The sequence below is a fragment of the Providencia sp. genome (assembly GCF_040396775.1).
Taxonomy (GTDB): Bacteria; Pseudomonadota; Gammaproteobacteria; order Enterobacterales; family Enterobacteriaceae; genus Providencia.
This window is the reverse complement of record NZ_JBEBNT010000022.1, coordinates 1-57,671: the sequence shown is the minus strand read 5'-3', so window position 1 is coordinate 57,671 and position 57,671 is coordinate 1. Positions and strand designations below refer to the sequence as shown.

The following is a 57,671-nucleotide window of genomic DNA, read 5'->3' as shown; positions in this document are numbered from 1 at the left end:
GTGTGACAATCTCATCTTCAACAATCAAAATGTGTGGGGTCTGCATAGTTGCTACCTAAGTATTAAAATAAAAATACTGAACTCACAAGCCGTTTCCAGTTAGGTGGTTATTGATATTGTTCTCTGGAAAAACACGTTCATGAGTATAAATTTGTTTTGAAATTCAACAGTGACTTTATGTTGCCGTTTCTAGCAATTGACTCTAAAAGTGAATCAAAATATAAGCACTCTCCCAATATTGGGCTGTTAACAGCAATATAACAGCTAATACTGCATTTACCACCTAAAAAACTAACTTTTGTTGATACATATCAAAATCAATTGTAGCACGTTAACAAAAATTGTTAGGGAGATAATTATATAAATTAACTGACTGTTTAGATATCGGATAGGTGCTTAAAATTGCAGAAGGTAATGAGAGGGATTCCTGTTTGAGGTTGATATTAAAGCATTAAGTTTTTAGCGCGCTAAATATAGCATTATTAATAATGCACAATTTGTGAGCTAGCTCGAATTCCGAAGGGTTCCTTGTATTGCTAGAAGAAAGCTTTAGGGGCTCAGTGATAGCGGGAATGTAACATTAACGCCTTTAGCTTGGGTTTTTATGGTGTTTAATTAGGAAAGTCACCTATTTTATTTTTATTAAATGATTTTTTTTTACAATTAAGAAACATATTCATTGGTTTTTTTGTTTTTTGATGTTCAATAAAATCATCCGTTTAAGTAAAAATACTTAATTGTGGGGGGGGGCTTAGGTAGATGAAGCAGAATAACGATAAATTTTTTGTTTTTGGAAGATGTACCTTGCTCACAACAAAGTTAGGTCACACGTTATTATTGGTTATTTAATAGCCTAATTTAAATTTAAATTCGCAAAAATATATTTGACCAATATTTTAGTTATACCCAGTGTTTAAAACTGCTTTTTCTGTGCTATTTCTCTTTTTATTCAAAATTAGGTTCTTTATGTAGATAGTTTTTAATCAAAAAAAGGCAATTCCAGTGGTGCGTTTTTACAAATAAATTTGACAAATTATAGCAATTGCTTTAACCGTATAGGGAGAAACCTAATGAACCAAATGAGACAGACAGAATTTATGCGTAATATCAGCCTGACTATTATTATTACCACCACCACCGTAACCACAGGAAACGGGGCGGGCTGACGCATCCAAAAAATAAAAATGAAAAAGCCCGCATCCCTTACCAGATGCGGTTTTTTTTTTGGTGTTAATTCAGGAGAGAAATACCATGCGTGTGCTTAAATTTGGCGGTACTTCGGTTGCGAACGATGAACGAGTACTGAATGTTGCTGACATCGCTGAAAGTAAATTAGCAGATGGGCAAGTGGCTTTGGTGCTGTCGGCACCAGCAAAAATCACTAACCATCTCGTTGCAATGATTGATAAAACGGTTGCAGGCCAGGATGTCATCACGCATGTGAATGATGCAGAAATGATTTTTGCTAACCTACTAAAAGGATTGAAAGAAAAACAGCCCGGTTTCGAATATGACCGACTGAAAAAACTCACAGAACAAGAATTCGCGCAAATCAAACAAGTACTGCATGGTATTACTCTTCTAGGCCAATGCCCTGATAGCATTAACGCATCAATCATTTGTCGTGGTGAAAAACTGTCAATCGCCATTATGGAGTCCGTTTTAAAAGCACGGGGCCATAACGTCACGGTAATCAATCCTGTCGAAAGTTTATTAGCAAAGGGGCATTACCTTGAGTCTACAGTTGATATCAATGAATCAACGAAGCGAATTGCTGACCTGAATATCCCTAAAGACCACTTTGTGTTAATGGCGGGCTTTACTGCGGGTAATGAGAAAGGGGAGTTAGTCGTTTTAGGCCGTAATGGTTCAGACTACTCAGCTGCCGTATTAGCCGCATGTTTACGTGCAGATTGTTGTGAAATCTGGACTGACGTGGATGGTGTCTATACTTGTGACCCACGTCTTGTACCAGACGCCCGTTTATTAAAAGGGATGTCGTATCAAGAAGCCATGGAGTTGTCTTATTTCGGCGCAAAAGTTCTTCATCCTCGCACTATTGCCCCAATTGCCCAATTCCAAATTCCTTGCCTGATTAAAAACACCACTAACTTAAGCGCTCCTGGTACTTTGATTGGCGATGGTCAAACTGATGACAGTACGCCTGTAAAAGGGATTACTAACCTGAACAACATGGCGATGATCAACGTCTCCGGGCCGGGTATGAAAGGGATGGTTGGGATGGCAGCGCGTATTTTCTCCGTGATGTCCCGCAAAGGTATCTCAGTTGTGTTGATTACTCAGTCATCGTCTGAGTACAGCATCAGTTTCTGTGTACCACAAGGGGAGTTGTTGCGTGCTCGTAGTGCTCTTGAGGAAGAGTTCTATTTAGAGCTTAAAGATGGCGTGTTAGACCCGCTGGATGTGATGGAACAACTGGCGATTATCTCCGTGGTTGGTGATGGTATGCGCACGTTAAAAGGCATCTCAGCGCGTTTCTTCTCTGCATTGACTCGTGGCAATATTAATATTGTTGCAATTGCCCAAGGCTCATCTGAGCGCTCTATTTCTGCGGTAATTGCTAATGAGTCGGCGACAACCGCCGTTCGTCTCTGCCATCAAATGCTGTTCAATGCAGAACAAGTGATTGAAGCCTTTATTGTTGGTGTCGGCGGCGTGGGTAACGCATTGATCGAGCAAATTCATCGCCAACAGCAATGGTTGAAGCAAAAACACATCGACCTACGTGTGTGTGGTATCGCTAACTCACGTGCGATGTTGACCAATATGCAAGGCATTGACCTTGATAACTGGAAAGCAGAATTAGCACAAGCGAAAGAGCCATTCAGTTTGAGCCGCTTGATCCGCTTAGAGCGTGAATATCATTTCTTAAACCCAGTGATCATCGATTGTACCTCTAACCAAGAAATTGCTGAGCAATATGTGAATTTCTTAAAAGATGGTTTTAACGTGGTAACACCGAACAAGAAAGCAAACACGTTATCCATGGATTATTACCATCAATTACGTACCGCAAGTGAAATATCAAAGCGTAAGTTTTTATATGATACTAACGTAGGTGCTGGCCTGCCAGTTATTGAAAACCTGCAAAACTTACTCAATGCAGGCGATGAGTTGGTACATTTTAGCGGCATCTTATCTGGTTCATTATCCTTTATTTTCGGTAAGTTAGATGAAGGCATGTCATTGTCTGAAGCCACCACATTAGCAAAAGAAAAAGGCTTTACTGAGCCAGACCCTCGCGATGATTTATCAGGGATGGATGTTGCACGTAAGTTATTAATTTTAGCCCGTGAAGCAGGATACAATTTAGAGTTACAAGATATTCAAATTGAAGCCGTTCTTCCTGCTGATTTTGACAGTTCAGGTCCAGTTCCAGAGTTTATGGCGCGTTTACCGCAACTTGATGCCCAATTTGCTGCGCGTATAAAAGCCGCAGAAGCAGAGCAAAAAGTGTTACGCTATGTTGGTTTGATAGAAGAAGGGCGCTGCCAAGTTAAGATTGTTGCTGTCGATGGCAATGACCCGCTCTTTAAAGTCAAAAATGGCGAAAACGCATTGGCTTTTTATACGCGTTATTACCAACCAATTCCTTTAGTATTAAGAGGTTATGGTGCAGGTAATGATGTTACCGCAGCTGGTGTATTTGCAGATATGTTACGTACTCTGTCATGGAAATTGGGAGTTTAATAAGTGATTAAAGTTTATGCACCTGCTTCAATTGGTAATGTTAGCGTCGGGTTTGATGTCCTTGGGGCGGCGGTTTCACCTGCTGATGGTTCACTATTAGGTGATTGTGTGACTGTCGAGTCGGCAGAGACATTTTCGTTAACCAATAAAGGTAAATTTGTTTCTAAGCTACCAAAGAAAAATGAACACAATATCGTTTACCAATGTTGGCAGTTGTTCTGTGAGCGTTTGGGGAAACCGCTGAATGTAACAATGACGCTGGAAAAAAATATGCCAATTGGCTCAGGCTTAGGCTCGAGTGCATGTTCTGTTGTTGCAGCACTGATGGCGCTGAATGAATTCGCAGAAAAACCGTTTGATGACACGCAGCTGCTTGGCATGATGGGGGAATTGGAAGGGCGTATCTCGGGTAGCGTGCATTACGATAACGTTGCGCCGTGTTTCCTCGGTGGGTTACAGCTGATTATCGAGCAAAATGGCATCATTTCCCAGCCAGTACCTGCATTTGACAATTGGTATTGGGTGATGGCATATCCGGGAATTAAAGTCTCGACAGCTGAAGCGCGTGCTATTTTACCAAACAGCTATCCGCGTCATGATATCGTCAATCATGGGCGTTATCTCTCGGGCTTTATCCACGCTTGTCATACTAATCAGCCATTGTTGGCGGCGACGATGATCCAAGATGTGGTCGCAGAACCATACCGTACACAATTACTGCCCGGCTTTGCTGAGGCTCGACAAAACGCTAAAGAAATCGGTGCATTAGCTTGCGGGATCTCTGGCTCAGGGCCAACATTATTTGCTATTTGTGATGACAAACTTATCGCCGAAAAAATGGCCACGTATTTGCAACAACATTATATTCAGAATGATGAAGGCTTTGTGCATATCTGCCGTTTGGATCTCGCCGGGGCAAGGACAATAGGGTAAACAATGAAACTGTATAATTTAAAAGATAACACCGAACAAGTCAGCTTCGCGCAAGCCGTCAAACAAGGTTTAGGTAAGCAGCAAGGCCTGTTTTTTCCACAAGATTTGCCAGAATTTAGCGCGGCAGAAATTGAAGAATTATTAAAATTAGATTTCGTTACGCGCAGTAGTAAAATTCTAAGCACATTTATTGGTGATGAAATTCCAGAAGCTGAGCTTGCCGCGCGAGTGAAAGCGGCATTTGCTTTCCCTGCACCAGTTTCTAAAGTGGAAGACGATGTCGCAACTCTCGAGCTATATCATGGCCCAACATTAGCCTTTAAAGATTTCGGTGGGCGCTTTATGGCGCAAGCTCTGGGGCAAGTGGCGGGTGAGCAACCCGTTACGATTTTAACGGCAACGTCTGGCGATACTGGCGCAGCGGTGGCGCATGCGTTCTATCGTTTAAATAACGTCCAAGTCGTGATCCTCTACCCAGAAGGCAAAATTAGCCCACTGCAAGAAAAACTGTTCTGTACACTGGGTGAAAATATTCACACAGTAGCGATTAAAGATGACTTTGATGCTTGTCAGGCATTAGTTAAGCAATCGTTTGATGATGAAGAACTGAAAAAAGCATTATTCTTAAACTCTGCAAATTCGATCAATATTAGCCGCTTATTAGCGCAGATCTGCTATTACTTTGAAGCCGTTGCGCAGATCCCTGCTGAAAAACGTGATCATTTAGTGATCTCGGTTCCAAGCGGTAACTTCGGAGATTTAACCGCAGGTTTATTGGCTAAATCCATGGGATTACCCGTTAAGCGCTTTATTGCAGCAACCAACGTAAATGACACGGTTCCGCGTTATTTAGTCGAAGGTGAGTGGAAACCGCATCAAACAGTTGCAACCTTGTCTAACGCAATGGATGTGAGTCAGCCAAATAACTGGCCGCGTATTGAAGAGATCTTTCGCCGCAAAGGTTGGTCGTTGAAAGAGCTAGGGTTTGGTGCAGTTGACGATGAAGTGACAAAAGACACTGTTCGTGAATTGGATAAAAAAGGGTATTTATCAGAGCCCCATGCGGCAGTTGCTTATCGCGTGTTGCGTGATCAATTGCAAGCAGGTGAATATGGCCTATTTTTAGGTACAGCTCACCCCGCTAAATTCAAAGAAAGCGTTGAGGAGATCTTAAATAAACAGATTCCTTTACCGAAAGAATTAGCAGAGCGTGCAGATTTGCCTCTGTTATCTCACTTATTACCTTCTGATTTTACAAGGTTACGTGAATTTTTAATGAAATTAGCACCTAAGCAATAAGCGGATTGTGGTGTCAAAACGGAAGCTTAGGCTTCCGTTGAGGTTGTTGACAAAGCAGGATAAAAGCGTGGTTTTTCCTGCTTTGTGTTATCAGCCGAAAATCAATGAGTTGATTTTCCTCGTCTATTTTCAAAACTAATCCAACCTGCAGTCAAACCTAATCGGTTTGTCAGCAGTCAAAACGGAAGCTTAGGCTTCCGTTTTTGTTTAACGGATAGCTAATTAATTAGTATCATCATGGTATTATTGATTAAATTGAACTCCAGCCATCATCACCATCACGTCCGCCATCAGAACCACCGCGCCCACCTTTTCCCCCTTTGCCACCGTTTGGTCCTGCATCACCGCCTTTTCCGCCATCTCCATTTCCTGAACCATCACCTCCATTGCCTCCATTTCCACCATTTAATCCTCCATTGCCCCCGTTACCGCCGTGACCATTGACAGAACCATTTCCACCATTTCCGCCATTTCCTCTGCCGTCACCGTTTCCCCCATTGCCCCCATCACCACCATAGACACCACCACTGCCGCCATTGCCCCCATTACCATTGCTTCCTGGTGCTGCGTTTCCACCATGGTTGCCGTGGCTCTGAGTTGTATGGTTTCCACCATTCCCCCCATTTCCACCGTTTTGTCCGTCGCCTCCAGCTCCGCCATTGCTACTACTACCATTACTGCCGTTTGTGCCATTTTGTCCACTGTTCGAGGTATTTTCTTGATAAATCAATTGAAAAGAATTTTCTTTTTGAAGTATTGGTCCGCAATGGAATGGGGAAGACGGGGCATTAATGATGGCAGTGGCTTCCTGAGATAAGCAATTAATCAATAAATTAAAAGAGTTAGTAGCGTGACTTGTGATAGATATACTCATTAATAATAGAGAGCAGAATGATAGGGTTGATTGGTTATTCATAAGCGCCTCCATTTCCCCCTTTAGGTAAGGGGGAAATATTGATTGGTATAATTAATTAATGGCCATTGCCACCATTGCCACCATTTCCTCCGTTGCCGCCATTTCCACCATTGCCTCCGCTTCCACCGCTCCCTCCATGGCCTCCGTTACCGCCATTCCCACCATTACCGCCATGATTCTGCCAAAGCTCAGATGTCGCTAATGGTGGCGTTTCTAATAATGAGAGAAAGTATGTTGCTGCAAAAGAAGAAATTGGAAATAATAAAGATATAATTAAAATAGATGTTTTATGCATATAAATTCCTTGTTTAAAGTGAATTAAATAAACTGCATAAAAAATTTTAAATAATTATTTGTAATATTCAATAGAGTAACGAGTTAATTAATTCATTAAATTTATTGAAAGTGAATATAAAATGATGGGTTTAATTTTTAGAGTGAGTAGTGAGGTGAAAGCCATATTATTATCATGAATATAATATGGCTTATATAAAAATCAATTTAATGCTTTTAAATGATTTTTTATTTCATTTTGAATGTATTCAGATGAACTATTTTTATTTAAATTGAGCATAACAATTGCTTTTTCATGTTCATTCATATCAGCAAATAAAGTCGCTGATTTGGCTTGGTTTGGTTTGAAGTTTTTTGATTTTTCAAGGTGTGATTGTATACTGCTTAGTGTTGTGGGGGATGTATTATTTTGAGTGAAACTTAAGGCTATAGCCGCTTTCTCATGGCTATCTAATTGAGAAAATGCAGTACCACTATGAATATTTTTCTCAATATTAATACCAGCTTGGCTTAAATGTTGTTGGATTGCATGCTGGTTAGTTGGCGAACTATTATTTTCAGTAAATGTTAATGCAGTGGCTGCATTTTTATGAACACTCATGTCTGACTGCGCACTTGCAATATTAGTAGTCGCAACAATAAAACTTAATGCAATAATAACTTTCTTCATTATCTGTCCTTATTTAATTAAATGTATTTTCAATAAGGTGATAATAATGCAAACATACTGTCTTAATACTGACAGCAAAATGACAATCTTGCCATTTTACTGTTAAATGTTTAGTTATTGGGTAAGAAAAGGGTAAATCGTGTTGAATATTCATCAGACGCCACGCTGATAGTTCCTTTATGGGTCAATATAATGGACTTCACAATGGCGAGGCCGATACCACTTCCTTCATTTTTTCGCTGGCGTGATTTATCGACACGATAAAAACGGTCGAACAGCTTTGGTAGGTGCTCTTCTGGGATTTTTTTTCCAGGATTACTAACAATAATTTCGATGCCATTTTTGACATTCGCTAGGCTTATACTTACCGCGTTGCTTTTTGGCGTATAGCGAATTGCATTAGAAATTAAGTTGGTCAGTGCTCTTCTTAGCATGTCTTTGTCGGCTAAAATGGGGTTAGCTTCACCCACCATTTTAAGCTGAATTTCATTGTCCTCGGCTAAAAACTCAAAATAATCGAAAATAAGTGCAATTTCAGACAGTACATCCACTTGTTTTTTCTCAGGAATGAGCCGATTATCATCAGCTTGGGCAAGAAATAACATATCTGAAATCATTCGAGAAAGTCGGTTGTATTCTTCTAGGTTTGAATAAAGGACTTCGACGAGCTCTTCTTTTGTACGGCTTTTATTTAATGAAATTTGAGTTTCGGTCATTAGGTTTGTAATCGGTGTCCGCATCTCGTGGGCGATATCGGCTGAAAAATTAGTTTGCCTAACAAAGACATCCTCAATTTTGACTATCATTTGGTTAAATGACTCAGTGAGCTGTTTTAATTCTTTTGGTACAGATGTGGGGTCTAACCGAACACTTAAATTTTCAGAGGTGACATTTTTGATTTCATCACTCACTTCTTTAAGAGGTTTAAGCCCTTTAATCACCAGAAAATAGACAATAAAAATCGTTAATAAACATAGCAAAATAGCGCTGATGATTAAGTTATTGATTAGTGAGCTAAGGTAATCGTGGTGAAAGTTAAGAGACAGTGCGGTTACTAACCGATATTGTTTTGTATCATTCTGAACGCCAACTTGAATATGGCTTTGTGCTATACGGTAATTTTTAAGATATTGGTCGTGGTTATCTTTTTCAACATTATAGTTTTTTAATGCTTCAATAATATCTTTATTCGTATTGGGAGAAACTAACGTATTACCCTGATTATCTGAAAGGTAAACAGCAATATCTTGGTGCTCATTTAAAATGGTTTTTATACGCGAAAATTGTTCATTTTGTGGATCAGAATTTTCACTTAATAAGCTGCTAATGGTTAAATTTATCTGACTTAAGGTATATTCATCCTGTTGTTTAAAATGCAGCACAACGGAGTTGATCATGATCCAACTAAATAATAATAAAGCCAGTGAGAGCGTTGCACCGATCAAAACGACAAGCCGAGTTAAAATAGAGACTGGCGTATGAAATAATTTAATCATTTTCTGGGATCTCTAATAAATACCCCATTCCTCTGATAGTGTGGATCAATTTGGGCTCATAATTGAGATCTATTTTCGATCTCAAACGTTTAATTGCCACGTCTATGACGTTAGTATCACTATCAAAATTCATGTCCCATACTTTGGAGGCAATTAAAGAGCGAGATAAAACCTCTCCTTGGTGTAAAACAAAAAATTCAAGTAGCGCGAATTCTTTACTGGTTAAATTAATTTTATCATTGGCACGGGTAACGCGGCGTTTTATTAAATCGACATGAAGATCTGCAATATGAAATTGGGTTTTTTGGATGCTATTATTACCTCGGCGCAATAATGTTCGAACACGTGCCAGTAATTCAGAAAAATCGAAAGGTTTGATTAGATAATCATCGGCTCCCAATTCGAGTCCCTTTACTCGATGCTCAACATTACCCAATGCAGTTAACATTAATATAGGGGTATTCCTTCCCATTGTTCGCAAATTCTTGGCAATTTCCCAGCCATTAATATCGGGTAGCATCACATCAAGAATAATTAAATCATACTCTTCTGTCGTCGCCATATGCAGACCTGTGATCCCATTCTCTATTGCATCAACCACAAAGCCAGATTCTGTTAACCCTTTGGATAAATATTCCCTGGTCTTATGTTCATCTTCCACAATAAGTAATTTCACAGTCACCTCAACGACAATATTTGCACTACTTCATTCTAAGCATTGAAATCCTCAAATGTAAAATGACAAATTTGTCATTTTCATGTCATGAATCTAACAGGCAGCTTTTTTTACTATAACGTCAATGTTAATTATCAGAGGCATGGCTATACCATGTATTTTCCCAAAATATTATTGATAGCGAATGCCCTAATTTTAAGTGGCTGTGTTTCATTAGCACCTGAATACCAACGTCCAAATTTAAATGTACCGAATCAATTAAACAACGGTGCACTCACCTCAAGTGAAAAATCGACATTTTCAGTACCAAGATGGCAAGTGTTTATTCAAGACTCGCAACTGAAAGCGGTTATTCAACGCGCGCTTGAGAAAAATAGTGATCTTTATTTAGCGGCATTAGATGTCGAAGAGGCTCGAGCTCGTTTTGGGCTAGCTAGCGCAGAAAAATATCCTCAAATTAACGCTTCAATGGGAAGCGAGTATACTCAAGGGTTACAGCAAGGTGCTGCATTCGATAAAAAATACAATGCAGGCGTAGATATTAGCTATGAACTGGACTTTTTTGGGCGAATAAAGAACTTAACAGATGCAGATAGGGCCAAATTTATTGCCTCAGAAGAGATGCACAGAGCGACTCAAATTTTAACCATTAAAACGGTCGCAGAGGCTTATTTAGATGTCGCATATAACCAACAGCTCTTATTAATTGCACAAGAGACGAAAACGAGTTATCTCAATAGCCAGTCGATCGTGGCACAAAAAGTGGCAGCAGGAAAAGCGACATTGGCTGATTTAGAACAAGCGAAAGGGCAAGTCCAGTCAATTGAAATCAACATCGAAAATATTCACAGCGAAATTGCCAGAAATGAAAATTTAGTGAATTTTTTAACGAATGATTACATTCAAAAAGTCAAAATACCAGAAGGTGGCTTTGCGCTTAATTACCCTTTGATTACAGCGCCTTCAACTTTATCGTCGGATATTCTATTAAGCCGCCCAGACATTATGGCAGCAGAGCAAAATATCATTTCTGAGAATGCCAATATTGGTGTGGCAAGGGCTGCATTTTTCCCCTCTATTTCTTTCAACACGGGTGTTTCTAACAGCAATGATTCGTTGTCAGGCTTATTTGATTCCTCAAATGGTATTTGGAATTTTATTCCCAAAATCACCCTACCTATTTTTACAGGAGGAACAAATAGCCGAAATCTAGAGCTAGCAAATATTCGCAAAAATAAAGCCATTGTGAACTATGAAAAAAGTATTCAAGTGGCTTTTCGTGAAGTGAAGGATGCATTGGTTATTAAGTCGAGTTTGGAAAAGCAATTAAGTGCACAGGTACTGTATGTCAATACATTGCAGAGCGTCTTGATACAAAAGCAAGCCAGTTACCGCTATGGCGGATCCAGTTATTTAGACGTGCTTGAAGCACAAAGAAGCTTATTTACTGAGCAGCAAAATTTACTGAAGTTAAAAATCGAACAGCAGAAGAATGAGGTGACTTTATTCTCTGCACTTGGTGGTGGGTTTATTAAATCATGAGGATAAGTATGAAAAAGTTAAATGGCATTGTGTTTGCCCTTTCAATCAGCATGTTCACTGTGGCAGGTTACGCAAATGCGGCGGATCATAATCATTCTGTTTACCCTGAAAAAGTTGCAGAACCTGTTATCAATACGGAAGGGAAATTAATTTCTATTGATAGAGAAAATAAGAAATTAACGATTAACCACAAAGAGATTGAAAGTATTGGTTGGCCGCCAATGACGATGCGCTTCACTTATGAAGATGAAAATATGATTAAAGGCTTACAAGATAATGACGAATTAAAATTTTCCTTTGAACAAAAGGGTAATCTTTCAATATTGAAATCCGTCGAAAAAATAAACTAATTAGATAGAGAGATGTTATGTCATTAGTTAACCTCACTAAATTGCTGTTGGTTATTATTATATCGAGCGTTATCTCAATCTTGTTTTATCGCTATTTTTTTGTTGAAGAAAATAGTCGCCAACCAATGGAAAAACAAGAACGCACGGTGTTGTATTGGTATGACCCGATGTACCCAAATACCAAGTTTGATCAACCGGGTAAGTCACCATTTATGGACATGGATCTTGTGCCTAAATATGCCGATGAAAACCAAGGATCAGCAGATAGTAAAGGGATCACTATTAACCCAACTCAAACCCAAAATTTAGGGTTAAAAACGGTTGAGGTAAAATGGGGGCAACTCAGCTATGACTTAACATTTCCTGCCGAAATTACGTTTAATGATCACCAATTTGCGATTGTGCAAGCAAGGGAAAGTGGTTTTGTTGAAAAAGTGTATCCATTTACAGTGGGTGAGCGTATTCAAAAGGGTGTTCCAATTGCAGATTTGACGATCCCCGCATGGGTTGAGGCGCAAAGTGAATATTTAGCGTTAAAACAAATGGGGGCAAGCCAAGCTGATCTTAATAGTGTGACTGAGCGTTTACGATTAAATGGGATGCCTGAAGGCGCACTCTCCCAATTTATTAAAACAGGGAAAGTGCAAACACGTTTTACCATCCAAGCGCCGATATCTGGTGTTATTACTGCATTAAATCTGCGTTTAGGTATGAATATTTCTAAAGAGGTAACTATTGCCCAAATACAAGGAACCAATCCTTTGTGGGTGAATGCATCTGTCTCCCAATCAGTAGCGGAATTATTAACCAAACAAGCTCAGTTTTCGGTGTCTATTCCCGCTTATCCAACTCAGCAATTTACGGTGAAAAATTGGTTGATATTACCGAGTGCGGATCAAGCAAGTCGCACCATTAATATTCGCGCTGAAATTGAAGATAACACCAATGTATTAAAGCCAGGCATGACTGCCTATTTAAACTTGCAGGCGAAAGGCCAAGAAAGTTTATTAATTCCCTCTCAAGCCCTTGTGGATTCAGGGAAAGAACAACACGTTATTGTGGTAGGGGATCAAGGGGAATTTATCCCTAAAAAAGTGCGTGTTATCACTGAATCCCAGCAAACAACGGCTATTTCACAAGGGTTACAAGTTGGCGAAAAGATTGTGACGCAAGGCATTTTTCTTATCGATTCAGAAGCCAATATTGCGGGCGCATTAGCCCGAATGGAAGCGCTTCCCGCGCAATCCGAGTCATCAAATCATTCATTACATAAATCTCAGGAGTAGACTATGTTGGAATGGATTATAAGACGCTCGGTGGCAAATCGCTTTTTAGTGTTAATGGGCGTGGTATTTTTAGTCATTGCAGGGATATGGAGCATTCGTAGCACGCCCGTTGATGCTTTACCTGATTTGTCTGATGTACAGGTGATCATCAAAACGACTTACCCAGGGCAAGCCCCACAACTGGTTGAAAACCAAGTCACTTACCCGATTACGACCACCATGTTATCTGTGCCAGGGGCGAAAACAGTTCGCGGATTTTCGGCCTTTGGTGACTCTTACGTGTATGTCATTTTTGAAGATAATACCGATTTATATTGGGCTCGCTCACGAGTCTTAGAGTATTTAAACCAAGTCCAATCAAAACTGCCAAAAGGTGCAGTTGCCTCAATTGGTCCAGATGCAACGGGTGTAGGCTGGGTATTTGAATATGCATTAGTTGATAAAAGTGGAAAACATAACTTAGCTGAATTGCGTTCACTTCAAGATTGGTTTTTGAAATATGAATTAAAAGCGCTGCCAAACGTTTCTGAAGTTGCCACGGTTGGCGGTGTGGTGAAATCTTATCAAATCATTGTTGATCCGCTTAAGTTATCGCAATTCTCAGTGACATTACCTGAAATAAAACAAGCTGTTGAAATGGCCAACCAAGAGGCTGGTGGGTCTTCCATCGAAATTGCTGAAGCTGAATTTATGGTTAGAGCCAATGGTTATCTGCAATCTATGGATGACTTTAATCAAATCTACCTAAAAACGGCGGAAAACAACGTCCCGATTTACTTGAAAGATGTCGCCCGTATTCAAGAAGGCCCTGAAATGCGCCGTGGCGTTGCTGAGCTTAACGGGGAAGGTGAAGTTGTCGGCGGGATCATTTTATTACGTTCAGGTGAAAATGCACGAAATGTTATTCATGATGTAAAACAAAAGCTTGAGGATTTAAGTGCTAGTTTACCAGAAGGCATTGAAATCATCACAACCTATGATAGAAGCATTCTGATTGATAATGCGATTGATAACCTTAGCTATAAACTACTAGAGGAATTCATTGTTGTTGCCCTAGTTTGTGCAGTTTTCTTATGGCATTTTCGTTCTGCTTTAGTGGCAATTATTTCTTTACCTCTAGGGCTATTCATTGCGTTTATTGTTATGCGTTACCAAGGAATAAATGCAAACATTATGTCGCTTGGGGGAATTGCGATTGCGATTGGCGCAATGGTTGATGCGGCTATTGTGATGATTGAAAATGCCCATAAAAAATTAGAAAAATGGCAGCATCAACATGAAGGGCAAGTTCTCGATAATACGCAGCGTTGGAGATTAATTACGGACTCGGCAGTTGAAGTTGGGCCAGCATTATTTATCAGCTTACTTATTATCACGCTTTCTTTTATTCCTATCTTTACGTTGGAAGGCCAAGAAGGGCGTTTATTTGGGCCTTTGGCATTTACCAAAACCTATGCCATGGCGGGCGCCGCTGCATTAGCGTTGATAGTGATCCCGATATTAATGGGGTATTGGATACGCGGTAATATTCCAAATGAAAATAAAAACCCGCTCAATCGTTGGCTAATTGCAATATATAGCCCAATTTTATTAAAAGTATTGGCATGGCCAAAAACGACATTGCTGATTGGTGTTCTGTCATTGTTCACGGTGATATGGCCATTAAAGCATTTAGGGGGTGAATTTCTTCCATCAATTAACGAGGGTGATTTACTGTATATGCCGTCGACCTTGCCGGGGGTCTCTCCTGCTCAAGCGGCTTTTTTATTGCAAAATACTGATAAGTTAATCAAAACCATTCCTGAAGTTGATACTGTTTTTGGCAAGGTGGGAAAAGCGGAAACCGCCACTGACTCGGCGCCGATGGAAATGATCGAAACCACCATTCGTTTAAAGCCACAGTCTGAGTGGCGTGAAGGGATGACACTGGAAAAGCTTATCGATGAGTTAGATGAAACTGTGCGTTTACCGGGAGTTGCTAATTTATGGGTTCCACCGATTCGTAATCGAATCGATATGCTTTCCACTGGGGTCAAAAGCCCGATAGGTATCAAAGTATCAGGGAAAGATCTCGAAGAAATCGATGCATTTGCACAACAGATTGAAAAAGTAACTAAAACAGTCCCAGGGGTTGTATCTGTATTAGCTGAACGGCTGGTGGGCGGTCGGTATATTGATGTCAAAATCGATAGGGAGAAAGCAGCTCGTTTTGGTATGAGTGTCAGTGATGTGCAGGTGTATATCTCAACGGCCACGGGCGGGGAGATGATAGGGGAAACGGTTGAAGGGATTGAGCGTTACCCCATTAGCCTAAGGTACCCACAGGATTACCGAAACAGTGTTTCTGCACTGAAATTATTACCGATTTTGACACCTAATAAGCAACAAATTGTTCTCAGTGATGTGGCTGATGTGATGGTGCAAATGGGGCCACCGATGCTGAAAACAGAAAATGCACGGCCAACCAGTTGGATTTATATCGATGCACGAGATAGAGATATGGTCTCTGTTATTAATGATATCGATACGGCGATAAAAGATAATATTCAAATGAAACCGGGAGTCAGCTATTCCTTCACTGGGCAATTTGAATTACTTGAAAGAGCCAATCAAAAATTGATGTTAATGGTACCCGCGACCATCATGATTATTTTTGTTTTGCTCTATTTAGCCTTTAGGCGCTTTAGTGAAGCTTTATTGATTTTATTAAGTCTACCTTTTGCCTTAGTTGGTGCGATTTGGTTCTTGTATTGGATGGACTTTAATTTATCCGTTGCAACAGGCACCGGCTTTATTGCACTCGCGGGGGTGGCTGCCGAATTTGGTGTGGTGATGTTGATTTATTTAAGACATGCCATTGAGGATAGAGAAAAACTGCAAGGAATAAATTCATTATCCAATCAGGATTTGGATAGTGCGTTATATGAAGGGGCAGTATTGCGTGTTCGGCCAAAAGCCATGACGGTAGCTGTTATTTTAGCGGGGTTATTACCCATATTGTTAGGTACAGGAGTTGGCTCAGAAGTGATGAGTCGAATTGCAGCCCCAATGATTGGGGGAATGATAACTGCACCATTATTATCGTTATTTATCATTCCTGCTGCGTATAAATTGATCTGCCAAATACGCCATAAAAAATAGATATTTTTGAAGTATTAGCCATCATTATTGATAAGGTAAATAGCAATGAAAAAGATAATTTTAGGTGGAATGTTTTTACTGTCATTTTCTGCATTTTCTGCATTTTCTCAAAACCAGAGCGTGCAACTGTATAAAGATGCCAACTGTGGTTGCTGCCAATTATGGGGAGAAGGGGTTAAAAAAGCAGGATATGACGTAGTCGTCAATGAAGTCAGCTATGATGAATTGAGCAAACTGAATGATGAGCTAAATGTGCCATACAACTTACGCAGCTGCCATGTCGCTAAATACAAAGGCAAAGTAATTGTTGGGCATGTGCCTGTGAGTAGTCTGGATGCGATTGATGCGTTACCTGCGGATGTGGTTGGAATTTCAGTGCCAGGTATGCCAATCGGCAGTTTGGGTATGGAGCAGCCAGATGGAAGAACGCAGCCATATTCAGTAGTTCAATTTAAAGCCAATGGCGAATACCGTTAATTTAGAAAAAAATTCATTAAGTTGCAGGGTACCCTGCAACTTGTGTGAATAGCATTAACTTTCTAATATCAGCTCAATGGATTTTAGTTCTTCTTGACTGAAATCGCGGTTTTTTAAAATTCCCATCGCGTCATCAATTTGGCTAATTCGGCTTGCCCCAATCAAAACAGAAGTTATCCTATCATGGCGTAATAACCACGCTAATGCCATTTGGCTCAGTTTTTGATCACGTTTCGTTGCAATCTCATTCAATTGTTTAACTTTTGCTAAGACGGCAGAAGTGAGTCGTTCTGGGGGTAATGACGGGTTGCCCGCTGCTCGTGAATCGGCGGGGATCCCATTTAAGTAGCGATCCGTTAAGATCCCGCCAGCAAGAGGAGAATATGCGATTGAACCTACACCTTCTTCTTCAAGTAAATCGAGTAACCCTTCTTCGGGTGTGCGTTCAAACATGGAATATTTGGGCTGATGGATAAGGCAAGGCGTTCCTAATTCCGTTAGGATACTAATGGCTTCTTTCGCTAAATCTGCGGGGTAGTTTGAAATCCCAACGTACAGCGCTTTCCCTTGGCGAACAATAAGGTCAAGAGCACCCATGGTTTCTTCTAATGGCGTATCAGGGTCTGGCCGATGGTGGTAAAAAATATCCACATAATCAAGGCCCATTCGTTTTAAACTCTGATTGAGGCTGGCAACTAAATACTTTTTGCTTCCCCAATCCCCGTAGGGGCCATCCCACATGGTATATCCCGCTTTTGATGAAATGATCATTTCATCGCGATAAGGCAGAAAATCACGTTGTAAGATCTGGCCAAATTTCGTTTCGGCAGATCCTGGCGGAGGACCGTAGTTATTGGCAAGATCAAAATGCGTAATACCAAGGTCAAAAGCATGGCGTAACATAGCTTGGCAGTTATCAAACGATTTGTTATCGCCAAAGTTATGCCATAACCCTAATGAAATCAGTGGTAAACGTAATCCACTACGGCCACATAAACGGTATTCCATTTCAGTATAGCGCTTTGATGATGCAACATAAGGCATACTTCACCTCCAAAATAGTGAGCAAAAAGCTCTTTAATACTGTCATAAACCCCAAATATGAGCTGAGGAATCGGTGCTAATTTGATTTAGTATGGTTGTTTTATCGTGAAATTGTGATGGCGTCCCAAGAATTTTGTGATGCATTGAAAGTGACGGGTATTCACTGTGAGTAAATACCCGTTATTGGAAGATTAGATCTGTTCTGGGCGGGTAAAAATGATTTCATTACCTTTAGATTGGCTTTCATCAAATTGATAGCCTTCTAAATTAAAGTCGGATAATTGATCCGTTTTTGTCAGTTTATTTTGAATAATAAACCGGCTCATTAAGCCACGCGCTTTCTTTGCATAAAAACTGATAACTTTGTATTTACCGTTCTTCTCATCAAGGAAAACAGGCTTAATAATCTGCCCATCTAATTTTTTGGTATTTACTGATTTAAAATATTCATCAGAAGCCAGATTGACTAACACTTGGTCTTTTTGCTGAGCAAGCGCTTGGTTTAATTGTTTTGTAATGATATTGCCCCAGAATTCATATAGGTTTTTACCGCGGGTATTTTTTAGTGAAATTCCCATTTCAAGGCGATAGGGCTGCATTAAATCTAATGGGCGCAAAATACCGTAAAGGCCAGATAAAATGCGTAAATGGGACTGGGCAAACTCGAAATCTGCTGGGGAAAATGTTTCTGCTTGCATCCCCGTATAAACATCGCCTTTAAAGGCTAAAATAGCTTGGCGTGCATTTTCAGGGGTAAACTCAGCATGCCATTCTGCAAAACGCGCAGCATTGAGACCTGCCAACTTATCACTGATCTTCATTAAACTGGCAATATCTGCGGGAGTTAACTTACGGCATTCTTTGATAAGCTTTTGTGATTCCGTTAATAACTCAGGTTGTGTAAATTCCGCTGTCGCAAGTGGGCTTTCGTAGTCTAATGTTTTTGCAGGTGAAATAGTAATAAGCATGACTTGACCCTTTATAAAAGAATAATAACGCTTACTTTAGCAAAAATTCATCCTAAATAGCTAATTGATGCAATAAGCCAAATCAATATTATTCTTTGCTATTGTTAGCTAACGAGATATTTCGCTAAAAGGATTCAGCTTGATATCAAGTTGCGAAACCGATTGCCAATCAAATAGTTGCTTTTGACTAGATTTCCTTGCTTGCAGCAATATGGATGCATGATATTATCTGTAGACGGTGCGGCGATAGCCACAATTCCTTTATAATACGCAAAGTAATTCAAGTTGCAGTCTGTTAGCCAACACCGCGACAACTTAAAGCATGACGGGTTACCCTAAATACTTCGAGTTGTAGGTAGGCGGCAAGTAAACGAGTCTCTAGGAGCATACATCAGTATGTGACTAGAGTGAGAGAGCGTAGCCAACACCGCTACAACTTGAAATATGACGGGTATAACAACGAGACTAAAGAAATGACCGACAAACTGACCTCCTTACGTAGTCTGACAACTGTTGTTGCTGATACTGGCGACATCGAAGCAATGAAGCTTTACAAACCACAAGATGCGACCACTAACCCGTCGCTGATCTTAAATGCTGCACAAATTCCTGAGTACCGTAAATTAATTGATGAAGCGGTTGAATGGGCACGTAAGCAAAGCAGCAATCGCGAGCAACAAATTATTGACGCTTGTGACAAACTGGCTGTGAATATCGGTCTGGAAATTCTGAAATTAGTTCCGGGTCGTATTTCTACCGAAGTTGATGCACGTCTTTCTTATGACGAAGAAGCCTGTATTGCTAAAGCACGTCATTTAATCAAAATGTATAACGATGCAGGTATCAGCAATGATCGCATCCTGATTAAACTAGCGTCAACTTGGCAGGGTATCCGCGCAGCGGAAAAACTGGAAAAAGAAGGCATCAACTGTAACCTGACTTTATTATTCTCTTTTGCTCAAGCACGCGCTTGTGCGGAAGCAGGTGTTTACCTGATCTCTCCATTCGTGGGCCGTATCCTTGACTGGTACAAAGCAAACACTGATAAAAAAGAGTTTGCACCACAAGAAGATCCAGGTGTGGTTTCTGTGACTGAAATCTACAACTACTACAAAGCGCATGGCTACAAAACTGTCGTTATGGGTGCAAGCTTCCGTAATGTGGGTGAAATCATTGAATTAGCTGGTTGCGACCGCTTAACTATCTCCCCAGGCTTACTGAAAGAGCTGTCTGAATCTGAAGGCACATTAGTGCGTAAACTGACTGATGCAGGTAAAACGCAAGAGCCAGGCGATAAACTGACTGAAGCAGAATTCTACTGGCAGCACAACCAAGATCCAATGGCAGTTGATAAACTGTCTGACGGTATCCGTAAGTTCGCTGTAGACCAAGAAAAACTGGAAAAAATGATTGCAGATTTACTGTAGTTTTTTCTAGCTTCGTCAAAACCCAGCCAATTGGTTGGGTTTTTTTATGGCTATTATTCATTGAGTTACTTCTCAATTTAAATATAAAAAAACCACAACGCTGCACGGAAATACGCTTCATGGTATGATATCGCACCTGTTTATAGGCAAAATTAAACAGTTTCTGATAAGTCAATTTTTGAGGTTTGTATGAATGAATTGCGCATAGGTCTGGTTTCCGTTTCTGATCGTGCTTCGAGCGGTATTTATGAAGATAAAGGCATCCCAGCACTCGAAGAGTGGTTAGCAAAAACGCTGACAACCCCTTTTCGCATTGAAACACGGTTAATTCCTGATGAGCAAGTCATGATTGAACAAACGTTGTGTGAGCTGGTGGATGAATTTGCCTGTCATTTGGTGCTCACAACCGGTGGTACAGGGCCAGCTCGCCGTGATGTGACACCTGATGCAACATTAGCCATTGCCGATCGTGAAATGCCGGGGTTTGGTGAGCAAATGCGCCAAATTAGCCTGAAATTTGTTCCCACCGCTATTTTATCGCGCCAAGTTGGCGTGATCCGCAATCAAGCTTTAATATTGAACTTACCGGGGCAGCCAAAAGCGATTGCTGAAACATTAGAAGGGCTAAAAGATAAAGAAGGTAATGTGTTGGTATCGGGCATTTTTGCCAGCGTTCCATATTGCATTCAATTGCTTGATGGCCCGTATGTGGAAACTGATCCCGCCATAGTGAAGGCATTTAGACCTAAATCGGCAATTCGTACTGAATAAATTTTGAATACAATCAGGTGAGTATTCACTCACCTGATTAAATACCATTAGTAATTATTAGCCGCGTTGGCCAATAGGTAGCACAGTTCTACCATATTGCTCATTTAATACTTCTGCGACCGCTAAATAGAATGCACTCGCGCCACAGATAATTCCTTCGAAACCTGCGAATTTGAGTAGTGCAGCGTTGCCTGTCAGATTGCCGATAGCAAGTAAGGCAAATAAGACAGTTAAGCTACCGAAAACAAATTGCAGCACAAAGTTTGCTTTAAATGTGCCAAGGAACATGAAGAAAGTAAATATGCCCCAAATCGCGAGAAAAACACCTAAAAATTCAGGGGAAGTTGCTTCGGCTAACCCCATGGTAGGTAAAAATAATAATCCCACTAATGCAATCCAAAACATCCCATAAGAGGTAAATGCGGTTGCGCCAAATGTGTTGCCTTTCTTATATTCAATTAGCCCTGCTATAAATTGGGCAATCCCACCATAAAAAATACCCATGCTTAAAATAACGGATGAAAGCGGAAAAAATCCTGCGTTATGAATATTCAGCAGGATGGTTGTCATACCAAAGCCTAGTAAACCAAGTGGGCCTGGATTTGCAAGAGAGCTAGACTGCATATAACCTCTGGTAAAATATATAAAATTCAAATAGATAAAAGAGAAAAAACACCGGTAAAATGGCGGTGGCGGCGAATCATACGCAGTTTTAGTTGTCTAAACAATGATCACAAGACAGGTTTTTCTGCAATAAATGCAAATTTTTTTTAATTCCCCCCTTGATGAATGGATTTACGACCCCATCTTTAAAGCATCAACCGATATCTCTGTAAATTATTGCGTATTGAAAAATAATTTAGGCTCAGGGTTAAAAACGCCCTTGAAAAAGAAATATTGAGCCGCATATAGATTGATATCGAAATCATAGTGAAAAGAATTCCTTTGGAGGCGTTTTAGATGGGTAAAATTATTGGTATCGACTTGGGTACAACTAACTCATGCGTTGCAATTATGGATGGTACTACCGCTCGTGTTCTGGAGAACAGTGAGGGTGACAGAACTACTCCTTCCATCATTGCGTATACTCAAGATGGTGAAATTTTAGTTGGTCAGCCAGCAAAACGTCAGGCTGTTACCAACCCAGAAAATACTTTATTTGCAATCAAGCGTTTGATTGGTCGTCGTTTCCAAGACGAAGAAGTTCAGCGCGATGTCGCTATCATGCCATACAAAATTATTGCGGCAGATAACGGCGATGCTTGGTTAGATGTGAAAGGCCAAAAAATGGCGCCACCACAAGTTTCTGCTGAAGTTCTGAAAAAAATGAAGAAAACAGCAGAAGATTACTTGGGTGAACCAGTTACAGAAGCGGTTATTACTGTTCCTGCATACTTTAACGATGCTCAGCGTCAAGCAACTAAAGATGCGGGCCGTATCGCTGGTTTAGAAGTAAAACGTATCATCAACGAACCAACAGCTGCGGCATTAGCTTATGGTTTAGACCGTGAAATTGGTAACCGTACGATTGCGGTTTACGACTTAGGTGGCGGTACATTCGACTTATCAATCATCGAAATTGATGAAGTTGATGGCGAAAAAACCTATGAAGTTTTAGCAACTAATGGTGATACTCACTTAGGTGGTGAAGACTTCGATACACGTTTAATCAACTACTTAGTTGAAGAATTCAAGAAAGAACAAGGTGTTGACCTGCGTAACGATCCGTTAGCAATGCAACGTCTGAAAGAATCTGCGGAAAAAGCAAAAATCGAGCTGTCTTCTGCGCAACAAACTGATGTGAACCTGCCATACATCACAGCTGATGCGACAGGTCCAAAACACATGAACATCAAAGTGACTCGTGCAAAATTAGAGTCACTGGTAGAAGATTTAGTTAAGCGTTCAATGGAGCCAGTGAAAGTTGCTCTGCAAGACGCAGGCTTAAGCGTGAGCGAAATCAACGACGTTATCTTAGTCGGTGGTCAAACACGTATGCCAATGGTTCAAAAAGTGGTTGCAGACTTCTTTGGTAAAGAACCACGTAAAGACGTTAACCCAGACGAAGCGGTTGCAATGGGTGCAGCAGTACAAGGTGGTGTTTTAGCCGGTGATGTTAAAGACGTTCTGTTACTTGACGTAACACCTTTGTCTTTAGGTATCGAAACTATGGGTGGCGTGATGACTTCGTTAATTTCGAAGAATACCACTATCCCAACAAAACACAGCCAAGTGTTCTCAACTGCGGAAGATAACCAAGCCGCTGTAACGATCCATGTTCTGCAAGGTGAACGTAAACGTGCAGGTGATAACAAATCACTGGGCCAATTTAACTTAGATGGTATCCAAGCAGCACCACGTGGTATGCCACAAATCGAAGTCACTTTCGACATCGATGCTGATGGTATCTTACATGTGTCTGCAAAAGACAAAAACAGTGGTCGTGAGCAAAATATCACCATTAAGGCTTCTTCAGGTCTGAACGACGAAGAAATCGAAAAAATGGTACGTGACGCGGAAGCGAATGCAGAAGCTGACCGTAAATTTGAAGAGTTAGTGCAGGTTCGTAACCAAGCTGACCAACTGGTTCACGGTACACGTAAACAAATCGAAGAAGCGGGCGACAAGTTACCGGCTGACGATAAAGCAAACATCGAAAAAGCAACATCTGAGTTAGAAGCAGCAGCGAAAGGCGAAGATAAAGCTGATATCGAAGCAAAAATCCAAGCTTTAGTCACTGCATCTGCAAAACTTCTGGAAATCGCACAGCAACAAGCTCAAGCGGGCGGTACAGCTGGCGCAGAAGCGAAGAAAGATGACGATGTTGTTGACGCTGAGTTTGAAGAAGTTAACGACAAAGACAAAAAATAATGCCCTTAGCGGGCGCAGTAGCTGTAGCGATGATGGTTAATAGTTACTGATACCGGATACGGGCGTTGAGGGAACTCTGCGCCCGTTCCGCATGTTAAGGGTAAATTAAATGGCAAAAAGAGACTTTTATCAGGTTTTAGAACTTGAAAAGAACGCATCAGAAAAAGACATCAAAAGAGCGTATAAACGCTTAGCAATGAAATACCATCCTGACCGTAATCAGGATAATAAAGACGAGTCTGAAGAAAAATTTAAAGAAATCAAAGAAGCTTACGAAGTTCTTTCTGATGAGCAGAAACGAGCTGCTTATGACCAATATGGCCATGCTGCATTTGAACAAGGCGGAATGGGCGGCGGCGGCGGTTTCGGCGGTGGTGCTGACTTTAGCGATATCTTTGGTGACGTCTTCGGTGATATTTTCGGAGGCGGTCGCAGACAGCAACGCCCAAGCCGTGGCTCTGATCTGCAGTACAACATGGAATTGACTCTTGAAGAGGCTGTCCGTGGAGTGACCAAAGAAATCCGTATTCCAACGCTAGAAACTTGTGATGTGTGCCATGGTAATGGTGCGAAACCGGGAACCAGTGCTGATACGTGCTCTACCTGTCATGGTATGGGCCAAGTGCATATGCGCCAAGGCTTTTTCTCGGTACAACAACCTTGCCCAACCTGTCATGGTCGCGGAAAAGTGATCAAAGACCCATGCAACAAATGTCATGGTCATGGGCGTGTTGAAAGATATAAAACACTGTCAGTGAAAATTCCAGCGGGTGTTGATACAGGTGACCGTGTTCGCTTATCAGGTGAAGGAGAAGCGGGTGAGAACGGTGCTCCAGCAGGGGATCTGTTCGTTCAGGTTCATGTATTACCTCATAATATTTTTGAACGTGACGGTAATAACCTGCATTGCGAAGTGCCTATCAACTTTGCCGATGCAGCATTGGGCGGTGAAATTGAAGTACCAACCCTTGATGGCCGTGTGAAACTGAAAATTCCAGCAGAAACACAAACCGGTAAAATTTTCCGTATGAAAGGAAAAGGTGTGAAATCGGTGCGTGGTGGCCTGCAAGGTGATTTGATGTGCCACATTGTTGTTGAAACGCCAGTAAAACTGAATGAGAAACAAAAAGCGTTACTCAAAGAGTTTGGTGAGTCCTTAGGTGGCAAGAGCGGGGAAAAAAATAGCCCACGTTCGAAAAGCTTCCTAGATGGCGTGAAAAAATTCTTTGATGATTTAACGAATAAATAAGTGTTAATCATTCTCTAAATTAGAATGGCTGGTCTGTGAAATGCACAGCCAGCCATTTTTTTATATTATTTAACCACTTCCCCACTAGCGATAACTGTTTCGCGTACTTTGTTTGCAAAATCTTGAGCTTCTTTGATAATCATTTTTTCATCTGCGGTGAGCAATTGGCGGTCTTGCATCAAAACTTTACCGTCGACAATGGTATGGCGAACATTGGCACCATTCGCCCCATAAACGAGTGCAGCATATGGGCTATACATCGGCACCATATTTGGTGATTTAGTATCGATCACAATGATATCTGCAAGCTTACCTGCTTCAAGCGAGCCTAGTTTATCTTCCATATGTAAGACTCTAGCTGAACCTTTGGTGGCTAGCTCGACGACAGTGAGTGGGGGCATTGCAGCTCGGTCTTTGTTCTCCAGCTTATGAATTTTACCAACTAAATTGAGCTCATTTAATGTCGTTAGAGTATTACTCGACATTGGGCCATCCGTTCCTAGCCCTACACGGATACCTTTTTCTAACATGGTAGTGACAGGTGCAACACCTTTCGCGGATTTGGTATTGGCGCTGATATTATGTGCGACCCCGACATCGTATTTTTTCAGCAAATCCATATCTTGTTCATTCACCATAATGGCATGTGCGGCAATGACTTTGTTATTCAGTGCGCCAATGTCAGCCATGTATTGAACGGGGCTCTTTCCGCCAGTTCGTTTCGCGATTTCTTCTTGTTCGCGGTCAGTTTCGGCTAAGTGGATCATCACAGGAACATCGAGTTCTTGAGATAACTTTGAAATTTGCTGTAAATGTTCAGTTGAATTGGTGTAAGGGGCGTGGGGGGCAAAAGCAGGCGTTATGCGAGGATGGTCTTTGTATTGATTAATAAAATTCACTGCGTATTGAATGCCTTCATCTGCATTTTTTGCATCTGCAACAGGGAACTGGATGACTGACTCGCCTAAAACCGCTCTTAAGCCAATTTTGTCTACCGTTTTAGCCACTTCGTCTTCAAAATAGTACATATCAACATACGTTGTGACACCACCTTTAATCATCTCAATGTTAGCAAGATTTGCTCCAACACGAACCATTTCACGGCTTACCATTTTACTTTCTAGGGGAAATATATAACGGTGTAAGCGGTCTGGGACATCATCAGCTAATGAACGAAAAACAGTCATTGATGCATGAGTATGGGTATTAATCAGACCGGGCATGACAATATCGCCCTCAACATTGAGCACATTCGGAGCTTGGTAATCTTTTACAAGCTCAGGGCCACCTACCGCAATGATTTTATTTTCTTTAATGACAACGGTACCCTTTTCGATAATGTGATTTTTAGCATCCATTGTTAAGACAGTACCATCAACAATCATGATATCCGCAGGTATGGCTGAGAAACTGGCAAAAGAAGCCGTCATTGTTGCTAGGGCTAATAAAGACTTTGTAAAAGACATTGCTACCTCATATCTAAATGAAAAATCAGGTTTTATTTTTTATAAAAGAAAAGGTTTAAGTTGATTTAATGAAAAATCAATGACTTTCATCAGCGTCTCTTTTGAGACGCCATCGCGAGCCTGTACTGAAAGTCCATGTAAAATAAGGGAATAATATTGCCCGAGTAATTCAGGGTCTGCACTTTCAGTGAGCTGATTTTCTACTTTGGCTTGTTTGAAACGTGCCACAATACCCTTACCACGTTCAACGCGTTGCTGAGTCATCCACTCAAGCAATGGATGATTTTCTTCACTAAGCGTACTGGCTGAAGAAACAACCATACACCCCATAGCATGACCTTGCTGAGTGTATAAGCTTACGGCATCAGTCAATAATTGGTGGATCGCATTTTGTATTTTTTCTTCTTGTAAGGCCAAGAGAGCAAAGCCACCTTCGTGAGTTTCATAATGGACAATGGCTTCTCGAAAGAGCGCTTCTTTTGAGCCAAAAGCCTTATAGATCCTTGCTGATGCGATACCGATTGCATCCACTAAATCTGACATGGATGTCCCTTCATAGCCATGCTGCCAAAAGAAATTACGTGCTTTAACGAGCGCTTCGTCTCTGTCAAATTCCCGAGGTCTACCTGCCATTGTTTATCCTTTGTACGATACCGACACGGCTTATTATTTATTGAAAATATTTTTATTACAAATAAATCAATAAGATTGATTCAGTATTATGTGATGTTGAATGTCATTAGCTAAAAAAACAGTTGTGTTTATTATACAAAATCTCTATTGTTTGTCGATCGACAAACAATAGAGTGAATAAAATGCAAACAATTAAAGGTCCTAGCGTTCATTTAGCCCAATTTAGTGATGATGTTTTTCCATTCAATAGCTTAGAAAACATCGCGCAATGGGCAGCAGCAAAAGGTTTCAAAGCGATTCAGCTTCCAGCATGGAATAACCGTTTATTTGACGTGAACAAAGCGGCAGTAAGTCAGGAGTATTGCGATGAAATCAAGACCATGCTGAGTGAATATGGCTTAGTGATCAGTGAATTAACGACCCATATTTTTGGCCAATTAATGGCTGTACATCCTGCCTATGATGCGCTGTGCGATAACTTTGCCCCGCCAGAGCTTAGAGGAAACTCAACGGCTAGAACTGAGTGGGCACATAATCAATTATTGGCATCAGTAAAAGCGTCAAAGCGTTTAGGCTTAACAGATATGGGGACATTTTCAGGCGCCCTTGCTTGGCCGTATGTGTTCCCTTTCCCTCAACGACCCGAAGGCTTAATTGAAACAGCATTTGATGAATTAGCCCGCCGTTGGCTACCTATTCTAGATACCTGCAATGACTATGATGTGAATTTGTGTTTTGAAATTCACCCAGGTGAAGATTTGCACGATGGCATTAGTTTTGAAATGTTTTATGAACGTACTGGGATGCACCCACGCTGTAAAATGTTATTTGACCCAAGTCACTTTGTGTTACAGCAGCTTAATTACATTGAATATATTGATATTTATAAAGATTTCATTCGAATGTTTCATGTGAAGGATGCGGAGTTTAATCCAACGGGCCGCCAAGGAATGTACGGTGGTTACCAAAATTGGGCTGATAGAGCAGGGCGATTCCGCTCAACGGGGGACGGGCAAGTTGATTTCAAAACAATTTTTTCAAAGTTAACTCAGAATGGTTACCAAGGTTGGGCGACCCTAGAATGGGAATGTTGCTTGAAAAATAAAGAAGATGGTGCACGTGAAGGCGTTGAGTTTATTAATCAACATATTATCGAGGTTACAGACACTGTTTTTGATGATTTTGCGGCTGCACCTGTGAGCCAACTACAACTCAATACCTTGCTCGGAATAGTTGAGCCAAGTGAGAAATAATGATGAAAAATATCCCAAAGCTAATAGATTTTGAACATCATTATCATGAAATAGAAGGCCATAAACTACATTATGTCTCACAGGGTGAAGGGCCTGCGGTACTTTTGTTACCTGGCTGGCCACAAACGTGGTATGCATGGCGACATATTATGGTGGCACTGGCGAATAATGGTTATCAGGCAATTGCTATCGACCCACCTGGAACGGGATATTCAGTACCTTTAACAGGGAGTTATGATACAGGGCGGGTAGCAAAAATAGCGGCAAACCTCATGGATCAATTAGGGCATACACGTTATCAGGTCATTGGTCACGATATAGGAATGTGGGTCGCTTATGCCTTAGCATCAGATTTTCCAGAGAATGTTGAACGCTTAATTGTAACAGAAGCAGTTATTCCGGGGTTAGCGCCTGCTCCACCTATTTTTGTTCCCGCTGAGGAAAACATTTTTTTATGGCACTTTATGTTTAATCAAGTGGCTGATTTACCCGAGGCTTTAATTGCTGGTCGTGAATCGATTTATTTAAATTATATATTTGATAAATGGTCATGGCATCGAGATAAAGTGGCGGCGCAGACTTATATTGATGCCTATTGTGTACCTGGTCGGTTAGCGGCAGGGTTCAATTATTATCGATCAATTCCAGAGACGATTAGGCAAAATACTCAACGCCAACAACAGCTTTTATGCATGCCTGTTTTAGCCATTGGTGCCGAGCATGCAACAAAAGATGCGCCATACCAGACGATGAAAAAAGTGACTGCACAACTATCCCATGCCATTGTGGAAGATTGCGGACATTTTATTATGGAAGAAAAACCTAACGAATTTAATGCGTTGGTGCTTAAATTTTTGCAAAAAGGTGGTTGAGGTGTCATTACGACCTGAAATAGCTAAGTGGCTGGAATCCCGAACAGAAGAAATACCTATCAATAGTCTAGAGTTATTAAGGCAACATATTGATAACGATATTATTTCTCAGCAAGGAGAGCATAGAGATGCATATTTTCAAGATGCTTTTTTTGTCACTATGGAAGATGGAGCACAAAGAGAGGTTCGGGCTTATATCCCCTATGGAATGGAAGCTGCTCAATCTCGTCCAGCATTAATCTTTGCGCATGGTGGTGGTTGGTGTTTAGGGGGGTTGCCTGCATGGGACAGAACTTGCAGGCAATTAGCTGAATCAACTCAACACATTGTATTTTCAGTTGATTATCGCTTAGCACCTGAATTTAAGTTCCCAATTCCATTAAACGATTATTTTACTGCATTGCGCTTTATTTACCATAATTCGCAGCGATTTGGTCTCGATAAACAACAAATTTCTGTTGCGGGCGATAGCGCTGGCGCTAATTTAGTTGCGGCAGCTTGTTTGATGGCAAGAGAAATACCTGAACTACATATTCGCCATCAATTATTATTTTATCCAGCATTGGATTCATTGATGAAAGGTGAATCGTATCAAAAATATGCACAAGGTTATGATTTAACAACACAAACTATGGATTATTGCTGGGGGGAGTATTTGGTAGATGAATCAGAGCGTTGGCATGAATTGGTGAATCCTTTAATGGCATCATCATTTACAGGTTTACCGGCTGCCACAGTTTTTGCTTGTGAATATGACCCTGTTAGGAATGATGCGCAGGATTATTGCACTCGCTTGCTTGAAGCGGAGGTGCCTGTTAATTTCATTTTATTAGAAGGAATGATCCATTGTGCTATTCATATGATGAATATTAGTGAAGCAAGTTTAGATATCTATAAAAAAATAAAACTATCATACTAAAATGTAAGGGATTGATATTTATTTTCGATCCCTTATGGTTGATTAGCCACTAAGCTTGGCAAGCAAAATGCCAAATAAGATCACAATACAAGCTAATACTCGCATCAGGTTAAATCTTTCTTTTAAAAATACAATCGACAAGAACATCGCAAATAGCACACTGGTTTCTCTGATAGCAGCCACCATCACGATAGGTGCTTGGCTCATGGCCCAAATAGCGATGCCATAGCTCACTAACTGCATTAGCCCGCCTAATAATCCAGAGCGCCAATATTGCTGCATACCGAGTACTAGTGTTCCGCGGTATTTGATAATACCGGGTATGGTTAAAACAATACCATTTAATAGAAATAACCAAAGTGTGTATACGACAGGGTCTTCACTAGCACGTGCACCATGGCCATCTGAAAGCGTGTAGCAAGCGGTAAAAAAAGCAGTACATAAAGCAAAAGTTAACGCTTTCCCTTTGATATTTAATTTGAATTTTCTTCCTGCAAAGGCGATGAGTAAAACACCACTAATAATAAACAGTATGCCAATAAAGCCTATTAAGGGAATAAATTCATTGAATAATAAGGCACCAAGTAATGCCGTAATCAATGGCGCAGAGCCGCGTGAAATTGGGTAAATTTGACTCAAATCACCGTGTGTATAGGCTTGGCTTAAAAAGTAGGTGTAGCCAATGTGGAACAAAACCGATAGTGCCAACCAGTGCATTGCTTCGGGAGATGGTAAACCTAACCAAAATATTGCAGGGATGGCTAATGCACCCGAAAAAAAAGAAATCATCACGAGGCCAAAAAAACGGTCATTACCAAATTTAACTAAGGCATTCCAACTCGCATGGCAAAAAGCAGCAAAAAGGACGGCTAATAATACATAAGTGGTCATAATTTAAGAATAAAGATTATTTTTTGTTTGAAAAATAAAGAAATTTTTTTTGCGAAGTGCTTTGCAAAATGGTTGTAACTTAGTCTCCCATATTAAAAATTATTGCGAAACCCTTCGAACAGAAAAAATAGATGATTGCGAGAAGAACATCAAAAAATGTAAATTAAAAAACGAGAAAAAGTTGAATTTATAAAGTCACTTTTTTAAAAAATTTATTATTTGTTTTTATAAAAGTTGTCTATAGTGAAATTAACGTTTCTTTATCATTTTGAGTGATCTCTAACCTAAACAGATCGTTAATTCCGAGTTTTAATGGATAAATAAACGATTTTTTACGAATTAATAATTAGCATAATATTAACATTCAAAAAATATTGAGGTTAAAAGAAATGACAGCAATTATTCGTAAATTTTTAAGGTTAGAAGCAGCAGGGGGCTTACTCCTGATTATTGCTGCCATAGTTGCTTTGATTATGGCTAATACGCCATTACAAGGTGCTTATCAGCAATTTTTAGAGATTCCAGTATCGATTAAAATTTCAGACTTCGGTTTAGATAAGCCATTAATTTTATGGATTAATGACTTCCTCATGGCGATTTTTTTCTTAGTCGTGGGTCTTGAGGTTAAACGTGAATTATTGGAGGGATCCCTTGCAGGTCGTGATAAAGCTATATTTCCAGCAATTGCAGCATTAGGAGGGATGATTGCTCCAGCTTTAATTTATCTGCTTTTTAATGGTGGAAATGAAATCACTCAACAAGGTTGGGCGATTCCAGCGGCAACCGATATTGCATTTGCTCTTGGTGTTATGGCGTTATTAGGTAAGCGCGTACCTACAGAATTAAAGGTCTTTTTATTGGCGTTAGCCATTATTGATGACCTTGGTGTTATTGTCATTATTGCTTTTTTCTATACAAGCTCTGTTTCAATGATTGCGCTCGGTTTAGCTGCATTATGTATCGCAATATTGGTCACAATGAACTGGCGTAAAGTAGAGAATACGGCCGCGTACCTTGTCATAGGGCTTGTATTATGGGTATGTATATTAAAATCGGGTGTTCATGCAACATTGGCTGGGGTGATTGTTGGTTTCTTAATTCCATTACGGGGTACAAACCAAACAAAACCTTCTGAAGAGCTTGAGCATGTCTTGCATCCGTGGGTTGTTTATTTGATCTTACCTATTTTTGCATTTGCAAATTCAGGCGTGCAGTTACAGGGCGTGACTTTTGATGGCTTGTTGAGTCCATTGCCACTTGGTGTAGCAGCAGGGCTAATATTGGGTAAGCCAATTGGGATTTTCTTCTTTAGTTGGATTTCGGTAAAACTTGGTTTGGCCAAATTACCAGAGTCGATTAATTTGAAGCAAGTTTTTGCTGTTTCAGTGTTATGTGGGATCGGTTTTACTATGTCTATTTTTATAACTGGCCTCGCATTTGATGGCATGGATGAGGTATATAGTACTTACTCACGCCTAGGTATTTTAATTGGCTCGACAGTTGCAGCGCTACTTGGTTATTTTATGTTAAGGGTAGTCTTACCGAAACAAAAACAATTAGCGTGAATTAAAGTTATAAAGTAATTTAGTTAATTATTAGTAAGAATTTTCGAACTAATATTCTATGATATGCCGCAGTATGTCTTTTTGTGGGCATACTGCGGTATACATAATAAAGGCTCCTGAGTCATGGGGTACAGGTAGATATGTATGGTGAATAGCACCAAAGGTTGTTATTGACGGTACAAAAGGAATCGATATGCGGGTTTCACATTTAAATTTTAACCATCTTTACTACTTTTGGCATGTATGCAAAGAGGGCTCTGTCGTTGGGGCAGCAGAAGCACTTTACCTGACTCCTCAGACCATAACGGGGCAAATAAAGGCGTTAGAAGAACGTTTAGGTGGTAAGTTATTTAAGCGGCAAGGGCGTGGCTTAGTTCCTTCGGAACTAGGGCAACTCATTTTTCGCTATGCAGATAAAATGTTTATGCTTAGCCAAGAAATGCTCGATATTGTCAACTACAGTCGAGAGTCCAACTTATTATTTGATGTTGGTGTTGCTGATACATTGTCAAAACAGCTAGTTAGCCGAATATTAGAAACGACGGTTGTTGAACATGAACAGATTCACTTGCGTTGTTTTGAATCTACTCACGAGCTGTTATTAGAACAGCTTAGTCAACATAAATTGGATATGATTTTATCGGATTGTCCTGTTGACTCATCACAGCAAGAAGGTTTGTTTTCTGTCAAATTGGGTGAATGCAATATGAGCTTTTTTTGCCGTCAGCCAATCCCGAAAAAACCATTCCCTGAATGCTTAGAAGAACGACGTTTGCTCATTCCTGGTAGACGCTACTTGTTAGGTCGACATATCTTAGCTTGGATTCGGAATAAAAACTTACAAGTTGAGGTATTAGGTGAGTTCGACGATGCTGCACTAATGAAAGCATTTGGGATGCATTATAATGCGATTTTTGTTGCTCCTTCACAGTATACACCTGACCTGTTAGGTGGTGAGGATATTGTAGAATTGGGTCGATTAGAAAATGTAAAAGAAGAATATTACGTTATTTTTGCAGAAAGAATGATCCAGCATCCAGCAGTGCAGCGAGTTTGTAATAAAGATTTTTCAGAATTATTTTCAGTGCCATTTGATAGGCTGGAACAGTGATTTGAACAAACAAAAAAACCGGCCTAGGCCGGTTTTTTTAGCTAATCAAGAAGCAAAATTACATTGCTTTAATTTGAGCAACTAAGTTAGCTTTATGACGTGCTGCTTTATTTTTGTGGATCAGGCCTTTAGCGGCGTGACGATCAACAATAGGTTGCATGTCATTGAATGCTTTCTGAGCAGCTTCTTTATCGCCAGTAGCGATAGCAAGGTAAACTTTCTTGATAAAAGTACGTACCATAGAGCGACGGCTAGCGTTGTGCTGGCGACGTTTCTCTGACTGAACGGCACGTTTCTTAGCTGATTTGATATTAGCCAAGGTCCAACTCCCAAATGTATTCTATTGAGGACAATTCAAAGGTCGAGGAATATGCCCTTTCGCCCTGCATTTGTCAATGGATTTGTGCAAATAAACATCGTGTACTTCGATGTTCATGCGCTGTGAATGGTGCAAGATTCTATCAGCAAATATGAGAAGAATACAGATCTTAGCGTGAAAAAATGCGTAATTGATGCCAGAAAATTAAAAACAATTACAATAGAAAAAAAATTTAGCCCATCAATCAGAGGGTAGTATGATATTTGCTCGTGAATTGATTGCTTATTAATCGTAAAATATGTTTAGCTATAGGCATTGATGAGAAAACGATAAAAATTGAATATTTTTAGAGACCTCGGAACGAATTTGTTGTATTGATAATCCATTGGTTATCCCAACTTTTTTGAGAATTATGCCTAATCACTCATATTGGGTAGCATTGTAGCTTGCTATTCACGTAAAATAGAGGGCTAATTAGGTCATGTTGAAATCAAAAAATAGGGTTTAATGTAACCTTTTGCGAACTAAGGTTAACCTTAGGCGTCGTACAAGGTATAATCCTGCAATTTCCTCGGTATTGAGCCTGTTATGGAGCTAATTCGCGGTATACAGAATATCCGGGCGTGCCATCATGGTTGCGTGCTGACTATTGGTAATTTTGACGGTGTCCATCGTGGGCATCAGGTGTTGCTACAAAATTTGAAACTCAAGGGTAAGGAACTTGGCTTGCCCACAGTTGTGATGATTTTTGAGCCACAACCTCTTGAATTTTTTATTGGTGACAAAGCGCCTGCGCGTTTGACACGCTTAAGAGATAAAGTGAAATACCTCGCAGACAGTGGTATTGATTATCTTCTCTGTGTTGAATTTAACCAGCACTTTGCCTCTTTAACCCCCGCTGAGTTTGTCTCTGATTTACTGGTTGACAAATTAGGGGTGAAATATCTCGCCATCGGTGATGACTTCCGCTTTGGGAAAAATCGTCTGGGGGATTTTGCATTTTTGCAGCAAGCTGGTGAAAAGTTTGGTTTTGAAGTTGCTGATACAGAAAGCTTTTGTGATTCAGGCCTTCGCATCAGTAGTACAGCCATTCGTAAGGCAATTCAGGTTAACGACTTAGAATTAGCGGAAAGCTTGTTAGGACATGCTTATCGTATTAGTGGGCGGGTGGTTCATGGTAACCAGCTCGGCAGAACAATAGGTTTTCCGACAGCAAACCTACCATTAAAACGTTTAGTCACACCAGTGACAGGTGTGTATGCTGTAGAAGTTTACGGTTTAGGTGATAAACCTTTACCGGGTGTGGCGAATATTGGCACACGACCGACTGTATCTGGAAAAGGAACGCAGTTAGAAGTTCATCTGATTGATGCCACTATGGATTTATATGGGCGTCATATCGATGTAGTGTTGCGTAAGAAATTGCGTGATGAGCAGCGGTTTGCTTCGTTGGAAGCGCTTAAGGAGCAAATTGCTAATGATGTAATTGCAGCAAGAGAATACCTCACTGCAATAGGAATCAGATAATTTAGCGGAAAATTGGAACTGAGAATCGATGAGTGACTATAAAAATACCCTGAATCTACCAGAAACAGGGTTCCCAATGCGTGGCGATCTCGCTAAACGCGAACCACAGATGTTAGAGCGCTGGTACAAAGAAGGTTTGTATCAGGCAATCCGTAAAGCAAAATCGGGCAAGAAAACGTTTATTCTGCACGATGGTCCTCCGTATGCTAACGGCAGTATTCATATTGGTCACTCAGTTAACAAAATTCTCAAAGATATTATTATTAAATCCAAAGGGTTAGCGGGCTATGATTCCCCGTATATTCCTGGTTGGGATTGTCATGGTTTACCGATTGAACACAAAGTTGAACAAATCGTGGGTAAACCAGGCGAAAAAGTTTCCGCCGCTGAATTTCGTGCACAATGCCGTCAATATGCTAAAGAGCAAATTGAAGGCCAAAAAGCTGATTTCATGCGTCTTGGTGTATTAGGTGAGTGGGATAAACCTTACTTAACCATGGACTTCAAAACTGAAGCCCATATCATCAGAGCGTTAGCAAAAACTATTGCAAACGGCCACTTAGTGAAAGGTGCTAAGCCTGTTCATTGGTGTACCGCATGTGGTTCTTCACTGGCAGAAGCCGAAGTTGAGTATTACGACAAAACTTCACCATCTATCTACGTTCGCTTCCCTGCGGTAGATAGCAAAGCTGTGTGTGAAAAATTCGGTGTCACGAGTGATAAAACACCATCACTGGTTATCTGGACAACAACACCGTGGACATTACCTGCTAACCGCGCAATTTCATTGAATCCTGAATTCAAATACAACTTGGTACAAGCAAATGGCGAATTAGTCATTTTAGCGGCTGACCTTGTTGAAGATGTGATGAAAACTGTCGGTATCGACGCTTGGGAAGTTTTAGGCGAATGTGAAGGTTCTGCACTTGACTTATTACGCTTCGAACATCCATTTATGGGCTTTGATGTTCCTGCAATCTTAGGTGACCACGTTACATTAGATGCGGGTACAGGTGCGGTGCATACTGCGCCAGGCCATGGTCCTGAAGACTATGTAGTCGGCCAGAAATACGGCTTAGAAACAGCGAACCCAGTTGGGCCGGATGGTTGTTTCTTACCAAATACCTATCCAACATTGGATGGCGTGTTCATTTTTAAAGCTAACGATTTGATTGTTGAGCTGTTAAATGAAAAAGGTGCGTTGCTGTATAAGAAAGCGATTACCCATAGCTACCCATGCTGCTGGCGTCATAAAACCCCAGTTATTTTCCGTGCGACACCACAATGGTTTATTGGCATGGACAAAAATGGCTTACGTGAACAATCTTTGAAAGAAATTGATATTGTTCAGTGGATCCCAGGTTGGGGACGTGCACGTATTGAGTCAATGGTTGAAAACCGCCCTGATTGGTGTATCTCTCGCCAGCGTACTTGGGGTACTCCGATGTCTTTGTTTGTTCATAAAGATACCGAAGAGCTGCACCCGCGTACGTTAGAATTAATGGAAGAAGTCGCTAAACGTGTTGAAGTTGATGGTATTCAAGCGTGGTGGGATCTCGACCCTGCTGAATTACTGGGTGATGAAGCCGAAACTTACCGTAAAGTACCAGATACGCTAGATGTTTGGTTTGACTCAGGGTCTACGCACTTTGCTGTGGTCGATGCACGTCCTGAATTCCATGGCAATTCAGCGGACATGTACTTGGAAGGCTCTGACCAACACCGCGGCTGGTTTATGTCCTCATTGATGTTATCAACGGCAATGAAAGGAAAAGCACCATATCGTCAAGTATTAACGCACGGTTTCACTGTTGATGGTCAAGGCCGTAAAATGTCTAAATCATTAGGCAACACGGTGAGCCCACAAGACGTGATGAACAAACTGGGTGCGGATATCCTGCGCTTATGGGTTGCTTCAACGGATTACACAGGCGAAATCGCTGTTTCTGATGAAATCTTAAAACGTGCAGCGGATTCATATCGTCGTATTCGTAATACCGCTCGTTTCTTGTTGGCGAACCTTAACGGTTTCAATCCAGAAACGGACATGGTGAAACCAGAAGATATGGTGGTGTTAGACCGCTGGGCAGTAAGCCGTGCGCTTGAAGCACAACAAGAAATCACTAAAGCGTATGATGAATATGACTTCTTGTCCGTTATTCAGCGTTTAATGCATTTCTGTTCTATCGAAATGGGTTCATTCTATCTGGACATCATTAAAGACCGTCAGTACACAGCGAAAGGCGACAGCTTAGCCCGCCGTAGCTGCCAAACGGCTTTGTACCACATCGTTGAAGCGTTAGTGCGTTGGGTTGCCCCTGTTCTTTCCTTCACTTCAGATGAAATCTGGAATGAGCTACCAGGTAAACGTGCTCAATTCGTTCTAACCGAAGAGTGGTATAACGGCTTATTTGGCTTAGATGAGTCAAATGAAATGAATAACAGTTTCTGGTCTGAACTGCTGGCGGTACGCGGTGAAGTGAATAAAGTGTTAGAGCAAGCGCGTACAGATAAACACATTGGTGGCTCATTAGAAGCTGCGGTGACGTTATATGCAGATAAAGACTTGGCTAACAAACTGCAAAGTTTAGGTGATGAACTGCGTTTCGTCCTATTGACTTCTCAAGCGATTGTCGCGGATATTGCAATGGCGCCTGCTGATGCGAAAGAGAGCGAGCTAAAAGGCCTTAAAATAGGCTTCAGCAAAGCGGAAGGCGAAAAATGCCCACGTTGTTGGCATTATGCGAGCGATATCGGTTCATCAAGCGAGCAACCAGAAATTTGTGGTCGCTGTGTGACTAACGTAGCCGGTGACGGCGAATTGCGTAAGTTTGCTTAATGAAGACGCCTATCTGTTCTACTGGCTTGCGTTGGTTATGGTTAACCATCGTGATTATCGTGGCAGATTTAGGAATAAAGCAGTTAGTGCTAAAAGACCTAAATCTGTACGAACCACATGCTGTAATGCCATTTTTCAACATTATGTACGCCCAAAATTTTGGTGCGGCATTTAGCTTCTTAGCTGATGAAGGTGGCTGGCAGCGTTGGTTCTTTGCGGGTATAGCGGTGGGTATTTCCATTATTTTAATGGTGATGATGTACCGCCAAAGTGCACAAAAGCGCTTATCCAATATTGCTTATGCATTAATTATTGGCGGGGCAATTGGTAACCTTAGTGATAGACTGGTTCATGGGTTTGTTGTTGATTACCTTGATGTTTATGTCGGTAATTGGCATTGGCCAACATTCAACCTAGCTGATATGGCAATTTGTATTGGTGCTGCTTTAGTTATTTTGGAAGGTTTTTTACCTGAAAAGCCACAGCAGGAAAAAGCAAAATAAATTGGTAGCACAATAGGTTACAATGTAATAACACACAGCCCAGATTTTCTGGGCTGAATTTTATGACAAAATAGGTTTGGTTTATGTCTACTCAAATACAGGCTCAGAGCGCAGTTTTACTGCATTTCACATTAAAACTGGAAGATGGCTCTACAGCAGATTCTTCACACGCACAAGGAAAGCCAGCGTTATTTGTGTTAGGGAATGACTCATTATCACCTGAACTTGAGTTTGAGCTAATTGGGCTTAATGAAGGTGAAAAGAAAAACTTTTCACTGCCAGGTGATGCTGTTTTTGGTAAACATAACCCTGATTTAGTTCAGTATTTTTCATTGCGAGATTTTATGGATACTGGTATCCCTGAAATTGGGACTATCATGTTATTTACCGCAATGAATGGTAGCGAAATGCCGGGTGTAGTAAAATCAATCGAAGGTGAGTCTATCACTGTTGATTTTAATCACCCACTGGCTGAACAACAAATTAGCTTTGAAATTGAAGTGCTTGAAGTAGACCCGCAATTGGAGAATCACAATGCAAATATTAATGGCTAACCCTCGTGGTTTTTGTGCTGGTGTTGACCGCGCAATTAGCATTGTAGAAAGGGCATTAGAACTTTACGGCGCCCCTATCTATGTTCGTCATGAAGTGGTTCATAACCGTTATGTTGTTGATGATTTGCGCCAGCGTGGTGCTATTTTTATTGAAGAGATCTCTGAAGTCCCAGATGGCTCTATCTTAATTTTCTCGGCTCATGGTGTGTCACAAGCGATTCGCCAAGAAGCACGTTCTCGCGATTTAACCATGTTATTTGATGCAACATGTCCGTTAGTCACTAAAGTACATATGGAAGTTGCTCGTGCAAGCCGTAAAGGCAAAGAAGCGATTTTGATTGGCCATGCGGGGCATCCAGAAGTTGAAGGGACGATGGGGCAATATAGCAACCCTGAAGGTGGCATGTACCTTGTTGAAAGCCCTGAAGATGTTTGGAAATTAACAGTCAAAGACGAAAACAATTTATCGTTTATGACACAAACCACACTTTCTGTTGATGATACTTCAGATGTCATTGATGCATTGACTGCGCGTTTTCCAAGTATTGTTGGGCCACGTAAAGACGATATTTGCTACGCAACAACCAATCGCCAAGAAGCCGCGAGAGAACTGGCTGAGCGTGCAGATATCGTGCTAGTGGTTGGTTCGAAAAATTCATCAAACTCGAATCGTCTCGCTGAACTCGCATCAAGAATGCAAAAGCCTGCATTTTTGATTGATGGCGCAGAGGATATTAAAACCGAGTGGTTAACTGATAAAAACATTATTGGTCTAACCGCAGGGGCATCAGCACCTGATATTTTAGTTCGTCAAGTTATTGATAGATTAAAAGAACTTGGTGCAGACTCCGTTGTTGAGCTACAAGGCCGTGAAGAAAACATTGTTTTTGAAGTGCCAAAAGAATTGCGTGTAGAAGTTAAAGAAATTAACTAATACATAGCCATATACTGTTCAAAGGGCCATTTTACATCATCAAAGTGGCTCTATCCTGTTCCTATTTCCGATCTTCCTTCCCTATTTTTCTTATCATCAACACTTTTTCTGATAATTAGTCCGTGCTCTACGTTTTTGTTAATAACTGTCGATTAATACTGGCAGAATCTCACCATGGTGGTTAATCTGTAACACAATAATGAAATATGTTGCTGGCGAAAATATTGATATTCGCTTGGGATAACAGTTTAAATTTAGTTAGTTGCATCAATAATGAAAAAGGATAAACCATGGCAAATTCAGTGGTACGTGTTGCTATTGTCGGCTCAGGTGGCCGTATGGGGCGGCAGTTAATTCAAGCTGCACAACAACAAGATGGCATTCAATTAGGTGCTGCTATTGAGCGAGAAGGTTCTTCACTGATTGGCGCAGATGCAGGCGAGCTCGCAGGGGTTGGCAAGTTAGGCGTTTATATTACGGACTCCCTTGATAAAGTCGTTGATGATTTTGATGTTGTTATCGATTTCACTCGCCCTGAAGGCACACTGCATTATTTGGCATTTTGTAAAGCAAACCAAAAAGGCATGGTTATTGGGACAACAGGCTTTGACGAACAAGGCAAACAAGCCATTGCTGATGCAGCAAAAGTCATCCCAATTGTTTTCGCTGCCAACTTTAGTGTTGGTGTTAACTTGGTGCTTAAATTACTCGAAAAAGCAGCTAAAGTGATGGGAACCTATACGGATATTGAAATCGTGGAAGCTCACCATCGTCATAAAGTTGATGCACCATCGGGTACGGCATTAGCAATGGGGGAATCTATTGCTGGCGCGTTAGGGAAAGATCTAAAAGACTGCGCAGTCTATGCTCGTGAAGGTTACACTGGTGAACGTGAAGCAGGCACTATCGGTTTTGCAACAATCCGTGCTGGAGATATTGTTGGTGAACACACTGCGATGTTCGCTGATATCGGTGAACGCGTGGAGATCACACATAAGGCATCGAGTCGCATGACATTCGCAAATGGTGCAATTAAAGCATCTTCCTGGGTTTTTGCTAAAAAATCTGGGTTATATGACATGAAAGATGTGCTTTGCCTTGATGATATTTAGTTTTAACTTTTAAATTATCGTTATAAATCAACGATATATTTATTATTTGTTGATTTATAACGATTTTGTATATTATTTTATTTTAAATCATTATTTGTGGTTAATTTCATCGGTTTAACTGACTTTTTCTTGTGTTAATTTCCCTTTAATCTCAATTCAAGCTGCGTTATTATAAATTATGCAGTTATCTTGCTTAGCAACCGTTTACTTATTCATATTGTCTATCATTTTTAGTGATCACACTGGATAAACTAGAGAGGCTGGCTATAAAAGTAAGATAAAAGTGTAAAAAATGCATTTTTTTCTAGACAAGACCCTATCTCATCATTAGAATGCGCGCAATTTGCCAAAAATTTGCTTAAAAACTCATTTTGGCATTGATTTAGATCGCAAAATCTGAATTAATATGCAAAAAACGTGATTTATTATTCTCCGGAGGGTGTTTTGATTAAGTCAGCTATATTGGTTCTGGAAGACGGAACCCAATTCCACGGGCGTGCCATCGGTGCTGAAGGGGCCGCAGTTGGAGAAGTCGTTTTCAACACGTCAATGACCGGATATCAAGAAATAATTACAGACCCTTCCTATTCCCGCCAAATTGTTACTCTCACCTATCCCCATATTGGTAATGTCGGCACTAATGCTGATGACGAAGAATCCCCAAATGTTCATGCTCAAGGTCTAATCATTCGTGACTTACCATTGGTTTACAGTAACTTTCGCGGGCAAGAAGGGCTATCTGAGTATCTGAAACGTCACAACGTTGTGGCAATCGCAGATATCGATACACGTAAATTGACTCGCTTGTTGAGAGAAAAAGGGGCACAAAACGGGTGCATTATTGCGGGGGATAGCCCTGATGTGGCACTTGCACTAGAAAAGGCCCGCCATTTCTCCGGCCTTAATGGGTTAGATTTGGCAAAAGAAGTGTGTACCAAAGAAGCTTATAGCTGGACTCAAGGCTCATGGACGTTAGAAGATGGCCAACAAGGTGCAAAATTACTGGAAGAGCTGCCACTTCATGTGGTCGCATATGATTTCGGTGCAAAACGCAATATTCTGCGCATGTTAGTTGATCGTGGTTGCCGTCTAACAGTTGTCCCTGCGACAACACCGGCAGAAAAGGTGTTAGCGATGAATCCAGATGGTATTTTCCTGTCTAATGGCCCTGGGGACCCAGCCCCGTGTGATTATGCAATCAATGCGATTAAAACCTTCCTAACGACAAATATTCCTGTCTTTGGTATCTGCTTAGGGCACCAGTTATTGGCTTTAGCAAGTGGTGCAAACACGCTGAAAATGAAATTCGGTCACCACGGAGCAAATCATCCAGTTAAAGATTTAGACAACGATGTCGTCATGATCACGGCACAAAACCACGGTTTTGCGGTTGATGAGTCAACATTACCCGATACATTGCGTGTGACACATAAATCTCTGTTTGATGGAACCTTACAAGGTATTCATCGCACGGATAAACCTGCATTTAGTTTCCAAGGGCACCCAGAGGCAAGTTCTGGTCCACATGATGCAGCAATTTTATTCGATCACTTCATTGATTTGATTAACGAGTATCGTCAAAACACACCAAGTCAAAACGCACAATAATCGGGAGCAAATCATGGCAAAGCGTACAGACATTAAAAGCATTCTGATTTTAGGTGCGGGCCCAATTGTTATCGGTCAGGCATGTGAATTCGATTACTCAGGTGCTCAAGCCTGCAAAGCCTTACGTGAAGAAGGCTATCGCGTTATTTTAGTTAACTCTAACCCTGCAACTATCATGACTGACCCAGAAATGGCCGACGCAACCTATATCGAGCCGATTCACTGGGAAGTGGTACGTAAAATTATCGAAAAAGAACGCCCTGATGCGGTTTTACCGACAATGGGGGGGCAAACAGCACTAAACTGTGCACTTGAACTGGAACGTAAAGGGGTTCTTGCTGAGTTTGGCGTTACCATGATTGGTGCAACAGCAGATGCCATTGATAAAGCAGAAGACCGTCAACGCTTTGATAAAGCAATGAAAAAGATTGGTTTAGGTACTGCGCGCTCAGGTATTGCCCATAACATGGAAGAAGCCTACGCCGTTGCAGACGACGTGGGTTTCCCATGTATCATTCGTCCGTCATTTACCATGGGTGGAACGGGGGGCGGTATTGCATATAACCGCGAAGAGTTTGAAGAAATTTGTACGCGCGGCTTAGATTTATCACCAACCAATGAACTATTAATCGATGAGTCATTGATTGGTTGGAAAGAGTACGAAATGGAAGTTGTCCGCGATAAAAATGACAACTGCATTATTGTTTGCTCAATTGAAAACTTTGACGCCATGGGGATCCACACGGGGGACTCCATTACTGTCGCACCAGCGCAAACACTGACCGATAAAGAATACCAAATTATGCGCGATGCCTCGATGGCGGTGTTGCGTGAAATTGGTGTTGAGACAGGCGGTTCAAACGTTCAGTTTTCGGTTAACCCAAAAGACGGGCGCTTAATTGTTATCGAAATGAACCCGCGGGTTTCCCGTTCGTCAGCACTGGCTTCTAAAGCAACAGGCTTCCCTATCGCGAAGATTGCGGCGAAACTCGCAGTCGGTTATACCCTCGATGAACTGATGAATGACATCACTGGTGGACGTACACCTGCGTCGTTTGAGCCTTCCATCGACTATGTTGTGACTAAAATTCCACGCTTCAACTTTGAGAAATTTGCAGGTACCAACGACCGTTTAACCACGCAGATGAAATCGGTGGGTGAGGTGATGGCGATTGGTCGTACTTTCCAAGAATCAATGCAAAAAGCGTTACGTGGCTTAGAAGTTGGTGCAACAGGCTTTGATCCAAAAGTTGAACAAGATGACCCAGAATCACTCACTCGTATTCGCCGTGAATTAAAAGATGCGGGCGCAGAGCGAATTTGGTTTGTTGCAGATGCATTCCGTGCTGGTTTATCCGTTGATGGTGTCTTTAACCTAACCAATATTGACCGCTGGTTCTTAGTGCAAATTGAGGAGTTGGTTCGCTTAGAGGAAAAAGTTGCAGAGTTAGGTATCAATGGCTTAACCAAAGATTTCTTACGCACATTAAAACGTAAAGGGTTTGCGGATGCACGTTTAGCGAGCTTAGTCGGTGTATCAGAGGCCGAATTACGTAAATTACGTCAAGGCTATGACTTACATCCTGTTTATAAGCGTGTTGATACCTGCGCCGCTGAGTTTGCAACAGACACAGCTTATATGTACTCCACGTATGAAGATGAGTGTGAATCAAATCCAAACCAAGATAAGCCAAAAGTGATGGTATTGGGTGGTGGTCCGAACCGTATCGGTCAAGGGATTGAGTTTGACTACTGCTGTGTGCACGCTTCACTTGCATTACGTGAAGATGGCTATGAAACCATCATGGTTAACTGTAACCCAGAAACCGTTTCAACTGATTACGACACATCTGACCGTCTCTACTTCGAACCGGTTACTCTTGAAGATGTACTCGAAATTGTGCGCATTGAGCAGCCAAAAGGCGTGATTGTGCAATATGGCGGCCAAACGCCACTGAAATTGGCGCGAGCTCTTGAAGCGGCAGGTGTTCCTGTGATTGGAACTAGCCCGGATGCGATTGACCGTGCGGAAGACCGTGAGCGTTTCCAGCAGGCGGTTAATCGTTTGAATCTGAAGCAGCCACAAAATGCGACCGTGACAGCGATTGAACAAGCCGTTGAAAAAGCAGCAAGTATTGGTTACCCACTGGTTGTTCGCCCATCTTACGTTCTTGGCGGTCGCGCGATGGAAATCGTGAATGATGAAATCGACCTGCGCCGTTATTTCCAAACCGCAGTCAGTGTTTCCAATGATGCACCCGTACTGCTTGACCGCTTCTTAGATGACGCCGTTGAGGTGGATGTCGACGCAATTTGTGATGGCGAGATGGTGCTGATTGGCGGGATCATGGAGCATATCGAGCAAGCCGGTGTTCACTCCGGTGACTCTGCATGTTCACTGCCAGCTTATACACTTAGCCAAGAAATTCAGGATGTCATGCGTGAACAAGTTCGCAGCTTAGCATTCGAACTACGTGTGCGCGGCTTAATGAACGTGCAATTTGCGGTTAAAAATAACGAAGTGTATTTGATTGAAGTAAACCCACGTGCAGCACGAACTGTACCGTTTGTGTCAAAAGCAACAGGTGTGCCTTTGGCGAAAGTCGCTGCCCGTGTCATGGTTGGTCAAACATTGACTCAACAAGGTGTGACGAAAGAAGTCATCCCACCTTACTATTCAGTCAAAGAAGTGGTTCTGCCATTTAACAAGTTCCAAGGTGTTGACCCAATTCTTGGCCCTGAAATGCGTTCAACAGGTGAAGTCATGGGCGTTGGCCGTACGTTTGCTGAAGCATTTGCTAAGGCGATGTTAGGCAGCAGCTCAACCATGAAAAAATCGGGTCGTGCGTTGTTATCAGTGCGTGAGGGTGACAAAACCCGCGTTGTGGATTTAGCAGCGAAATTGTTAAAACACGGTTTTGAGTTAGACGCCACACATGGTACTGCGATTGTCCTTGGTGAGGCAGGGATTAACCCGCGCTTAGTGAACAAGGTGCATGAAGGTCGTCCTCATATTCAGGATAGAATTAAAAATGGTGAATACGACTACATCGTGAATACAACCGCAGGGCGCCAGGCGATAGAAGACTCGAAGCTTATCCGTCGCAGTGCATTACAGTATAAAGTTCACTATGACACGACGTTAAACGGTGGTTTTGCAACCACAATGTCACTGAGTGCAGACCCAACTGAAAAAGTGATTTCAGTCCAAGAGATGCACGCGTTGATTAAGTAGTTAACGTGTATTGAATTGAGCCCCAGCGGTAATCTGCCGACTGGGGCTTTTTTTTTGCCACACATTGTTTGAAAGGCTGTGGTGTAAAAAATTAAAAAAATGCAAAATGGTCATTGACTCTTACGTTACGTGAGGTCGTAACCTCAGCCGTACTTACAGGAGGATCTATGCTATTTCAAGTGGGTGAAATTGCGGAAAAAACGGGATTAACCATCCGAACGCTTCATCATTATGAAGAAATTGGCTTATTGCTTCCAACTGCAAGAACCGATGCAGGTTACAGGCTCTATAATATGCAGAGTATTGAACGTTTAACTCAGATTCAATTATTGCGCCAAGTTGGAGTCAAACTGAAAAACATCGGTGAAATACTGGATGGTCAGAGTGGGGATATGGCAAGCCTTCTGCAAGAACGGATTGCTTTATTAACCGAACAAATGCAGCAAATAGCAACATTGCGTTTTCGGTTGGAGCAACTTCAAAAGCAAATGCAAGTGGGCGATCCCTTAACTCAGACTGATTGGTTCTCTGTATTGGAGATGATGACGATGTTTGATAAATATTTTACACCGCAAGAGCTAGAACAATTACCACTATATACGGCTCATACGTTGAAAAACCAAGAATGGCAACAGCGGGTAGCAGCAGTGAGCGCATTGATGCAACAAGGTGCGATGCCTCAATCGCTTGAAGCACAACAGCTCAGCCATGAATGGATGACAGCATTGGAAAGAGACACGGGAGGCAACCCTGATTTCTTTGCAAGGCTGAATAAAATTCATTTAACTGATAATGCATTAGCCAATTCATCAGGTATTACTGAACCTATGATCCAATTTGTTGCGCAGGGGTTTAGTGAGTATCAATTAGCGCTATTCAGGCCTCATTTAACAGAAGAACAGTTTGCATTTGTGCGCCAACATTATTTTGCTGCGGGGCAAGTTTGGCCTGAACTTATTGCGGGGCTAAATAACGCATTAAAAACACATAAATCCCCTGATTCACCTGAAGTGCAATCATTGGCTCGTGTATGGTTAGATATGTTTAATCAATTCACGGGTGGTGATCCAGAACTTCAGGAAAGGATCCGTACGATTTATCGGGAAGAGCCTAAAATATCCCAAGGAACTTGGATGACGGCGGAAATAGGGCAATACTTGTTTTCAGCGGTGAGTATTTTGATGGGAAAATGATGCTTATGGCCGCAATATTGCGGCCATAAATATTAGTTCTCTTTATTACCACTTAATGCCTTGCGGTGTTTCCAATACATCACAATGGAACCAATCAACCCACTGATTAATAAGATAACAGGAATGATCATTAACGCGCTAATGACAACTTGCTCATGCTCTTTCACAAAAGGAATCTGGTTCAAGGCATAGCCTAGAGAAACAATAATACCCACCCACAAAAGCCCGCTTAACCAGTTGAAAAACTGAAAGCGACGATGGCTTAATTCTGATAGGCCTGCCAATAAAGGTAACAGGGTACGAACAAACGCTAAAAAACGGCCAATAAGCAGAGCGTATAAACCTTGCTTATTAAACATATTATTTGCTTTTGTATGATATTCATCAGGAATTTGGGCCAGCCAACGCTTGACCATTTTGGTTTCACTGAGCCACCTACCTTGCATAAACCCTAACCAGCAACCCAGACTCGCGGCTGTGGCAAGCAATAAAATGGTGGGAATAAAGTGCAAAACACCTTTGGCGATTAGTGCGCCAGAAAGGATCAACAAGGTATCTCCAGGCAGAAAAGCAGCGGGAAGAACCCCATTTTCCAAAACGATAACAACAAAAAGTACGGTATAAATGACCCAAAGTACTTCGGGGTTGGAGAGTTTTAGGAAATCGTGATCCCAAAGTGCCAATACGATTTCGCGTAGGACTTCCATAATCATTCCTGTATTTATCTAAATGCGAATTTCTTTGTTTATATTACAGGAAAAAATAAGATTGGGTTTGATTTGTTTGGGGTATTCACTCATCCGTCAATGAATTGCAGAAAATATTTTAGTGTTTCCTGCAATTTCATTTTTCATTTTAAATGCGTTCAAAAGCCAATTGTAGGTCATCAATTAAATCTTGTGGGTGTTCAAGGCCAATATGAACACGGAAAAATGTGCCTTCATTTGGATTAAAATCATATTGTCTCATACTGAGTAAATCTTCTTTTTGGTAACCTAAAATTAGCGATTCAAATCCACCCCATGAATACCCCATTTTAAAATGAGCTAAATTTTCGATAAAAGCAGCGAACTGTTCAGTGGATAGGCGTGACTTAAGTTGGAAAGAAAATAAGCCATTACACCCTGAAAAGTCCCGAAGAAAAAACTCATGGCCAGGTGAGGTTGGCAGGGCCGGATGAAAAACCTGTTCCACTTCAGGGTGAGATTGCAGCCAGTTTGCCACTTGTATACTGTTTTCTTGGTGCTGTTTTAATCGAGTTGCTAAGGTATGTAATCCTCGATTGGCCATATAAACGGTATCAGGATCTGCGGTTTGCCCAAGGAGATAAGAATTTTCGCGTAAGGTTTCGATGCAGCGCTCATTTGCCACCGCGACGCCTAACATACCATCAGAATGCCCATTGATGTATTTTGTGGCGGATTGTATGGAAATATCCACATCGAATAATAAAGGTTTGAGTAACACGCCTGCAGCCCACGTATTATCAATCATAATTATAATTTCAGGTGATTTATTACGAATCGCTTTAACGATCGCGGGTAAATCATGGACTTCCATAGTGATTGAGCCAGGGGATTCTAAAAATACAATGCGTGTATTCGGCTGAATTAAGTCTGCGATGCTTTCACCAATTAATGGGTCAAAATAGGTGGTTTCAACATTTAGCTTAGTTAAAATATGGTCGCAAAAATTCTGGGTTGGGTCATAAGCTGAGCCTGTGACTAAAATGTGCTCACCCGCTGAAATAAACGATAAAATTGCGTTGGTGATGGCGGCAGCACCTGATGGGTAAAGCACAGAACCTGCACCACCTTCTAATTCAGCCATGGCTTCTTGAAAAGCAAAATGAGTTTGCGTACCTCGGCGACCGTAAAACAGTACACCATTAGCTCGGTGTCGTGTTGCATGACGTTTTTCTTCAAGCGTATCGAAGATAATAGAAGATGCCCGTTGAATCACAGGGTTCACGCCTTTTTGTGTAAATTTAGGGTTTCGACCAATGTGCACTAATTGGGTTTCTGGTTTCGTGTTTGCCATGCGCTTTCCTTTATCATTTTAAATGTAGCCTACCCAAAGGCGTGGATACTATGAAGTTAAAGCATTCGCAGGGAAATGTAACTTGAGTTTTCTTCAGTATTACAAGGCTCAATTAATCTCCACTGATATAGAAGAAGGATAGATTGCATTAATCGATTAAATGTCTTCATTGTATTAATAAGAATAAAGAAGAAATACCCGTGTAATAGACGTGGACTTCATTGTCTGAGAACAAAAAAAACGAAAAAATTTGTGAATACTAATGATAATTACTATCAATTCGCGCTGTCTTTGATATCATCAGCACCGTCTTTTGAAAAGAGACGAACAGCGCGAGTTAAATTTCGCTTTTAAAGGTTAGTCGATGAATGGCACAATCATCGATATGAATTTTTTTATACAACACTAAAAAGAGAGTAAAGGCCAACTGATGCGTAAACTAACAGCTTCTATTCTATTGGCGTTCGGCTTGATGGGTACGGCAGTCGCTGAAACCACACCCGCAACAACACCAGCTGCGTCTCAAAATACACCATCGACACCTGCTGCAAATCCTGCGGCGCCAAGTACAACATCTAATGCTGAAGTTGCTCCCGTATCTTCTGAGCCTGCAGTAAATACTGCCGTTGTGAATGAAAATATCGAAATTGCAACAGAGATTCCAACAGGTGGTTTTGATCAGGACTTATCCGTTTGGGGGATGTACCAAAATGCGGATAACGTCGTGAAGACAGTAATGATAGGCTTGGTAATTGCATCCGTCATTACATGGGCACTCTTCTTCTCTAAAGGCCTCGAAATTTTAGTCGCACGTCGTCGTTTAAAAGACGAAACTAATGCGATTGCAGACGTAAAATCCCTCGATGAAGCAGTGAAAATTGCGGAAGGTTTCAAAGGAAACAGTATTACACGGATGCTGCTTAATGAAGCGGTAACAGAAAGAGTGTTATCTGCAAATAGCACCGATTTGTCTGGAACAAAAGAGCGTACGTCATTCCGGCTTGAAAGAGCCGTCGCTGCAATCAGCCGATATATGGGCCGTGGTAATGGTTACTTAGCGACTATCGGTGCGATTTCTCCCTTTGTCGGTTTGTTTGGGACCGTATGGGGTATCATGAATAGTTTTATCGGGATTGCACATTCACAGACGACTAACTTAGCCGTCGTCGCTCCGGGTATTGCAGAAGCACTTCTTGCAACGGCAATTGGCCTTATCGCTGCGATCCCTGCGGTTGTAATTTATAACATTTTCGCCAGAATGATTAATAACTACCGTGGTCAGGTAGGGGATGTAGCTGCACAGTCTGCATTATTATTAGGGCGTGATCTTGATCTGGCAAATAGCAAAGCAAGGTAATCATTATGGCAATGCGTTTAGGTGACGAACAAGATGATAGCGGTGAAATGCATGAAATTAACGTGACACCGTTTATCGATGTGATGTTGGTTTTATTGATTATCTTTATGGTCGCAGCACCATTGGCTACTGTTGATATTAAAGTCGACTTACCTGCTTCAACCGCGAAGCCACAGCCACGACCAGAAAAACCTGTGTTCTTGACGGTTAAAGCCGATAGCCAACTTTTTATTGGTGATCAAGCGGTATCGAAAGAACAGCTTTCTGCAACACTTGACCAAGCGACAAGTTCAAATAAAGAAACAACAATTTTCTTCCAAGCGGATAAAAGCGTTGATTATGAAACTATGATGGATGTGATGAATGCATTACGCCAGTCGGGGTATTTGAAAATTGGCTTAGTCGGAATGGAAGCAACGACGTCTAAGTAGCCAGTGTTAACAATATCAGTCGTTATTAACGCGTTTTATCTTTAAGGGTAAAACGCGTTTTTTATTAATAAAATCTAAATTCATCAAAAATTAGTGCTGTAGTTGTCTGATTTTCCTATCCTATGCAGTTTACTCTGCACCACATCATATTTATTTGTATTATTAATTCATTGTTTAAAGGTTTTTATCCTATTTTTACGCATTCCATTGGTGTTTTTTCGGTGGAAGAAGTCTTAATTTTATGCAAAATACTCCATTTGAGAGTGTTTTTTGTTGGGATAAAGTGAAAAATCTAAATTAACATTAAAATAATTGATGTATATTCGATATTTTACCCCTAAATTCAAATGAAAGAATTGAATAGAAGAGTATTTTAAGACCTCTTTTTTAGCCTAAGTATTAGCTGAGCTTCTTTTTTTTAATGTGATTTTTCATTGAAAATGTAGCTTAATATAGCTCTAAATAGGGTGTATTTAACTATTATTAATGTAATTGAATCGGAAAAACATAACCAAAAATAAACCATTATATTAAAAGGGGTTTATGAATTATCACCATTTCGGCAATACAATTGCATCACCGTAGAAATTATATGGATAATTTAGGGAACAAAAATACCGATAAAATAGTTGTTTTTTATGGAAAAATTTAATTTTTATAAAGTGAGTATAGAGTCTTAAATAAAAAAAGTATTATTCTCCATTAACGAAAAAATAAAAGTTATGTAAAAAAATTTTATGAGATGAGCTTTTTTTCTGCGAAGTAAATATATTTTCATCATAACTGAAAATTTTGAACCATATAAATATATTTAATTTAAATATAAATTAAATACTGGATGAGAAATAAATACGTATAAATGTAAACAGTTTGTAATATCTTAACAATAGGTGTTTTATTTTGCCTTGTGCTTGTAATTAATTGATGTTTAATTAATTTTTTATTTTTTTCGTGCTTTTTAAGTTAAACGAAAAAACACTTGCGCAACCTAAACCTTAGGTTATAATGCACTCAATAACATTTGGAAACACTTTTAAATACTTTATTATACTGAGTTATTTATTTTTAAAATTTTACTGATGCTAGGGAAATAATAAAGTCATGTTAATTTTAATAGTTAATTTAGATTAGCAAGATGTTTAGGCTTTATATTAAAGATAGATATAATTACTTAATTTAGTTACTCAGGTAGAACATTGTATTTTTAAGTCAACATGAATGTTATTACTGGAGTCAAATGGGCTGACTACAGACTACGCATAGCAAGCGAAGCCGGAAACGGCAATTTCATATTATACTCCTCTATAGATAAAATAAGACTACATTTCCAGCGTTACCGTTAAGGTAACGCTTTTTTTTATTTAGTATTTTACTGCCTAATGAAGACCTATTTTTCATGTACTTATGGCTTAAGCCAAAAAAAATAGTTGTAAATTCACTCTAACAAGCTTTTTAATGTGAAAAATCAATCTTTTCCTTTTTTTGCGACAAAAAAACTTCACGAAAAAAAATATCCGCGTATGATATTTTCACTTCGCTGTGGGGCATCGATATAACAGATTATAAAGATAATTATACAACGGCGAACTTCTCTGCCAGGATCTGGCGTGAATCAATTGGATGTAACAATGACTTGGTCTGATTTTAAATCTCACTATCTCATCGGTTTTTGGAAACCTTTACCCGCCGTAATTGCCGCAGGTATTTTATCAACCTACTATTTCGGGTTAACGGGCACGTTTTGGGCTGTTACGGGCGAATTCACTCGCTGGGGCGGGCATGTTATGCAGCTCTTTGGCGCTCATCCAGAAACTTGGGGCTATTTCAAAGTAATAGGCTTCGAAGGTACACCACTGGATCGTATCGATGGTGTCATGATTATCGGTATGTTTGCAGGTTGCTTTGCTGCTGCACTTTGGGCAAATAACATTAAATTACGCATGCCCCAACACCGCATTCGCATTTTCCAAGCTATTCTTGGCGGTATTATTGCTGGGTTTGGTGCGCGTTTAGCAATGGGATGTAATTTGGCGGCATTTTTTACTGGGATCCCTCAATTTTCTCTGCACGCATGGTATTTTGCTGTCGCGACCGCTGCTGGCTCCTACTTTGGTGCAAAGTTTACATTGATGCCGATGTTTAGGATCCCTGTAAAGCTGAAAAAAGTCAGTGCTGCATCTCCGTTAACACAAAATCATGATGTGGCGAAACGACGCTTTAATCTAGGGATGGTTATTTTTACCCTCGCATTGGCGTGGGGTTTTTATACCTTGCTTGACTCTCCAGTGATGGGCTTTGCTATCCTCTGCGGGATTGGCTTCGGTTTATTGATTGAACGCGCTCAAATTTGCTTTACATCTGCTTTTCGTGATTTATGGATCACGGGTCGAACTCACATGGCTAAAGCAATAATTATTGGGATGGCAGTTAGTGCGATTGGTATCTTTAGTTATGTCCAGTTAGGCGCGACACCGAAAATTTTATGGGCAGGCCCAAATGCAGTAATTGGCGGCTTGCTCTTTGGTTTTGGTATTGTCTTAGCGGGTGGCTGTGAAACAGGCTGGATGTACCGTGCGGTGGAAGGCCAGGTTCACTATTGGTGGGTTGGTTTTGGTAACATTATTGGCGCAACTATCCTAGCTTATTATTGGGATGATTTAGGCCCTTGGTTAGCAACCGATTTTGACAAAGTGAATTTACTCGAAACTTTTGGGCCACAAGGTGGCTTACTGGTGACATACGCATTATTGGCAGTGGCGTTTGTGCTGATGTTAGTTTGGGAAAAACACTTTTTCCGTAAACGTACACAAAAATCAACACAAGCATCAGTGGAGGCAATATGAGTAAAAAAGATATTATTCCTGATTACCGTTTAGATATGGTTGGAGAACCTTGCCCATATCCAGCGGTAGCGACATTAGAAGCGATGCCATCTCTAAAAAGCGGCGAAATATTAGAAGTGGTAAGTGATTGCCCTCAATCAATTAATAATATTCCGTTAGATGCGAAAAACTATGGCTATACAGTTTTGGATATCCAGCAAGATGGGCCGACGATACGTTATCTTATCCAAAAATAACGGATACCCGTCATACTTTGCGCCGCAGCGTTGTTGACCGCACTCACAGGCTCTAGTCACATACCTTAGTATGCTCCTAGAGCCTGTTCGATTGTCGCCTAGCTGCAACGCAAATTATTTAGGGTATCTTGGCGATATAATAGTTCATATCATTGATTGGTAAGATAAATTTTTTCCGCAGCGTTGTTGACTGCACTAGAAACCCCTAGCGATGACTTAAATATAGAGCTAGGGGTTTTTAGGCTATTCGTCTTGCCAGCTCGCAATATCTAAAACTAGCTCACATTCATCATCGATATACCCACCAGTTGGAATAAACCCCAGCTTTTTATAAAACTCAAAGGGGCTTTCTTCCCCCTCGCCGCAGCTATTGTAGAGGCGCGGGTAACCTTTCTTCTTCAGATAACGTATTACTTGGATTAATGCTTCGCGGCCAAAGCCTAATTTTTGATAAGGCTCTGCTATCATGAAGCGCCACAGCATAATGCCATCATATTCGAGCTCGTCATCATCTAACCCAGAATGCAGCATGATAAACCCAACAGGGGTATCATCCGCATAAATCCCTCTGTACCACGCACAGTCTGAAAATTGCGCCTCTACCATAGAGTAAGCGTTGTCAGCGACCATATTACGTTGCGCTTCGCTCAATGTATGGCTAAGTAAGCAGATTTCAGAGAAGTTATCAGCCGTGACTTTTTGTAAGGTAACGAATGAATTTTCATCCACTTCAGGTTCGATAAGCTCTTTCATGACTATTCCTTCGATAGAATATTGACCATAACTCCAATGATGGAGGCTGCTATTTATTATTTTTATTTAACAAATTTCAAACTAACGTAAATTTGTTACAGGGTTGTAATTTAATCAACCAGAGATTTCACAACCAGTCAATGACTTAATTGTGGCTATGCAGGCGGGGTCTAAAAAGAAATGGCAACTTACTTTTTGGTAAGTTGCCATCGTGAGATAAGGAGAGAAATTTAAGATGTGTTAGTGTTCTGCTTCACCACCCAGAACATCAATCAAGCGAGCGATTAAGGCGCTCAGTTCGCTTGTCATTAGCACATAATCTGCATCAAATTTTTGTGCATAATCTTCTTTGCCAATGTCGTCATTTTGGTCTTTTAACGTATCACTGAATTTAAGTCTTTTTAGCGAACCATCATCAGATAGCATAAATTGGATACGTTCTTCCCAATCTAAAGCGAGCTTTGTGACGAGTTTACCTGCTTCGATATGGGTCGCAATTTCATCAGAGATCAAATCTTGCTTCTTACAACGAATGATCCCGCCTTCTTCTAAGATAGCTTTAAGCTCAGCTTCATCCATCACCGCAAAGCCTTGAGGAAGCGAACCCAAACGGATCCATTCGGTGAGTGTGAGTTCAATTGGGTCTTTGAAGGTGAGAGGAACGACAGGTAGAGAGCCTAAGCTTTTGCGTAATAAGGCTAAATTATCTTCAGCACGTTTCGCGCTTGCTGCATCCACAATAATGAGTTGATTGACGGTATCAATCCAAATATAGGTTTTGCTGAATTTACTGAATGCGCGAGGAAGCAAGGTGTGAACAACCTCATCTTTTAAGGCGTCTTTTTCAGTTTTTTTAAGTTTGCGGCCTTGGTCTGCTTCGAGCTTTTCAATTTTATCCTGTACTTCTTGCTTAATGACAGGAGATGGTAGCATTTTTTCTTCTTTTTTAGCGCAAATTAGAATTTGGTTGCCAGCTGCATGCGTTAAAGCATCGGCACCGTTCATCGGCGCGACCCAACCTGTTTGCATCATGTCTTGGCTGCCACAAGGGTGATAGGCAAGTGCGGCAAGTTGTTTTTCCAGATCATCTGCGGAGAGTGCCAAATCCCGATTCAGGCGATAGACTAATATATTCTTGAACCACATGAAAAACCTACCTTTGTTGATAAATAGCCAGTTAGAGCAGGGGGCTATGATAACGAATTGTCGGTTATTAAGCGAAAAAAATATATTTGGCCTAAGGTGCCCATTAAGGAAGTTAAGCAATCCCTCAGTTTTTATCTCTGATACTTGAAAAATGCGCCCTAGGCAGGTCATGATGGTGAAGATAAACAATAAAATCAAAGAGAGCAGCGCAATGAGAATAGGTATTGACCTTGGTGGCACGAAAATTGAAGTAATTGCATTAGACGACGATGGTGAAACTTTATTTCGTCAGCGTGTTTCAACACCTAAAGGTGATTATGTTGGAACACTCAATGCGATTGTCGGTTTAGTAAATGAAGCAGAAACCGCAACAGGGAAAACGGGCAGTGTGGGGGTTGGAATACCAGGAACCTTATCTCCGGTGACTGGAAAAGTGAAAAATGCCAACTCAACATGGCTGAACGGCCAGTTTTTTGATACCGATTTAAGTAAATTATTAGGGCGAAAAGTTAAAGTTGCCAATGATGCCAACTGTTTAGCCGTATCTGAAGCGGTAGATGGCGCAGGAGCAGGCAAAAAAGTTGTCTTCGCGGTGATAATTGGAACGGGCTGTGGTGCAGGTATTGCACTCGATGGCCAAGTGCACTCTGGAGGAAACGGTGTCGCAGGGGAATGGGGGCATAACCCATTACCCTGGCAAGATGAAAGCGACAGGCGGTTCCTATTAAATGAACACTGTTATTGCGGCTTAACAGGTTGCACAGAGCTATTTGTTTCTGGAACAGGCTTTATGGCTGATTATGCAAAGCTATCCGGCGAGAAAAAAGTCGGCACAGATATCGTTAAATTGGCTCAAGAGGGAGATGGATTTGCCAAAATAGCGATGGATAATTATTTGAACCGATTAGCCAAAGCATTAGGGCAAGCGATCAATATGCTCGACCCAGATGTCATCGTGTTAGGAGGCGGCATGAGCAATGTGGATTGCTTGTATGAAGAGCTGCCAGCACGAATTCGCCAATGGGTATTTGGGCGTGAGTGCGATACACCCATTCGTAAAGCGGTGCATGGCGATTCGAGCGGGGTACGCGGTGCGGCTTGGCTATTTTCGTCCTAATTTACGTTGTGGTGTTGTTGGCTGCACTCGGCTACTCATTTTTTCGTCATACTTCAAGCTGTGGCTGCGTTGGCTTCATTCAGCCACCCTAGT

At 41.1% G+C, this 57,671-nt stretch carries 49 protein-coding genes and 1 other annotated feature (1 of these 50 running past the window's edge); of the genes, 32 read left to right on the top strand and 17 right to left on the bottom strand.

The features are described from left to right. Positions 1-46: the 5' end (the start) of a two-component system response regulator ArcA gene (gene arcA / locus ABWP91_RS17720; protein WP_206084510.1), read on the bottom strand. It extends 671 nt beyond the left edge of the window; the window shows 46 of its 717 coding nt (coding positions 1-46); its start codon is at positions 44-46; the stop codon falls past the left edge of the window. A 1,024-nt stretch (positions 47-1,070) separates the two neighbouring features. Here arcA and thrL point away from each other — a divergent pair. The 4 genes from thrL (at position 1,071) to thrC (ending at position 5,943) form a co-directional block, all read left to right on the top strand. Further along, on the top strand, positions 1,071-1,166 hold the full coding sequence (gene thrL / locus ABWP91_RS17715) for a thr operon leader peptide (protein ID WP_206084511.1): 96 nt from the start codon (positions 1,071-1,073) through the stop codon (positions 1,164-1,166). After that, positions 1,105-1,227: a sequence feature (Thr leader region), on the top strand. It overlaps the preceding gene by 62 nt. A gap of 24 nt (positions 1,228-1,251) precedes the next feature. After that, on the top strand, positions 1,252-3,711 hold the full coding sequence (gene thrA, locus ABWP91_RS17710; RefSeq protein WP_353244353.1) for a bifunctional aspartate kinase/homoserine dehydrogenase I: 2,460 nt from the start codon (positions 1,252-1,254) through the stop codon (positions 3,709-3,711). A 3-nt stretch (positions 3,712-3,714) separates the two neighbouring features. After that, the gene (gene thrB, locus ABWP91_RS17705) at positions 3,715-4,644 is read left to right on the top strand and encodes a homoserine kinase (RefSeq protein ID WP_353244352.1); all 930 of its coding nucleotides are present in this window, start codon (positions 3,715-3,717) and stop codon (positions 4,642-4,644) included. A 3-nt stretch (positions 4,645-4,647) separates the two neighbouring features. Continuing rightward, positions 4,648-5,943: a threonine synthase gene (thrC, locus tag ABWP91_RS17700; RefSeq protein WP_353244351.1), complete on the top strand. Its 1,296-nt coding sequence runs from the start codon at positions 4,648-4,650 to the stop codon at positions 5,941-5,943. A gap of 250 nt (positions 5,944-6,193) precedes the next feature. On the opposite strand, the gene ABWP91_RS17695 is transcribed toward thrC, so the two are convergent. The 5 genes from ABWP91_RS17695 to ABWP91_RS17675 form a co-directional block, all read right to left on the bottom strand. Next, entirely contained in the window at positions 6,194-6,859 is a 666-nt protein-coding gene (locus ABWP91_RS17695; protein ID WP_353244350.1) for a hypothetical protein, read from the bottom strand. Between the two features lie 55 nt (positions 6,860-6,914). Then, the gene (locus ABWP91_RS17690) at positions 6,915-7,154 is read right to left on the bottom strand and encodes a hypothetical protein (protein WP_353244349.1); all 240 of its coding nucleotides are present in this window, start codon (positions 7,152-7,154) and stop codon (positions 6,915-6,917) included. 201 nt (positions 7,155-7,355) lie between these two features. Next, a complete protein-coding gene (locus ABWP91_RS17685; RefSeq protein WP_353244348.1) occupies positions 7,356-7,823 on the bottom strand; it encodes a PcoE/SilE family metal-binding protein in 468 nt (155 codons plus the stop codon). Positions 7,824-7,933: 110 nt separating this feature from the next. After that, on the bottom strand, positions 7,934-9,319 hold the full coding sequence (locus ABWP91_RS17680; protein ID WP_353244347.1) for a Cu(+)/Ag(+) sensor histidine kinase: 1,386 nt from the start codon (positions 9,317-9,319) through the stop codon (positions 7,934-7,936). Continuing rightward, positions 9,312-9,995 carry a heavy metal response regulator transcription factor gene (locus ABWP91_RS17675; RefSeq protein ID WP_353244346.1) on the bottom strand — a complete coding sequence of 228 codons (684 nt, stop codon included), beginning with the start codon at positions 9,993-9,995 and terminating at the stop codon, positions 9,312-9,314. The genes ABWP91_RS17680 and ABWP91_RS17675 overlap by 8 nt, the downstream gene beginning before the upstream one ends. 153 nt (positions 9,996-10,148) lie before the next feature. Here ABWP91_RS17675 and ABWP91_RS17670 point away from each other — a divergent pair, with 153 nt between their 5' ends. Genes ABWP91_RS17670 through ABWP91_RS17650 form a run of 5 tightly spaced genes read left to right on the top strand, consistent with a single transcriptional unit; the run spans position 10,149 to position 16,791 of the window. After that, positions 10,149-11,537 carry an efflux transporter outer membrane subunit gene (locus ABWP91_RS17670; protein ID WP_353244345.1) on the top strand — a complete coding sequence of 463 codons (1,389 nt, stop codon included), beginning with the start codon at positions 10,149-10,151 and terminating at the stop codon, positions 11,535-11,537. An 8-nt stretch (positions 11,538-11,545) separates the two neighbouring features. Beyond that, positions 11,546-11,887: a copper-binding protein gene (locus tag ABWP91_RS17665; RefSeq protein WP_353244344.1), complete on the top strand. Its 342-nt coding sequence runs from the start codon at positions 11,546-11,548 to the stop codon at positions 11,885-11,887. Positions 11,888-11,904: 17 nt separating this feature from the next. Beyond that, positions 11,905-13,173, top strand: a complete 1,269-nt coding sequence (locus ABWP91_RS17660) for an efflux RND transporter periplasmic adaptor subunit (RefSeq protein WP_353244343.1) — start codon at positions 11,905-11,907, stop codon at positions 13,171-13,173. A gap of 3 nt (positions 13,174-13,176) precedes the next feature. Next, complete coding sequence (locus ABWP91_RS17655; protein WP_353244342.1) at positions 13,177-16,314, top strand: efflux RND transporter permease subunit; 3,138 nt, start codon at positions 13,177-13,179, stop codon at positions 16,312-16,314. Positions 16,315-16,359: 45 nt separating this feature from the next. Beyond that, positions 16,360-16,791: a DUF411 domain-containing protein gene (locus tag ABWP91_RS17650; protein ID WP_353244341.1), complete on the top strand. Its 432-nt coding sequence runs from the start codon at positions 16,360-16,362 to the stop codon at positions 16,789-16,791. Between the two features lie 54 nt (positions 16,792-16,845). Here ABWP91_RS17650 and ABWP91_RS17645 read toward each other — a convergent pair whose 3' ends face one another. Further along, on the bottom strand, positions 16,846-17,835 hold the full coding sequence (locus ABWP91_RS17645; protein WP_353244340.1) for an aldo/keto reductase: 990 nt from the start codon (positions 17,833-17,835) through the stop codon (positions 16,846-16,848). A gap of 191 nt (positions 17,836-18,026) precedes the next feature. Then, positions 18,027-18,803, bottom strand: a complete 777-nt coding sequence (gene yaaA, locus ABWP91_RS17640; RefSeq protein WP_353244339.1) for a peroxide stress protein YaaA — start codon at positions 18,801-18,803, stop codon at positions 18,027-18,029. 473 nt (positions 18,804-19,276) lie between these two features. Between yaaA and tal the strand changes: the two genes are divergently transcribed. Both tal and mog read left to right on the top strand, forming a co-directional pair. Next, entirely contained in the window at positions 19,277-20,230 is a 954-nt protein-coding gene (gene tal, locus ABWP91_RS17635) for a transaldolase (RefSeq protein WP_353244358.1), read from the top strand. Positions 20,231-20,419: 189 nt separating this feature from the next. Then, positions 20,420-21,001 carry a molybdopterin adenylyltransferase gene (mog, locus tag ABWP91_RS17630; RefSeq protein ID WP_225820256.1) on the top strand — a complete coding sequence of 194 codons (582 nt, stop codon included), beginning with the start codon at positions 20,420-20,422 and terminating at the stop codon, positions 20,999-21,001. 57 nt (positions 21,002-21,058) lie between these two features. On the opposite strand, the gene satP is transcribed toward mog, so the two are convergent. Next, a complete protein-coding gene (satP, locus tag ABWP91_RS17625) occupies positions 21,059-21,625 on the bottom strand; it encodes an acetate uptake transporter (protein WP_353244338.1) in 567 nt (188 codons plus the stop codon). A gap of 336 nt (positions 21,626-21,961) precedes the next feature. Between satP and dnaK the strand changes: the two genes are divergently transcribed. Together dnaK and dnaJ are read left to right on the top strand one after the other, a co-directional pair. Then, entirely contained in the window at positions 21,962-23,872 is a 1,911-nt protein-coding gene (gene dnaK / locus ABWP91_RS17620) for a molecular chaperone DnaK (protein WP_353244337.1), read from the top strand. Between the two features lie 109 nt (positions 23,873-23,981). After that, the gene (dnaJ, locus tag ABWP91_RS17615; RefSeq protein ID WP_219245687.1) at positions 23,982-25,121 is read left to right on the top strand and encodes a molecular chaperone DnaJ; all 1,140 of its coding nucleotides are present in this window, start codon (positions 23,982-23,984) and stop codon (positions 25,119-25,121) included. 65 nt (positions 25,122-25,186) lie between these two features. Here the strand turns inward: dnaJ and ABWP91_RS17610 are convergent, their stop codons facing one another. Both ABWP91_RS17610 and ABWP91_RS17605 read right to left on the bottom strand, forming a co-directional pair. Then, positions 25,187-26,587, bottom strand: coding sequence for an amidohydrolase (locus ABWP91_RS17610; protein WP_353244336.1), 1,401 nt, complete (start codon positions 26,585-26,587; stop codon positions 25,187-25,189). A 39-nt stretch (positions 26,588-26,626) separates the two neighbouring features. Further along, complete coding sequence (locus ABWP91_RS17605; RefSeq protein ID WP_353244335.1) at positions 26,627-27,220, bottom strand: TetR/AcrR family transcriptional regulator; 594 nt, start codon at positions 27,218-27,220, stop codon at positions 26,627-26,629. A gap of 182 nt (positions 27,221-27,402) precedes the next feature. Here ABWP91_RS17605 and ABWP91_RS17600 point away from each other — a divergent pair, with 182 nt between their 5' ends. From ABWP91_RS17600 to ABWP91_RS17590, 3 genes are read left to right on the top strand one after another with little or no spacing between them, the layout of a single operon-like run. Continuing rightward, positions 27,403-28,473: a sugar phosphate isomerase/epimerase family protein gene (locus ABWP91_RS17600; RefSeq protein WP_353244334.1), complete on the top strand. Its 1,071-nt coding sequence runs from the start codon at positions 27,403-27,405 to the stop codon at positions 28,471-28,473. Continuing rightward, the gene (locus ABWP91_RS17595) at positions 28,473-29,345 is read left to right on the top strand and encodes an alpha/beta fold hydrolase (protein WP_353244333.1); all 873 of its coding nucleotides are present in this window, start codon (positions 28,473-28,475) and stop codon (positions 29,343-29,345) included. The genes ABWP91_RS17600 and ABWP91_RS17595 overlap by 1 nt, the downstream gene beginning before the upstream one ends. A gap of 1 nt (position 29,346) precedes the next feature. Then, positions 29,347-30,264, top strand: a complete 918-nt coding sequence (locus ABWP91_RS17590) for an alpha/beta hydrolase (protein ID WP_353244332.1) — start codon at positions 29,347-29,349, stop codon at positions 30,262-30,264. A 42-nt stretch (positions 30,265-30,306) separates the two neighbouring features. Here the strand turns inward: ABWP91_RS17590 and ABWP91_RS17585 are convergent, their stop codons facing one another. Beyond that, on the bottom strand, positions 30,307-31,155 hold the full coding sequence (locus tag ABWP91_RS17585) for an EamA family transporter (protein ID WP_353244331.1): 849 nt from the start codon (positions 31,153-31,155) through the stop codon (positions 30,307-30,309). 389 nt (positions 31,156-31,544) lie between these two features. On the opposite strand from ABWP91_RS17585, the gene nhaA reads away from it, so the two are divergent. Continuing rightward, the gene (gene nhaA / locus ABWP91_RS17580) at positions 31,545-32,720 is read left to right on the top strand and encodes a Na+/H+ antiporter NhaA (RefSeq protein ID WP_353244330.1); all 1,176 of its coding nucleotides are present in this window, start codon (positions 31,545-31,547) and stop codon (positions 32,718-32,720) included. 193 nt (positions 32,721-32,913) lie between these two features. Further along, positions 32,914-33,831, top strand: coding sequence for a transcriptional activator NhaR (gene nhaR, locus ABWP91_RS17575; RefSeq protein ID WP_353244329.1), 918 nt, complete (start codon positions 32,914-32,916; stop codon positions 33,829-33,831). 58 nt (positions 33,832-33,889) lie between these two features. On the opposite strand, the gene rpsT is transcribed toward nhaR, so the two are convergent. Then, complete coding sequence (rpsT, locus tag ABWP91_RS17570; RefSeq protein WP_353244328.1) at positions 33,890-34,150, bottom strand: 30S ribosomal protein S20; 261 nt, start codon at positions 34,148-34,150, stop codon at positions 33,890-33,892. A 588-nt stretch (positions 34,151-34,738) separates the two neighbouring features. On the opposite strand from rpsT, the gene ribF reads away from it, so the two are divergent. The 9 genes from ribF to ABWP91_RS17525 all read left to right on the top strand — a co-directional run bounded on the left by ribF (position 34,739) and on the right by ABWP91_RS17525 (position 47,655). Beyond that, positions 34,739-35,677 carry a bifunctional riboflavin kinase/FAD synthetase gene (ribF, locus tag ABWP91_RS17565; RefSeq protein WP_353244327.1) on the top strand — a complete coding sequence of 313 codons (939 nt, stop codon included), beginning with the start codon at positions 34,739-34,741 and terminating at the stop codon, positions 35,675-35,677. 28 nt (positions 35,678-35,705) lie between these two features. Further along, the gene (ileS, locus tag ABWP91_RS17560) at positions 35,706-38,516 is read left to right on the top strand and encodes an isoleucine--tRNA ligase (RefSeq protein WP_353244326.1); all 2,811 of its coding nucleotides are present in this window, start codon (positions 35,706-35,708) and stop codon (positions 38,514-38,516) included. Beyond that, complete coding sequence (gene lspA / locus ABWP91_RS17555) at positions 38,516-39,019, top strand: signal peptidase II (protein ID WP_353244325.1); 504 nt, start codon at positions 38,516-38,518, stop codon at positions 39,017-39,019. Before ileS ends, lspA begins: the two co-directional genes overlap by 1 nt. A gap of 83 nt (positions 39,020-39,102) precedes the next feature. After that, positions 39,103-39,573, top strand: a complete 471-nt coding sequence (fkpB, locus tag ABWP91_RS17550; protein ID WP_353244324.1) for an FKBP-type peptidyl-prolyl cis-trans isomerase — start codon at positions 39,103-39,105, stop codon at positions 39,571-39,573. Next, positions 39,554-40,507 carry a 4-hydroxy-3-methylbut-2-enyl diphosphate reductase gene (ispH, locus tag ABWP91_RS17545; RefSeq protein WP_353244323.1) on the top strand — a complete coding sequence of 318 codons (954 nt, stop codon included), beginning with the start codon at positions 39,554-39,556 and terminating at the stop codon, positions 40,505-40,507. Before fkpB ends, ispH begins: the two co-directional genes overlap by 20 nt. Positions 40,508-40,797: 290 nt before the next feature. Continuing rightward, positions 40,798-41,619 carry a 4-hydroxy-tetrahydrodipicolinate reductase gene (dapB, locus tag ABWP91_RS17540; RefSeq protein WP_353244322.1) on the top strand — a complete coding sequence of 274 codons (822 nt, stop codon included), beginning with the start codon at positions 40,798-40,800 and terminating at the stop codon, positions 41,617-41,619. A gap of 444 nt (positions 41,620-42,063) precedes the next feature. After that, entirely contained in the window at positions 42,064-43,227 is a 1,164-nt protein-coding gene (carA, locus tag ABWP91_RS17535) for a glutamine-hydrolyzing carbamoyl-phosphate synthase small subunit (RefSeq protein ID WP_353244321.1), read from the top strand. A gap of 13 nt (positions 43,228-43,240) precedes the next feature. Further along, entirely contained in the window at positions 43,241-46,462 is a 3,222-nt protein-coding gene (gene carB, locus ABWP91_RS17530) for a carbamoyl-phosphate synthase large subunit (RefSeq protein ID WP_353244320.1), read from the top strand. 167 nt (positions 46,463-46,629) lie between these two features. Further along, positions 46,630-47,655: a MerR family transcriptional regulator gene (locus ABWP91_RS17525; protein ID WP_353244319.1), complete on the top strand. Its 1,026-nt coding sequence runs from the start codon at positions 46,630-46,632 to the stop codon at positions 47,653-47,655. Positions 47,656-47,687: 32 nt separating this feature from the next. On the opposite strand, the gene ABWP91_RS17520 is transcribed toward ABWP91_RS17525, so the two are convergent. Together ABWP91_RS17520 and metC are read right to left on the bottom strand one after the other, a co-directional pair. After that, on the bottom strand, positions 47,688-48,362 hold the full coding sequence (locus ABWP91_RS17520; RefSeq protein ID WP_353244318.1) for a DedA family protein: 675 nt from the start codon (positions 48,360-48,362) through the stop codon (positions 47,688-47,690). Between the two features lie 148 nt (positions 48,363-48,510). Further along, on the bottom strand, positions 48,511-49,695 hold the full coding sequence (metC, locus tag ABWP91_RS17515; RefSeq protein ID WP_353244317.1) for a cystathionine beta-lyase: 1,185 nt from the start codon (positions 49,693-49,695) through the stop codon (positions 48,511-48,513). Positions 49,696-50,125: 430 nt separating this feature from the next. Between metC and exbB the strand changes: the two genes are divergently transcribed. From exbB to yedF, 4 genes are all read left to right on the top strand, one after another. Beyond that, a complete protein-coding gene (gene exbB, locus ABWP91_RS17510; RefSeq protein WP_353244316.1) occupies positions 50,126-51,052 on the top strand; it encodes a tonB-system energizer ExbB in 927 nt (308 codons plus the stop codon). A gap of 5 nt (positions 51,053-51,057) precedes the next feature. Beyond that, entirely contained in the window at positions 51,058-51,483 is a 426-nt protein-coding gene (gene exbD / locus ABWP91_RS17505; protein ID WP_353244315.1) for a TonB system transport protein ExbD, read from the top strand. Positions 51,484-53,111: 1,628 nt separating this feature from the next. Further along, complete coding sequence (gene yedE / locus ABWP91_RS17500; RefSeq protein ID WP_353244314.1) at positions 53,112-54,326, top strand: selenium metabolism membrane protein YedE/FdhT; 1,215 nt, start codon at positions 53,112-53,114, stop codon at positions 54,324-54,326. Then, positions 54,323-54,562 carry a sulfurtransferase-like selenium metabolism protein YedF gene (gene yedF / locus ABWP91_RS17495; protein WP_353244313.1) on the top strand — a complete coding sequence of 80 codons (240 nt, stop codon included), beginning with the start codon at positions 54,323-54,325 and terminating at the stop codon, positions 54,560-54,562. Before yedE ends, yedF begins: the two co-directional genes overlap by 4 nt. Before the next feature lie 243 nt (positions 54,563-54,805). Here yedF and ABWP91_RS17490 read toward each other — a convergent pair whose 3' ends face one another. Further along, the gene (locus tag ABWP91_RS17490) at positions 54,806-55,315 is read right to left on the bottom strand and encodes a GNAT family N-acetyltransferase (RefSeq protein WP_353244312.1); all 510 of its coding nucleotides are present in this window, start codon (positions 55,313-55,315) and stop codon (positions 54,806-54,808) included. 240 nt (positions 55,316-55,555) lie between these two features. After that, on the bottom strand, positions 55,556-56,461 hold the full coding sequence (rdgC, locus tag ABWP91_RS17485) for a recombination-associated protein RdgC (RefSeq protein ID WP_353244311.1): 906 nt from the start codon (positions 56,459-56,461) through the stop codon (positions 55,556-55,558). A 211-nt stretch (positions 56,462-56,672) separates the two neighbouring features. On the opposite strand from rdgC, the gene mak reads away from it, so the two are divergent. Further along, on the top strand, positions 56,673-57,578 hold the full coding sequence (gene mak / locus ABWP91_RS17480) for a fructokinase (protein ID WP_353244357.1): 906 nt from the start codon (positions 56,673-56,675) through the stop codon (positions 57,576-57,578). Positions 57,579-57,671 lie beyond the last annotated feature (93 nt).

Bases quoted from the DNA above. Each gene is read 5' to 3' on its own strand.
- thrL (WP_206084511.1), top strand. From the start codon at position 1,071: ATGAACCAAATGAGACAGACAGAATTTATGCGTAATATCAGCCTGACT.
- thrA (WP_353244353.1), top strand. From the start codon at position 1,252: ATGCGTGTGCTTAAATTTGGCGGTACTTCGGTTGCGAACGATGAACGA.
- thrC (WP_353244351.1), top strand. From the start codon at position 4,648: ATGAAACTGTATAATTTAAAAGATAACACCGAACAAGTCAGCTTCGCG.
- ABWP91_RS17695 (WP_353244350.1), bottom strand. From the start codon at position 6,859: ATGAATAACCAATCAACCCTATCATTCTGCTCTCTATTATTAATGAGT.
- ABWP91_RS17690 (WP_353244349.1), bottom strand. From the start codon at position 7,154: ATGCATAAAACATCTATTTTAATTATATCTTTATTATTTCCAATTTCT.
- ABWP91_RS17685 (WP_353244348.1), bottom strand. From the start codon at position 7,823: ATGAAGAAAGTTATTATTGCATTAAGTTTTATTGTTGCGACTACTAAT.
- ABWP91_RS17680 (WP_353244347.1), bottom strand. From the start codon at position 9,319: ATGATTAAATTATTTCATACGCCAGTCTCTATTTTAACTCGGCTTGTC.
- ABWP91_RS17670 (WP_353244345.1), top strand. From the start codon at position 10,149: ATGTATTTTCCCAAAATATTATTGATAGCGAATGCCCTAATTTTAAGT.
- ABWP91_RS17665 (WP_353244344.1), top strand. From the start codon at position 11,546: ATGAAAAAGTTAAATGGCATTGTGTTTGCCCTTTCAATCAGCATGTTC.
- ABWP91_RS17660 (WP_353244343.1), top strand. From the start codon at position 11,905: ATGTCATTAGTTAACCTCACTAAATTGCTGTTGGTTATTATTATATCG.
- ABWP91_RS17655 (WP_353244342.1), top strand. From the start codon at position 13,177: ATGTTGGAATGGATTATAAGACGCTCGGTGGCAAATCGCTTTTTAGTG.
- ABWP91_RS17650 (WP_353244341.1), top strand. From the start codon at position 16,360: ATGAAAAAGATAATTTTAGGTGGAATGTTTTTACTGTCATTTTCTGCA.
- ABWP91_RS17645 (WP_353244340.1), bottom strand. From the start codon at position 17,835: ATGCCTTATGTTGCATCATCAAAGCGCTATACTGAAATGGAATACCGT.
- yaaA (WP_353244339.1), bottom strand. From the start codon at position 18,803: ATGCTTATTACTATTTCACCTGCAAAAACATTAGACTACGAAAGCCCA.
- tal (WP_353244358.1), top strand. From the start codon at position 19,277: ATGACCGACAAACTGACCTCCTTACGTAGTCTGACAACTGTTGTTGCT.
- mog (WP_225820256.1), top strand. From the start codon at position 20,420: ATGAATGAATTGCGCATAGGTCTGGTTTCCGTTTCTGATCGTGCTTCG.
- satP (WP_353244338.1), bottom strand. From the start codon at position 21,625: ATGCAGTCTAGCTCTCTTGCAAATCCAGGCCCACTTGGTTTACTAGGC.
- dnaK (WP_353244337.1), top strand. From the start codon at position 21,962: ATGGGTAAAATTATTGGTATCGACTTGGGTACAACTAACTCATGCGTT.
- dnaJ (WP_219245687.1), top strand. From the start codon at position 23,982: ATGGCAAAAAGAGACTTTTATCAGGTTTTAGAACTTGAAAAGAACGCA.
- ABWP91_RS17610 (WP_353244336.1), bottom strand. From the start codon at position 26,587: ATGTCTTTTACAAAGTCTTTATTAGCCCTAGCAACAATGACGGCTTCT.
- ABWP91_RS17605 (WP_353244335.1), bottom strand. From the start codon at position 27,220: ATGGCAGGTAGACCTCGGGAATTTGACAGAGACGAAGCGCTCGTTAAA.
- ABWP91_RS17600 (WP_353244334.1), top strand. From the start codon at position 27,403: ATGCAAACAATTAAAGGTCCTAGCGTTCATTTAGCCCAATTTAGTGAT.
- ABWP91_RS17595 (WP_353244333.1), top strand. From the start codon at position 28,473: ATGATGAAAAATATCCCAAAGCTAATAGATTTTGAACATCATTATCAT.
- ABWP91_RS17585 (WP_353244331.1), bottom strand. From the start codon at position 31,155: ATGACCACTTATGTATTATTAGCCGTCCTTTTTGCTGCTTTTTGCCAT.
- nhaA (WP_353244330.1), top strand. From the start codon at position 31,545: ATGACAGCAATTATTCGTAAATTTTTAAGGTTAGAAGCAGCAGGGGGC.
- nhaR (WP_353244329.1), top strand. From the start codon at position 32,914: ATGCGGGTTTCACATTTAAATTTTAACCATCTTTACTACTTTTGGCAT.
- ribF (WP_353244327.1), top strand. From the start codon at position 34,739: ATGGAGCTAATTCGCGGTATACAGAATATCCGGGCGTGCCATCATGGT.
- ileS (WP_353244326.1), top strand. From the start codon at position 35,706: ATGAGTGACTATAAAAATACCCTGAATCTACCAGAAACAGGGTTCCCA.
- lspA (WP_353244325.1), top strand. From the start codon at position 38,516: ATGAAGACGCCTATCTGTTCTACTGGCTTGCGTTGGTTATGGTTAACC.
- fkpB (WP_353244324.1), top strand. From the start codon at position 39,103: ATGTCTACTCAAATACAGGCTCAGAGCGCAGTTTTACTGCATTTCACA.
- ispH (WP_353244323.1), top strand. From the start codon at position 39,554: ATGCAAATATTAATGGCTAACCCTCGTGGTTTTTGTGCTGGTGTTGAC.
- dapB (WP_353244322.1), top strand. From the start codon at position 40,798: ATGGCAAATTCAGTGGTACGTGTTGCTATTGTCGGCTCAGGTGGCCGT.
- carB (WP_353244320.1), top strand. From the start codon at position 43,241: ATGGCAAAGCGTACAGACATTAAAAGCATTCTGATTTTAGGTGCGGGC.
- ABWP91_RS17525 (WP_353244319.1), top strand. From the start codon at position 46,630: ATGCTATTTCAAGTGGGTGAAATTGCGGAAAAAACGGGATTAACCATC.
- ABWP91_RS17520 (WP_353244318.1), bottom strand. From the start codon at position 48,362: ATGGAAGTCCTACGCGAAATCGTATTGGCACTTTGGGATCACGATTTC.
- metC (WP_353244317.1), bottom strand. From the start codon at position 49,695: ATGGCAAACACGAAACCAGAAACCCAATTAGTGCACATTGGTCGAAAC.
- exbB (WP_353244316.1), top strand. From the start codon at position 50,126: ATGCGTAAACTAACAGCTTCTATTCTATTGGCGTTCGGCTTGATGGGT.
- exbD (WP_353244315.1), top strand. From the start codon at position 51,058: ATGGCAATGCGTTTAGGTGACGAACAAGATGATAGCGGTGAAATGCAT.
- yedE (WP_353244314.1), top strand. From the start codon at position 53,112: ATGACTTGGTCTGATTTTAAATCTCACTATCTCATCGGTTTTTGGAAA.
- yedF (WP_353244313.1), top strand. From the start codon at position 54,323: ATGAGTAAAAAAGATATTATTCCTGATTACCGTTTAGATATGGTTGGA.
- ABWP91_RS17490 (WP_353244312.1), bottom strand. From the start codon at position 55,315: ATGAAAGAGCTTATCGAACCTGAAGTGGATGAAAATTCATTCGTTACC.
- rdgC (WP_353244311.1), bottom strand. From the start codon at position 56,461: ATGTGGTTCAAGAATATATTAGTCTATCGCCTGAATCGGGATTTGGCA.
- mak (WP_353244357.1), top strand. From the start codon at position 56,673: ATGAGAATAGGTATTGACCTTGGTGGCACGAAAATTGAAGTAATTGCA.